The organism is Acidipropionibacterium jensenii DSM 20535, from assembly GCF_000425285.1.
Taxonomy (GTDB): domain Bacteria; phylum Actinomycetota; class Actinomycetes; order Propionibacteriales; family Propionibacteriaceae; genus Acidipropionibacterium; species Acidipropionibacterium jensenii.
Map to the genome: position 1 here is coordinate 57,453 of NZ_AUDD01000005.1, position 57,671 is coordinate 115,123.

Sequence of the window (57,671 nt, forward strand, 5' to 3'; positions counted from 1 at the left end):
CAGAACCGCCACCCCGTTGTCCCGGTCCAGGCATCGGATGGCCGCTCGCACGGCGACCAGCGGATCGTCGATCGCCCGTATCGGTGCCGGTCTGCGCCCCGGCGAGCACTCCTGGACACGCTTTGAACCGGTCGTGCCCCGGCTCGCCCTCACATGCAGCGCGGTGTCGCCGAACGGCCGGAACACTCCGAATCTGGCCAGGGCAGAGACACAGGTCATCACACCGCCGGCGCGCACCGCGGCGACCACCTCCGGGTCGGCATCGCGCAGGCTCCACCACCCGGGCCTCAGGTTCTCGACCAGATCGCCGGAGAGGTGCAGCTTGCTGATGTCGGGATAGGAGTAGCCCGCACTCCGCAGGACTCTGGTGGAGACCACACCGCCGGGGCGCAGCTGGGGTGGGATGTCGTAGTGCTTCATGCCTCCACTTATCGGGGCCGCAACCCCGATCTGCCGCCCGTGCGCCAATCTGGGGACAACTTCTGTCACCCATGGAGCGGGCTGTGGATGGGCAGTCGCCGGCCCCGGGATGACAGAACTCACTGGAACCGCACCCCGGACTCACCGGAACCCCACCCTGGACAGAAACGAGATCTGCCACTGAGAAGGCACCCGCCTGGACTATCCAGTCGCCAGCCCACAGATGGCAGAACTCACCGGAGACCCCCCGAGCACAAAACGAGATCTGCCACCAAGACCGCACCCACCTGGACTATCCAGCCGCCGGCCCACAGATGGCAGAACTCACGGGAGACTCCCCGAGCACAAAAACGAGATCTGCCACCAAGACCGCACCCACGTGGACTATCCAGGTGTGTGCCTTCTCAGTGGCAGATCTCATGGCTACCGGCGCGGCCGGCCCCTCTCAGTCCAGTGGACCGAAGGCCACCCCTCGCGCCGTCAGCTCGGCCTCGCCGCCATCGGGCTCGGTGAGCACCCACAGCCCGTTCCGCGTGACGGCCACCGTGTTCTCCCAGTGGCTCGACCACGAACCGTCGAGGCTGCGCACCGTCCAGTCGTCATCCAGGGTGACATTCTCCTCATCGCCGAGGGTGGCCATCGGCTCCACGCACAGGCACATCCCCTCGGTGATTCTCGGCCCCCGGTGGGCCCGGCCCCAGTTCGGCACATCGGGATCCATGTGCATCTCAGTGCCGATGCCGTGACCGGTGTAGTCGCGGATGATCCCGTAGTCGTGCTCGTGGGACTCCAGGGACACCTGGACCGCCGACGAGACATCACCGATCCGTGCTCCCGGAGCGATCTGGGCGATCCCGTCCCACATCGACTTGCGGGTCGCCTCCGACAGCTCCCTCACCTCATCGGAGACCTCGCCGACCAGGGCGGTGCGGGCCGCATCGCCGTGCCAGCCGTCCACGATGGCGCCGTAGTCGATCGAGACGATGTCCCCGTCGTGCAGCTCCCGCTCGTCGGGGATCCCGTGCACGATGACCTCGTTGACGCTGATGCAGGCCACTCCGGGGTAGGGCTGGATCCCCCACTCGGCGCCGTACCCCAGGAAGTTCGAGGTCGCGCCGTGACGGGCGATCACCTCCCTGCCGATGCGGTCGAGGTCCGCGGTGGTCGCACCGGGGACCGCGGCGGCCACCATCTCGGCCAGCCCCTCGGCGACCACCAACCCGGCGCGACGCATCACGCGGATCTGGTCATCGTCCTTGATCTGGATCCTGTGGCGTCCGAGCATCAGGCGCGGGCGTCCAGGGCGGAGAAGATCCGGTCGCGGACATCGGAGATCTCGCCGACCCCGTCGACCGGCACCAGCAGACCCGCCTGGCGGTAGTGGTCGATGAGGGGAGCGGTCTGGGAGGTGTAGACGTCCATCCGGTTGCGGATGGTCTCCTCGTTGTCGTCGGCCCGTCCCTCGATCTGGGCGCGCTTGAGCAGCCGGGCGGTGAGCAGCTCCGGGTCGACCTCCAGGCTCACCACCGCGTCCAGAGCCAGACCGTTGGCACTCAGGTAGCCGTCGAGGGCCTCGACCTGGTGGAGATTGCGCGGGTAGCCGTCGAGCAGGAACCCCTCGGCCGCGTCGGACTGGCCGAGCCGGTCGACGACGATCTCGTCGGTCACCACGTCGGGGACCAGGTCTCCGGCGTCCATGATCGCCTTGACTTTCTTGCCGAGTTCGGTGCCGCCCTTGATGTTCGCCCGGAAGGTGTCGCCGGTCGAGATCGCGGGGATCCCGTAGTGCTCGGCGATCGAGCTGGCCTGGGTGCCTTTGCCGGCGCCGGGGGCGCCAATGATGAGAAGCCTCATGATGTCAGGAATCCTTCGTAACTTCGTTGCTGGAGCTTGCTCTCAACCTGTTTGACGGTGTCGAGACCGACACCCACGACAATGAGGATGCTGGTGCCGCCGAACGGGAAGTTCTGATTGGCGTTGAGGAAGACGAACGCCAGGGTCGGTATCAAGGAGATCAGTCCGAGGTACAGGGAGCCGGGAGCCGTCAGTCGCGACAGCACGAAGGCCAGGTAGTCCTCGGTGGGCTTGCCGGCCCGGATCCCCGGGATGAATCCGCCGTACTTCTTCATGTTGTCGCTCATCTCGACGGGGTCGAAGGTGATCGCCACGTAGAAGTAGCAGAAGAAGATGATGAGCAGGAAGTAGATGAGGTTGTACAGCGGATGGTCACCGCGGGTGAAGTTCTGACCGATCCACTGCGCGGCTCTGCCCTCCGGCCGGAAGGTCGCGTACAGCACCGGCAGGTACATGATCGAGGAGGCGAAGATCACCGGGATGACGCCGGACTGGTTCACCTTCAGCGGGATGTAGGTGCTGGTGCCACCGAACATCCGCCGGCCCACCATCCGCTTGGCGTACTGGACCGGGATGCGCCGCTGCCCCTGCTCCATGAACACCACGCCGGCCATCACGATGAGCCCGATCGCGATGACGGTGAAGAAGATGAACCAGGCGTGCGCCTCGCCCTGGCTGTTGCGGGTGACCTTGATCTGCCACAGGGAGTCGGGGAAGCGGGCCGCGATCTGGGTGAAGATCATGATCGACATGCCGTTGCCGATGCCGCGGTCGGTGATGAGCTCGCCCATCCACATCACGATCGTGGTGCCGGCGGTCATGGTCAGCACCATCACGATGACCGGGAAGACCGAGGTGTCGTGGACCACGATCGGGTCGGAGCAGGAGCTGAACAGCCGCCCCGAGGTGGCCAGGGTGGTGAAGGCGGTGGCCTGCAGGACGCCGAGCACCAAGGTGAGGTACCGGGTGTACTGGGTGATCTTGTTCTGCCCGGAGGCGCCCTCCTTCTTGAGGGCCTCGAGCTTGGGGATGACGACCGTCAGCAGCTGCAGAATGATCGACGAGGTGATGTAGGGCATGATGCCCAGGGCGAAGATCGCCAGCTGCAGCAGCGCACCGCCGGAGAACAGGTTGATCATCGAGTACAGCCCGGCGGCGTCGCTGGACTGGGACTGGGTGACGCAGGCGTTGATCTTGGCGACGTCGACGTTGGGCACCGGGATGGTGGAGCCGACCCTGAAGATCGCGAGGATGAACAGCGTGAAGAAGATCTTCTTGCGCAGATCCGGCGTCTTGAAGGCACTGGCGAAGGCGGAAAGCATTCGGGCTCTCTAGGGTTTGACGACACGCCCTGCGGGCGGCTCGGTGGATCGGCCTGGCGGTCGGTCGCCGAACGGGCAAGGACAACAGCGCAGGTAGCCTATCAACTTGTCGCCATCACGTGACATCCCGACGAAGGAGCCCCATGCGTCCGCCAGTGGTCATCACATCGCGTTCGGGTCGGATCGGGACCGCCGCACTGGCGGTGGCGGCGCTGGCCCTGCTGGTGTGGGACGCCACCCGGGCCGGACTCCTCCAGGCCCTCGTCAACGCCCCCTTCGTGGCTCTGTTCGTGTGGTGCGCCTGGATCTTCTGGGGGCTGGCCTCGATCCGGATCGACAACGACGGGGTGCACGTCATCAACCAGCTGCGGATCTGGGATGTGCCGTGGGCGCAACTGAAGACAGTCACCGGTCGCTGGGGAGTGACCCTCACCACCCTCCCGCAGGACTCCTCACGAGCTCCCGAGAACTCAGAGACGACCGGGACATCCGAGTCGACCGGGGCGGGCGGCACGCCCGGGACGGGCGAAACCCGGCCCGCCAGGGGCCACAGCATCCGCGCCTGGGCGGCCCCGGCGAAGGGCACCGCCGGGAAGATCATCGGGACCGACCGGGAGTTGCCGATCATCCCGGACCAGGGTCACGAGCCGATCCGGATCAGCCTCGACGCCTTCGCGGCGGCCCGACTCATCGAGATCGAGCAGATTCAGCGCAGAGCAGGTGCAACATCCTCGGACGCCGCGCCGGTGCGGGTTCGGGTCAACTGGCCGACCGTCATCATCTCCGGCGTCCTGGTGATCCTGGCCGTGCTGGCCTGAGCGGGAACACCGCCCAGGGTCTGGCTCCTGCCAGCATCGGGTGCCGCCCACGATCAGGGCCTTGGCAGAGGCAGGTGCCGCCCAGGAGCAGGGCCTCCACCGGAACCGAGTCCGCTCGGCACCCTGAACCTCAGTGACGCCTCGCACCTCAGAGACGCCTCGCAGCGCGACAGGGGGCGGCCCGCAGATGCGGGCCGCCCCCTGTCGAGACTCCGGTGACCCCTTCAGGACGCCGGATCTGGGCTTCTCAGATCACTTGGTGAAGCCGATGTCCTCACTGCGGTAGCTCTGGAAGGTCGAGGCACCGAAGTTCGCCAGGTTCTTCGGAACGGCGGAGAACTGCACGCGGCGGTACAGCGGCAGGGTCATCACGTTGTCCCAGATGATCTTGTCGACCTGGTTGGTGAGGTCCTGACGCTTGGTGACGTTCTCCTCGGTGTCGATCTGCGGGATGAGCTTCTCGATCTGCGGATCGACGAGCTGCGAGAAGTTCGACTGGCTGGCCTCCTTGGAACCCTCGGACGCAGCGCCGTAGATCTGACGGACGTTGTTCATCGGGTAGGGGGTGGACTGCCAGGTGAAAGCGATGATCCCGAAGGAGTGGCTCGACAGCACCTGGTTCATCGAGTCGGACGGGGTGTTGACCAGGTTCACGGTGACGCCGATCGCCGCCATGTTCTGCTTGAGCAGTGCGCCCTCGTTCTCGGAGGTCGGCACGCCGGTCAGCATCGCGTAGTCGATGGTGAGCTTCTTGCCGTCCTTCTCGCGGACGTTGCCGTTCAGCTTCCAGCCGGCGGCGTCCAGTTCCTTCTTGGCCTGCTCCGGGTCGTAGTTGTAGTCGGTCGAGTTGTCCTTGTAGCCGGCCTGGCCGGGCATGAAGAAGTGGTTGCCGAGCATCACGGCGTTGCCGTCGACCGGCAGCCCCGCGAGGTCGGACTTGGCGATCGCCTGGCGGTTGATGCCCTTGACGATGGCCTGACGGACCGCCTTGTCGGTGAGCCCGTTGGACCTGGTGTTGAAGGTGAAGTGACGCCACTGCGGGGAGCCGGCCTCGCGCAGCTCGCCGTCGGTGCGCTTCTTGGCGGTGTCGTAGCCATCCTTGGTGATGATGGTGCTGACGACGTCGATCTCCTTGTTGGCGAAGGCCTTGGTCGTCGTGGCGTCGTCCAGCTCCTTGAAGGAGACGGAGTCGAGCTTGGCCTTGTCGCCCCACCACTTGTCGTTGCGCTTGACGGTGAGGGTCTTCTGAGCCTGGTCGACCTTGTCGAGGGTGAACGGACCGGTGAACCAGTTCGGGTTGAAGGTCTTCCAGCCGGAGTTGAAGACGGCCGGGGAGGAGGCGCCCTCCTTCGGCAGGACGGTGCTCCAGGTGGCGGTCCAGTCCGGGTAGGAGGTCTTGAAGGTCATGACGACGTCGGTCGGCTTGTCACCCTTGGTGATCGAGGTGATCTGGTTGAAGCCGTCGGTGGTGGCCGGCTTGAAGGCCGGGTTCGACCCGTTGTTGGCCTTCCAGGTGGCGACGTAGTCGGTGTAGTCGATCGTCCGGCCCGAGTTCCACTTGGCGTTCGGGTTCAGGTGCAGCGTGACCTGCTGGTGTCCTCCGTTGTCGGAGGCCTTCTTGACGTCGTAGGACTGCAGGAAGTTCTTGTTCGGGGTGGCCGCGGCATCCTTGCCGATGTCGAAGTTCGTCGCGCCGACGAAGTTCCAGATGGTGGAGTTCAGGTCGACGTTGTTGTTGTCGACCTCGAATCCGTTCCATGCGGTCGGGAGCTGGCTGATCGCGAACCGCAGCGTGCCGCCGTCCTTGACCTGGTCCCGCTGGGCCGGGTTCATCTGGGCCAGCGGGAGCGCCTTGGGCGCCGAGCTCGCACTGCTCGAGCTGCTGCTCTGATTCTTCTGACCGCAACCGGTCAGGGCAAGAGACCCCACCGCCAGGAAGGCGATGGCAGTCATGACGGGCTTACGCACGGTAAAACCTCCAGATTTGATTGCGGGCAGGTACTGCTCGCACTTCTTTACAGTCCTGAGCCTGTCACTGCCGCTCGCCGATCCCTCACTTCTGGACGGCCCTGCGCGGCAATCGTTATCGGAACGTGACGACACCCCCGTCACACGGAACACCCGATCACACGGGGCACCCGATCGCACGGGACGGCCGAGGCCGGCGCATCCGTGATGCGCCGGCCTCGTGGAGCCACCACCGGTCCGGACTCAGAAGACCTCCACGACCTCCGGGAAGTGGCAGGCCACCGCCCGGTCCTCGCGGCCGTCGGCGCTGGCCAGCAGCGGCGTCTCGCCCGTGCACCGCGCCTGGTCGGCCTCGTCGAGGGTCTTGAACTTCGGGCAGCGGGTGTGGAAAGGGCATCCCGAGGGCGGGTTGGCCGGAGAGGGCAGGTCCCCCTCGAGCAGGATCCGGGAGCGCTTGCGCTCCTTGACCGGATCGGGGATCGGGATCGCCGACAGCAGGGACTGGGAGTAGGGGTGCTCCGGATGGTCGAAGACCTCCCCCACCGGACCGAGCTCCACGATCCGCCCCAGGTACATCACCGCGACCCGGTGGGCGATGTGACGCACCACCGACAGGTCGTGGGCGACGAACAGGTAGGACAGCCCCATGTCGACCCGCAGCCGTTCCAGCAGGTTGAGCACGCCGGCCTGGATCGACACATCCAGGGCCGAGACCGGCTCGTCGAGGACCAGCAGCTTGGGCTCCAGAGCGAGCGCCCGGGCGATCCCGACGCGCTGCTTCTGACCTCCGGAGAAGTTGCGCGGGTAGCGGTTGGCGTGGGCCGGCTCCAGACCCACCAGGGCCATCAGCTCCTCCACCCTGGCGGCGATCCTCGCCCGCGGGTAGCCGTTGTACTTCAGCGGCTCGGCGATGATGTCGAAGATCGGCAGCCGGGGGTCCAGCGAGGCCATCGGGTCCTGGAAGACCACCTGCAGGTCCTGGCGGACCTTCTTGCGCTCGGAGGCCGACAGCTCGGCGGTGTCGTGGCCGAGCACCACCACCTTGCCCTCCTCGGGCCTGGCGAGCTCCAGGATCGACATGATGGTGGTGGTCTTGCCGCAGCCGGACTCCCCCACCAGGCCGAGGGTCTCCCCGGCGCGGATGTCGAAGGAGATGTGGTCGACGGCGTGCACGGTGCCGACCCGGCGCTTGAACACCGCCCCCTTCATCAGCGGGTAGGTCTTGACCAGACCGTCGACGTGAAGGATCACATCGGCATCTGCTCGGTCGACCTTCGCACCGAAGGAGGGGATCTCCTCGCGCGGATAGATCTCGTCGTACCTCTTGCCGGCCATCTCGTCGAACTTGATGCACGCCGAGGTGTGCCCGGCCAGGTCGGTGTCCACCAGGTCTGGTTCGGCGGCCAGGCACTCGGCCGAGGCCATCGGGCAGCGGGGGGCGAAGGGGCAGCCCGGCGGCAGCGCCAGCAGGGAGGGCGGATTGCCCTCCACCGGGGTGAGGGGCTCGTCCTTGTCGAGGTCGGGACGGGGCAGGGAGCCCAGCAGTCCGACCGTGTAGGGGTGGCGGGAGTGGTAGAAGACGTCGTTGACGTCGGCCCGCTCCACGATCCGTCCGGCGTACATCACGGCGACCCGGTCGGCCAGGCCGGCGACCACACCCAGGTCGTGGGTGATCATCACCACACCGGCATGGGTCTCGCGCTGGGCGACCCTCAGCAGGTCCAGGATCTGGGCCTGGATCGTGACGTCCAGGGCGGTGGTCGGCTCGTCGGCGATGATCAGGTCGGGGTCGTTGGCGATCGCCATCGCGATGATGACGCGCTGGCGCATGCCCCCGGAGAACTCGTGGGGGAAGCTCTTGGCCCGCACCTCGGGGTTGGGGATGCCGACCATCCCGAGCAGTTCCAGGGCCCGGTCCCAGGCCTGCCGGTCCGAGTAGTGGCCGTGCACCTGGAGGGCCTCGACGATCTGGTCGCCGACGGTGTAGACGGGGGTGAGGGCGCTCAGCGGGTCCTGGAAGACCATCGCGACCTTCTTGCCGCGCACCTCGCTCATCCAGTTGTCGTCGCGTCCCAGCAGCTCGGTGCCGTGAAGCTTGATGGATCCCTCGACGGCGGCGTTCTCGTCGAGCAGTCCCATCACCGACATCGAGGTGACCGACTTGCCGGATCCGGACTCGCCGACCAGGCCGACGACCTCCCCGGCGTTGACCGTCAGGTCGACCCCGCGCACGGCGTGCACGACGCCGTCCTCGGAGGGGAACCGGACGTGCAGGCCCTTGATCTGGAGCACCGGGACGCCGGGAGTGCGCTCCGGTAGCGCCTCGGACTCGAAGACGGGCTTGTTCTTCTTGCTCATGCTGCACCGCCAGACTTGGAGGAGGGGTCGATGGCGTCTCGCAGGGCGTCACCCATGAAGTTCACGCACAGCAGCAGGACCACCAGGATCCCGGCCGGGAAGAGGAAGATCCACGGTGAGGTGGTGGCCGATGCCATTCCGTCTCCCAGCAGGGTGCCCAGCGAGGTCTCCGGCTTCTGGACGCCGAATCCGAAGAAGGACAGCGTCGTCTCGCTGAAGACCGCGCTCACCACGCCGAGGGTGAAGTCGATGATGAGGTAGGAGGCGACATTCGGGATGACGTGCTTGACGATCACCACGAAGGAGGGCACCGACATGAACTTGGCCGCGGTGACGTAGTCCAGATTCACCAGGGACAGGGTCATCGCTCGCACCACTCGCGCCGAGATCATCCAGGAGAAGGCCGACAGCAGCACGATGAGCAGCCAGGTGGAGTTCTTCGAGCCGGCGGTGTGCTGGGAGATGATCGCGATGATGAGGAAGGACGGGATCACCAGCAGCAGGTCGGTGATCCACTGCAGGATCGCCCCCACCCGCTTGCCGAAGTAGGCCGCCGAGGCGCCGATCATGGCCGCCAGGATCTCGACGATCGCGGCCACCGCGAATCCGATGATGAGGGACTTGCGCAGCCCCTCGATGGTCATCGCGAAGATGTCGAAGCCGCCCTGGTTCGTGCCGAACCAGTGGCTGGCCGAGGGTGCGCTGAGGAAGGCGTCGTAGTCGACCACCCAGTAGTCCCAGCGCTCGAAGAAGGTCCCGAAGAGGGCCAGGGCGAGGACGAGGGAGAGGCCGATGAGGCCGATCTTGCCGCCCGGGGCCCGCCAGAATCTGCGCCAGATGAGTCGGCCGCGGGACAGGTGCTTGGCACCCTTGCGGCCCTGCGGCTCCTGACCGGGGTCCAGGACCGGTTCGGTCAGCGGAGCGGAGTCGACGGCCCCCTCGGGGCGATCGGCGGCGCGGCCGGAGGAGAAGTTCGGTTCAACCATGGCTCTCTCCTCAGCGGGCGCGGACGCGCGGGTCGACGACGGCTATCAGAAGGTCACTCAGCAGGGCACCGGCCAGTACGCAGACGCCGGAGAAGGCGACCACCGCGACGGTCCCGTTGATGTCCTGGTTCTGGATCGAGGTGACCGAGTACAGGCCCATCCCGTTCCAGCCGTAGACCTGTTCGGTGATCGTGGCGCCCACGAAGACCTGGGCGACCCCGAAGGCGAAGTAGGTGGCCATCGGGATGATGGCGTTGCGCAGCGCGTGGTGCCGGATCGCCTTGGACTTGCGCAGCCCCTTGGCCCGGGCGGTCCGCACGTAGTCGGCCCCCAGGGTGTCGAGCATCAGGTTGCGCTGGTACCGCGAGTAGGTGGCCAGGCTCAGCGCCGCCAGCGAGACGGTCGGTAACAGCAGGTGCTGGAGTCGACTGATGAACTCCGCACCGAAGTAGCTGCCGTGCTGGCCGGTCTCTCCGATGAACTGGAAGAACTGGGTGCCGGTCATCTGGTTGAACTTGGTGGCCCCCAGCTGCATCACCACCGCGAGCACCATGGTCGGGGTGGAGATCAGCAGCATGCAGATCAGCGAGACGATCCGGTCGCTCCAGTGGTACTGCCGCACGGCCGACCAGGCGCCGACGGCCACGCCGCCGACCAGGGAGATGATCGTGCCGATCGTCACCAGTCTCACCGAGACCCCGATGCGGGTGGCGATGAGGGCGTTGATGGCGTCGCCCCGAGGGGTCCAGCCCCAGTTCCAGTGCAGGAAGACCATCTCGAGCCAACGTCCGTAACGGACCCAGATACTGGTGTCCGGATTGATGTTGTACTCATTGAGGGAGGCGTTGACCGCCGCCCAGTTCAGATTCGGATTCTGCCTGTCGAAAGCATTCCTCGGATCCAGCGCGGACGAGGCCACCAGATAGGCCAGAGACACCGCAATGAACAACAGAACCGCGTAGTTGACGATGCGGCGCACCAGATATCTGAGCACGAACATCCTTTCCTGGAAGGGCGGGCCGGAGCCAGACCCCGGTGGCGGCACAACCGCGCATCCAGGAATCGACCGTGGGTGTCGCTGCGGATCTCACGGATCCGTCGACGGCGCCCGATGGGCCCGTGGGGTGTCGCACGGACGTGTCGGCAGCCCCCTCGGCTGAAGCGATGGTACACGTGCGGGTAGGAGAATCCCCAGTTCGATACCATCTTGCAACATTTGCCCGGGACGCCGGATTCCCCGTCGGAAAATGACCGTGGCGGGAAGATCCCATGAGGGATCTTCCCGCCACGAATGAATTGCCCTGCCCCTGCGGAATGGCCGTCAGGGGCAGTCCGATTCGGCGGTGCCGAGTCGGGTCCGGGTGGCTCAGCGAGCCGACACGGAACCGCCGGCCTTCTCCACCTTGTCCTTGGCCGAGGCCGACCAGGCATCGACGTGCAGATCGACCTTGACGGCGATCTCACCGGTGCCGAGCAGCTTGACCAGCTCGTTGTCGCGAACCGCGCCCTTGGCGACCAGGTCCTCGACGCCGACCGTCCCGCCCTCGGGGAACAACGCCGCCACCTTGTCCAGGTTGACCACCTGGTACTCGGTGCGGAACGGGTTCTTGAACCCGCGCAGCTTCGGCAGCTGCATGTGCAGCGGCATCGAGCCACCCTCGAAGTTCTCCGGAACGTTCTTGCGAGCGCCGGTTCCCTTGGTACCGCGGCCGGCGGTCTTGCCCTTGGAGGCCTCGCCACGACCCACACGGGTCTTGGCGGTCTTGGCTCCGGGGGCAGGCCTCAGGTCATGAAGCTTGATTGCCATCTCAGTCCACCTCTTCAACAGTCACGAGGTGACGCACGGCCTGGACCATGCCCCGGAAGTCCGGGCGGTCCTCCTTCACCACAACGTCACCGATTCGCCGCAGGCCCAGGCTTCGCAGGGTCTCGCGGTGCTTGGGCTTGGCGCCTGCCCCAGACTTCACCTGGGTCACCTTGAGGTTGCTCATGCCTTCGCTCCCGCCTTCTCGGCCTTGGCCTGTGCGGCCGCCTCCTCGGCGTCCTTGCGGGCCTGCAGCAGGGCCCTGGGGGCGACCTCCTCGACGGACTTGCCGCGACGACGGGCCACCTCCTCGGGCTCCTCGAGCTGCTGGAGGGCCTCGACGGTCGCGTGCACGACGTTGATCGCGTTGGACGATCCGAGGGACTTCGCCAGGACGTCCTGGACGCCCGCGCACTCCAGCACGGCGCGAGCCGAGCCGCCGGCGATGACGCCGGTACCGGGGGAGGCCGGACGCAGCAGGACGACGCCGGCTGCCTTCTCGCCCTTCACCGGATGGGTGATGGTCCGTCCGATCAGCGGCACCTTGAAGAAGTGCTTGCGGGCCTCCTCGACGCCCTTGGCGATCGCCGCGGGCACCTCCTTGGCCTTGCCGTATCCGACGCCCACCATGCCCTCGCCGTCGCCCACCACGACCAGCGCGGTGAAGCTGAAGCGGCGGCCACCCTGGACCACCTTGGCGACGCGGTTGATCGCAACCACGCGCTCCAAGTACTCGTTCTTGTTGTCACGGTCGTTCCGGCCACGACGGTCGTCGCGGCCGCGACGCTCGCCACCTGCACCGCCACCGCGGCGCTGGGTTCCACTCATCGCTACTCACTTACCTTTCGTGGTCAGAAGTCGAGACCGGCCTCGCGGGCCGCATCGGCCAGCGCAGCGATCCTGCCGTGGTACTGATTGCCGGCCTTGTCGAAGACGACCTTGTCGATCCCGGCCTCCTTGGCCCGCTCACCGATGAGGGTGCCGACCTTGGTGGCCCTGGCGGTCTTGTCACCGTCGAGAGCGCGCACATCGGCCTCCATCGAGGACGCGGAGGCCAGAGTGTGGCCCGCGACGTCGTCGATCACCTGGACGAAGACGTGCTTGGAGGAACGGGTGACGACCATCCGGGGACGCTCGACACTGCCGTAGATCTTCTTGCGGCCACGGATCTGGCGGCGCGCACGAGAAGCGGCCCGCTTGGTCAGGTTCTTCCCAGACTTCAGGGAGACAGCCATCACTTACCTGCCTTTCCGACCTTGCGGCGGACGTTCTCGTCGGCGTAGCGCACGCCCTTGCCCTTGTAGGGCTCGGGCTTGCGGATCTTGCGGATGTTGGCCGCAACCTCTCCGACGGTCTGCTTGTCGATGCCCTGCACCGAGAACTTCGTGGGATTCTCCACGGTGAAGCTGATGCCCTCGGGGGCGTCGACGATCACCGGGTGGGAGAAGCCGAGGTTGAACTCGAGCTGCTTGGGGCCCTTGGAGATGACTCGGTAGCCGACACCCTGGATCTCGAGCTTCTTCTCGTATCCCTGGGTGACGCCGATCACCATGTTGTTGATGAGAGTGCGGCTCAGCCCGTGCAGCGAGCGGTTCTCACGCTCGTCGTTCGGACGGGCGACCACGATCTGGCCCTCATCGTTCTTACTCACCGAGATGGGCTCGGCGACGCTGAAGTTGAGGGTCCCCTTGGGTCCCTTCACCTCGACGTCCTGCCCATCGAGCTTGACCTCAACACCGGACGGGACGGTGATGGGGAGCCTGCCAATACGTGACATTACTTAACTCCTTACTACTGTCTCGGACCGGTCACCAGACGTAGGCGAGGACTTCCCCGCCCACCGACTTCGTGTGTGCCTGTCGGTCTGTGAGGAGGCCCTGGGAGGTCGAGATGATGGCGATTCCCAGGCCGCCGAGAACCTTCGGCAGTGCGGTGGACTTCGCGTAGACGCGAAGTCCGGGCTTGCTGATGCGGCGAATGCCAGCGATCGAACGCTTGCGGTCCTCGCCGTACTTGAGCTCGAGGGTCAGGGTCTTGCCGACCTGTCCCTCGGCGGGTTCGTTGACCTCGTACCCGGCGATGTACCCCTCGGACTTCAGGATGTCGGCGATTCCCGCCTTGATCTTGGAGTGGGGCATCGTCGTCGAGTCGTGGAACGCCTGATTGGCGTTACGCAGACGGGTCAGCATGTCTGCGATCGGATCAGTCATGGTCATGGCTGGTTGGCCTCTTTCTCACAGCGGTTTCCCGTCCTGCCGGATCCTCGTGGACCTGGCGCGGTCGGGACCTGCTGCGTCGTTCAGATGTGTGGGTGGCGGTTCTGCCCGCCGAGGGCCGCGAGGCCCTTCGCCCGGTGGACACCGACATGCCGACGGTGTCCTCGGAGCTGGTCGGATCAGATCCGCTCGCTCACCAGGAGGACTTGGTGATGCCGGGGAGCTCGCCCGCGTGAGCCATCTCGCGAAGGCAGATGCGGCACAGCTTGAACTTGCGGTAGACCGAGTGCGGTCGGCCGCAGCGCTGGCAGCGGGTGTACGCCCGAACTGCGAACTTCGGCTGACGAGACGCCTTGACCTTCAGTGCTGTCTTGGCCATGGGAACTCCTGCCTCACTTCTTCTTCTTGGCGTAGTAGGCCGGGCCGCGCTTGACCCTGGTCTTCGGATCATCCTGGGCCTTGAAGGGGAAGCCGAGGTGCTTGAGAAGGGCCTTTCCCTCCTCATTGGTCTTCGCGGTCGTGACGAAGGTGATGTCCATGCCACGGGTCCGGTCGATGCTGTCCTGATCGATCTCCAGGAACATCACCTGCTCGGACAGTCCGAAGGTGTAGTTGCCCTGGCCGTCGAACTGGTTGCCGTTGAGTCCGCGGAAGTCGCGGATCCGGGGCAGGGCCAGGGTGAGCAGCCGGTCGGCGAACTCCCACATCCGGTCGCCGCGCATGGTGACGTGGCAGCCGATCGGCTGTCCCTCGCGCAGCTTGAACTGGGCGATCGACTTGCGGGCCTTGGTGACCTGCGGCTTCTGGCCGGTGATCGCGGTGATGTCGCGGATCGCACCATCCATCACCTTGGAGTCGTGGGCGGCGTCGCCGACACCCATGTTCACGACGACCTTGACCAGGCCGGGAACGAGCATCGGGTTGGCGTAGTGGAACTCGTCCTGCAGGGCGGCGACGATCTCCTCGCGGTAACGCTTCTTGAGCCGCGGACCCTGGTAGCTGGCTTTCTCGGGTGCTTCGGCGCTCACTTGGCCTCCTCCTTCTTGAGGTAGCGGACGCTGCGCTTGGCGGCGTACTCGGAACCGTCGGAGCGGCGCTTGGTGACGTCCTCGCGACGGTGGCCGACGCGGGTCACGACGTCCTCGCCGTCGACCTTGGTGACAAGCTGGACGTTCGACACGTGGACCGGGGCCTCGGAGCTGACGATGCCGCCCTTCTGGGCGGTGCCGTCGGCGTTCGGGGTGTCACGACGATGGTGCTTGCGGATGTTGACGCCCTGGACGACCACGCGCTCGCGCTGGGGGTCGACCGACAGCACCTCACCGATGGTGCCCTTGTCGTTTCCGGCGATGACCTTGACGCGGTCACCCTTCTTGATGTTGAGGGACTTCACTCAGATCACCTCCGGTGCGAGTGAGATGATGCGCATGAACTTCTTGTCTCGCAGCTCACGGGCGATCGGCCCGAAGATGCGGGTCCCGCGGGGCTGCCCGTCGGTTCCGATGAGCACCGCGGCGTTCTCATCGAACTTGATGTACGAGCCGTCGGGACGACGGTGCGACTTGACGGTGCGGACGACGACCGCCTTGACGACCTCGCCCTTCTTGACGTTGCCGCCGGGGATGGCGTCCTTGACGGTGCACACGATGGTGTCACCGAGCCCGGCGTAGCGACGCTTGGATCCACCGAGTACACGGATGGTGAGCAGCTCTTTCGCCCCCGTGTTGTCGGCGACCTTGAGTCGCGTCTCCTGCTGGATCATGTCTTCTCCTCTGTCCCACCGGTTCCCCCGTGGAGGCCTTGCGGAACTGTTGAGCACGAACCCCCTGGATTGTGCCAGGAGGCGACCCGTACCATCGGTTGAACCGTGGGCACGCGGTCATCGCCCGTGAGAGGTCCCCACCGTTCGGTGGATGGAGCACCCGACCCCGGCGGATCGCCGCAGGGCGGTCCAGCCATGGCCTGCCGAACAAGGGCACGGTCACAAGGCAACTTGGGCAGCATACCCCACCGGCCGGGGCGCGGGGAAATCCGGGGCCGGTGTCAACCCCGGGTCGTCGGCGCTCAGGGGTGCAGATAGCGACCGGTCACCGAGTTCGGGTCGGCGGCGATCTCGGCGACGGTGCCCCGGGCGACGATCCGGCCGCCGGCGCTGCCCCCGCCCGGCCCCATGTCGATGATCTGGTCGGCGTGACAGATGACGTCCAGGTCGTGCTCGATGACCACCACGGTGGCGCCGTGGGCCAGCAGTCGGCCCAGCACTCCGAGCAGGGTTGCAACATCCAGCGGGTGCAGTCCGACGGTCGGCTCGTCGAAGACGAAGACCGTCCGGTGCTGGTCCCGCGACATCTCCGAGGCCAGTTTCAGCCGCTGGGCCTCCCCTCCCGACAGGGCCGGGGTGGACTCCCCCAGGGTGAGGTACCCCAGCCCGAGGTCGACCAGGGTCGCCAGCCGGTGGTGCACCGCCGTGATGTCGCCGACCGCTCTCAGGGCTGTGGCGACCGTCATGCCGAGCACCTCGGGCAGGGTGATGGGGGATCCATCCGGGGCGCTGCGGTGGATCTGTCCGGCCTCGGGGCGGAACCGGGAGCCGTTGCAGTCGGTGCACACGATGTCGACGTCGGGCAGGAACTGCACGTCCAGGGAGATCTCGCCGGTGCCGTTGCAGGTCGGGCAGCGCAGGGACCCGGTGTTGTAGGAGAAGTCCCCGGCCCGGTGCCCGCCCTGCCGGGCCTCGGGGGTCTGCGCCCAGGCCTTGCGCAGGTCGTCCATCACCCCGGAGTAGGTCGCCACGGTGGAGCGCACATTGACCCCGATCGGGGTGGAGTCGATGAGGTTCACCCGTCGGATCCCGGGTGCCTGGATCCGGCGCACCGGGGAGGGCGGGGTGCGTCCCTCGACCAGGGCGGTCAGGCCGGGCACCAGACTCTCCAGGACCATCGTGGTCTTGCCCGAACCGGAGACGCCGGTGACCACGGTGAGTCGTCCCTGGGGGATCTCCACGTCCAGCGGGCCGACGGTGTGCAGCGGCCCGGTCCGCATCCGGATCCGCCCGCTGCGCCCAGGCTCTGCCGGCCGGTCCATCTGGACCCGGGCCGCCCCGCTGAGGAAGGGCCCGATCCGCGAGGCCGGGTCGGCGGCGACCTCCTCGACGCTGCCCTGGGCCACCAGGGTGCCGCCGTCGGCCCCCGATCCGGGGCCGATCTCGACGATGTGGTCGGCCCGGCGCAGCACCTGGACGTCGTGGTCGACCATCACCACCGAGTTGCCGTCGGCGAGCAGATCGTCGATGACGCCGAGCAGTCCGTCAATGTTGGAGGGGTGCAGTCCGATGGAGGGTTCGTCGAGGACGTAGAGGACGCCGGTGGTGCGGTTGCGCACCGCCCGGGCCAGCTGGACCCGCTGCCTCTCACCGGTCGACAGAGTGGCCGAGGCCCGGTCCAGACCGAGGTAGCCCAGGCCGAGCTGGAGCAGCCGCTGGGCGGTCTCGACCATCTGGGAGATGATCTCGGTGGCCATCGCGGTCATCTCTGCGGGCATCGTCTCCACCAGCCCGGGCAGCCAGTCGACGATCTCGGCCAGGGTCATGGCGGTGGCCTGCGCCAGATTGCGGCCGTCGACCAGCGGCGCCCGGGCCGCCTCGCTGAGCCGCGTCCCCTCGCAGTCGGGGCACGTCTGGACCGACAGGAACTTGTTGATCCGCTGCAGCCCCTTCTCCGACTTCGCCCCGGCCAGTGCCTCCTGGACGGCCACCCGGGCGTTGCGGTAGGTCCAGTTCAGGTCGAAGACCCGGCCGTTCTTCGAGGGCAGCATGATGTGGCGCTTGACCCGCGGACCGGCCATCACGATCTGGCGCTCCTCGGCGGTGAGGTCGGCGAAGGGCACGTCGGTGCGTACCCCCATCTCGGCGACCACCCGGGGATTGGGGGTGGACCCCATGATCTTCCAGGACTCGACGGCTCCCTGCTCGATGGTCAGCGACTCGTCGGGGACCAGGGTGGCGTCGTCGACGTCGCGGACCACCCCGGTGCCCGAGCACCGCGGGCAGGCGCCGGCCGAGTTGAAGGCCAGCGACTCGGCTCCCGGGGCCCGGAAAGTGGCCCCACACCGGGGGCAGGTCAGCGGCCGGTCCAGGGCCACCTCGGTGGTGGGCGCCAGATAGTGGCCGTTGGGGCAGCGGTGCCGGCCGAGGCGCGAGTAGAGCAGCCGCAGGCTGTTGAGCAGCTCGGTGGAGGTCCCGAAGGTGCTGCGCACCCCGGGGACCCCGGGACGCTGACGAAGGGCCAGGGCGGCGGGGACGTACTGCACCTGGTCGACGGCGGCCCGGGCCGCCTGGGGCAGTCGGCGTCGGGTGTAGGTGGACAGCGCCTCCAGATAGCGCCTCGACCCCTCGGCGTAGAGCACTCCGAGCGCCAGCGAGGACTTCCCCGACCCCGACACCCCGGCGATTCCCACCAGTTCGCCCAGCGGGATGTCGACGTCGATGCCCCGCAGATTGTGCACGCGGGCTCCGCGGATCTGGATCGCAGTGGGTTTGTCCATGGCTCCATCCTGCCCCGCCTCCATCCTGCCCACCCTCGATCCTGCCCCGCCTCCATCCTGCCCTCCGGGGGTGGCGGGGCGACCTCGCTCACTGCCGGCGAGCCGATCCTGGCCAGATGCCGCGCCGACGCGAAGGATGGGGCCATGACGAGCAATGAGCCCACCTCGCACCGCTGCGAGGATCTGCACCCCGAGGATCCCGGCCCCGGTGCAGGCCCGGTCCCCCGCCCGGAGTACCCGCGCCCCAGCATGGTGCGCGACCGCTGGATGACTCTCAACGGGAGCTGGCAGTTCGAGATCGACCGGTCTGACTCCGGCCGGGAGCGCGGAATGGTCGACCGGGAGCTCTCCGGTCGGATCACGGTGCCCTTCGCCCCGGAGTCCGAACTCTCCGGGGTCGCCGACACCGATTTCATGGCGGCGGTCTGGTACCGGCGTCGGATCATCCTTCCCGAGTCCTGGCGACAGGTGGCCGACGACGTCCACGTGCTGGTGCACTTCGGGGCGGTCGACCAGGACGCCACCGTGTGGGCCGCCGGGATCGAGGTGGCCCGCCACCGCGGCGGCTTCACGCCATTCACCGCCGACCTGCACGGGATCGCCGGTCCCGGGGATGAGGTGACCCTGGTGGTGCGGGCCCGCGATCCCCGCAGCGGCGCCCAGGCCAGGGGTAAGCAGTCCACCGAGTACGGCAATGACGGCTGCTACTACACCCGGACCACCGGGATCTGGCAGAGCGTGTGGGCCGAACCGGTGCCGGCCACCCGGATGGGCCGGCCGATCGTGATCCCCGACGTCGCCGCCGGCGGATTCCGGGTGCGGGTTCCGGTCACCGCCAACCGGCCCGGATGGTCGGTCCGGGCGACCCTGAGTGATCCCGACGGCAGACCCGCCGGCGAGGCCGGGGTGCGCGCCGACCTGGACCGGGAGCCCGCCCTGTGGCTGCCGATCCCTGCCGGCCAGGTGCGGCTCTGGGGCCCGGGGCACCCCGATCTCTACGACCTCGACCTGAGGCTGTTCGACGAGCACGGCGCCCCGGTCGACCGGGTCGCCAGCTACGCGGGGCTGCGCTCGGTGACCCTGCGCGACCGGTCGGTGCTGATCAACGGCGAACCGGTCTTCCAGCGTCTGGTGCTGGACCAGGGCTACTGGCCGCAGTCGCTGATGACCGCCCCGACCGACGAGGATCTGCGCGGCGACATCGAGCTGTCGATGGCCGCCGGGTTCAACGGCGCCCGGCTGCACCAGAAGGTCTTCGAGGAGCGCTTCCTCTTCCACGCCGACCGGCTCGGGTATCTGGTCTGGGCGGAGTTTCCCGACTGGGGGGCCCACACCGCAGGCCGAGCGGGCGACCACCAGCACCCGACGCCGTCCTTCATCACCCAGTGGGCCGAGGAGCTGGAGCGGGACCGCTCGCACCCCTCGATCGTCGGCTGGTGCCCCCTCAACGAGACCTTCCAGGACCTCACCGACCACCTCACCGTGCTGGACGACGTCACCCGTGCGATGGTCAGCACCGCCCGGCTGGCCGACGGCACCCGCCCGGTGCTCGACGCCAGCGGCTACTCCCACCGTGACCCCGGAACCGACATCTGGGACGCCCACAACTACGAACAGGACCCTGCCAGGTTCGCCGAACAGGTCGGCGGGCTGGCCGAGGGGCGTCCCTTCGCCAACCGCGGTCCCGAGGGCTCGCAGTGGTCTGCGGGCTATGCCGGCCAGCCCTACTTCATCAGCGAGTTCGGCGGGATCTGGTGGGATCCCCAGGCGGCCGGACAGGTCGGCGGCGACGACCTCCGACAGTCCTGGGGGTACGGCGACCGGGTGGCCTCCGAGGAGGAGTTCCAGGACCGGTTCGCCGGCCTCACCGGCGTCCTGAGGTCGGATCCGCAGATGTTCGGCTACTGCTACACCCAGTTGACCGACGTCTTCCAGGAGAGGAACGGGATCTACCGGTTCGACCGCTCCGCCAAGCTGGACGTCGACCGGGTACGGGCCGCCCAGCAGCGCCCGGCCGCCTATGAGGCCCACGGAGCAGACGGGGCAGCCGAGGACGACTGACCCGGTATCCCCATCCCTCCTTGTCAGCGTGGTGACAGTGGCCGTAAGCGGTCTGAAAGTCGCCCGCGCCAGGCTTCCCGGGTCGAGTTTCACGACAGGGAGGAACACCATGAGCGCATCGGGTCACGATGCCCGCGCGGGCCGGGAGTGGGCCGTTGAGGCCAACGGACTGGTCAAGACATTCGGCGCCAACCGGGCGGTCGACGGGGTCGATCTGAGGGTCGGCACCGGCACCGTCTACGGCGTGCTGGGCCCCAACGGCGCCGGCAAGACCACCACGATCAACATGCTCGCCACCCTCATGAGGCCAGATGCCGGCACCGCCCGGATCTTCGGCCACGATGTGGTGCGCGAGCCGCAGATCGTGCGCCAGCTGATCGGGGTGACCGGCCAGTTCGCATCGGTTGACGAGACCCTCTCGGCCACCGAGAACCTGGTCGTCTTCGCCCGGCTGCTCGGCCTGCGCCGGGCCGAGGCGAGAGCCAAGGCCGCCGACCTGCTGGAGCGCTTCGGGCTGACCGAGGCCGCCCGTCGTCCCCTCAAGAAGTTCTCCGGCGGCATGCGCAGGCGCCTGGACCTGGCAGCCTCCCTCATCTCTCAACCGCCGCTGATCTTCCTGGACGAGCCGACCACCGGCCTGGACCCGCGCACCCGCGGCCAGATGTGGGACACCATTCGCGCACTGGTGGCCAGCGGCTCCACCGTGCTGCTCACCACCCAGTATCTCGACGAGGCTGACCAGCTGGCTGACCGGATCGCCGTCATCGACTCCGGCAGAGTCGTCGCCGAGGGCACCTCCGACGAGCTCAAGACCTCCGTCGGCACCTCCTCCCTCCAGTTGCGGATGGAGAACCTGGCCGACACCGCGGTGGCGGTGCGCGAGGTGGAGCGGGTGCTCGGGGTGCGCGCCGCCCTCTCCCCCGAGGCCTCCCGGATCACCGCTCCGATGGCGGACGCCGAGAGAGTGACGGACCTGCTCATCGCGCTGCGGCAGGCGGGCGTGCGGCTGGCGGAGATGAGCGTCCAGAAGCCGACCCTCGACGAGGTCTTCCTCACTCTCACCGGTCACGCCGCCGAACAGGACACGAACACCGGGGACACTGCTCCCCTCGACAAGGATGAGGTGCTGTCATGACCACGATGGCGGGAGAGGTGATGCCGATCGTCCCGGCCCGGGAGCGCGAGCTGCGCAATCGGACGAGTCCCTCGCAGAACATCAGCAACACCCTGACGATGGCCTACCGCGGCTTGATCAAGATCCGGCGGACACCCGAGCAACTTGTCGACGTGACCGTCCAGCCGATCCTGTTCACCCTGATGTTCGCCTACCTGTTCGGCGGAGCGATCGCCGGCAACGTCAAGAGCTATCTGCCGACCCTGATCCCGGGAATCCTGGTCCAGACTGTCATCACCACCTCGGTGGTCACCGGGACCCAGCTGCGCGAGGACATGGACAAGGGGGTCTTCGACAGGTTCCGCTCACTGCCGATCGCGCGGATCGCACCGCTGTCCGGTGCCCTGCTCGCCGACACCGTGCGATACACCATCGCGACCACCCTCACCTTCGTGATGGGCTACCTGATGGGCTACCACCCCGCGGGCGGCATCGGTTTCGTGGTGCTGGCCGGTCTGCTGGTGATCGGCTGCTCCTGGGCGATCAGCTGGATCTTCGCCTTCTTCGGCGTCATCGCCCGGACCGCCTCCAGCGTCCAGGGGATCTCCCTGCTGGTGCTCTTCCCGCTGACATTCCTGTCCAACGCCTACGTTCCGGTGGAGACTCTGCCGAGCTGGCTGAGGTGGTTCGCCAAGGCCAACCCGATCTCCCATCTCATCACCGCGGTGAGGGATCTCACCAACAACGGGTCGGTCGGCAGTGATGTCTGGATCACCCTGATGGGCGCCGTCATCATCGTCGCGGTGTTCGCCCCTCTGACCGTGCGCTCCTACATGCGCAAGTCGTGAGCGAACCGATCAGAGCTCGGAGGAGCGAGGCCGGTCCAGGTCGATCCGCACCGACCTGACCAGCTCGACCAGCCGCTCCCCCCCGTTCGACCATCGTGAGTCGGCCGGCCCGCCGGCACGCCCCGGTCAGGTCGAGATCGGGGTGCCATCCCAGTACCAGGGCGGTGACGGTTCCCCAGCTCAGCGAGGGGAAGTTCTGGCGGGCTCCGACGGCGTGCGCCAGGGCCAGGATCTCCTGCGCGACGGCACGCAGCGCGGCGTCGGGGCGACGCTCGGGTGCCAGCAGCCAGACGGCCAGGCCGAGGGCCGCCAGCCCGATCATCGGCCGGTCGACCGTCACGGCGGGCCGCACCCGGTCGGCCAGCACGAGTCGGCGACGAACCCGGCGCGCAATCCGTGCGGCATCGGGGTCCGGGGCGGTACCGTTGCGGGCCGCTGCCACCAGGGCGCCGCTCGCCGCCCCGGAGTACCACCAGGATCCGGGACCGGGAGATCCTGCTCCCCACACCTGTTCGGCCTGCGAGTAGTACCGCTGCCAACCGGCCAGATCGCCGTCGGCGACGGCGACCTCGGCGAGGCTGATGAACCCGAGCGCCCGGAAGTTCACCGCGTCGTGGTCCTGATCGGCCGGCTCGTCGACGACAAGCCTGTTGAAGACCTCCTCGGCCCCCCGCCGGCGGCCGAGGGCCACATCGCTCATCGCCTCGGTCCAGTCGACCTGGAGAAGGTCCTCCGTCGCATTCAGTCTCTCGAGGTGGGGACGACACCGGTCCACCCACTCCTGAACCCGCTCCGGGCGGCCCATCTCGCCGTACAGCTGAGCCACCCCCTGGGCGGCGGTACCGGTGGCCCAGCCGTCCTCGGCGATCCTGGCCTTCTGATAGGCGGCCAGTCCCTCGGCCAGGGCTGCCTCCACCTCTCCGCTGTTCTCGTAGACCTGACAGACCAGCAGGTGGGCGACCGCGGAGACCACTGGAATGGCGCTGCTGCGCTGCCGCTCGGCGACCGCGACCACCCGTTCCAGGCGAGGGAGCCCTCCCATCAGTTCCACGAGAGCCGCCAGCTGCGGGTCCCTGGGCGGGTGCTGTGCCGCCAGCGCGCGCATCCGGGCGAGCGCGCGCATGCCTGGTCTCACCCCACTCATCAGGGACGTTCCGCCGATCAGCCCCAGAGCCAGCACCGTCTGATCGCGGTGCTCCCGGTCCGGGCGGTAGTTGCGCAGCAGCTCCAGGACATCGGCACTCAGCGAGGTCACCTCCGAGTGCGCACCGCGGACCATCCAGTGCAGGGACAGGGCGGAGAAGATCGAGGCGACGACGGCGGCGTCATGGACCGAGACGGCATGGTGCAGCACCGCGACGAGGTTGTCCTGCTCCTCCTCGACTGCACGGAAGGTGGCCAGCTGACCGGGCCCGTAGGTGGTCGGCAGGGCCCGCCGGGAGAAGCTGTCGGCCCAGTCCCGGACCCGGACCTCAACTTCTGCCGACTCCCCCGACAGCTCCAGACGATGTCCGGCGAACTCACGCACCGTCTCCAGCATCCGGTAGCGCACATGCCCGGTCCGGGGCACGTCGGAGGCGGTGAGCAGGGACTGGTTGACCAACCCCTCCAGGTCGGCGTCGATGTCATGGGATCCCGCCACTGCCCGGGCGGCCCCGGCCCCGAAACCGTCGGCGAAGGCCGACAGCCGCCTGAGAGAGCGCTGTTCGGAGGGGCTCAGCAGGTTCCAGCTCCAGTCGATGACGGCCAGCAGCGTGCGGTGTCTCTCGGGCGCCGTGCGGTCCCCGCCGCGCAGCAGCGAGAACCGGTCGCCGATCCGCCGCTCGATCTCCTCGACCGACATCGCCCGGACCCGTGCGGCGGCCAGCTCGATCGCCAGTGGAAGCCCGTCCAGCCGGTCGCAGAGCCGACTGAGGGTCGGCGCCGGCAGAGCCACCGAGGGTCTGGCCGCCCTCGCCCTGTCGATGAACAGTCTCACCGCTGGGCCCTGATCGCCCCGGCCCCCACACGAGGCCAGTGGTTGGAGCTGATAGACCTGCTCTGCCGCGATCATCAGCGGGGCCCTACTGGTGGCCAGCACCCTGACCGTGCGGGTCGTCGACAGGATGTCGTCGACCCATCGGGCGACATCGTCGATGATGTGCTCGCAGTTGTCGATCACCAGCAGGGTAGGACGCTCGTCGAGGGCTCGCAGGATGCGCGCCCGCACGTCTCCCTGGACGGCTGGGTCACTGAGGCCCGACCGTTTGCCGGAGTACTCCCGGATCCCCAACGTGCTGGCCAGCGCGAGCGGCACGTCCCAGCCGGTCCGCACCCCGGCCAGCTCGACCACCACGACGCCGGGGGTGTGCTCGGTGGCGCGTGCCGCCAGCTCCTGGGCGAGCCGGGTCTTGCCCAACCCCCCGATCCCGAGGATGGTCGTCAACCGACAGCCGGCCATCAGCTCCTCCAGGGCCGCGATGTCATCGGATCGGCCCAGCAGCACATTGGGGGTGGACCGGATTCCCACCCTGAGGGTTCTCCTGGTCTCGTTGCCGCAGGACTCCAGCAGCTCGGTCTGCAGGTCCAGCAGGCGGCTCGAGGGGTCGGCTCCGAGTTCCTCGCGCAGCGCTCTTCGGAATCTCTCGAACTCGCGCAGCGCGTCGGTGCTCGCCCCGGAGTCCATGATGGCCCGCAACCTCAGGATCTCGATCTCCTCGCTGAGGGGATCGGCCTGGGCGAGCGGTTCCAGCTCGGCGAGTGCTCCTGCCCCGTCACCACTGCCCAGCAGTCCGCGGGCATGCAGCACGGTGAGGCTTCGGAACAGTTCCCCCGACAGGTCGGCCAGCCGGTCGGCCAGTTCGGTGTCGCCGAGATCGGCCCCGGGCTGCCCGCGCCACAGCGCCAGGGCGTCAGCCGTCCGGGACACCACGGCAGGCCAGCCGGCCCGCTCCGCATCGGCTCGCCCGGCGTCTCGCGCCTGTTGGGCCGCTGTGAGATCGCACTCCTCAGGGGCCGCTGCCAGCAGGTAACCGCCAGGAGTGGAGACGATCAGCCCGGCAGATGCGGTGGCACGCACCCGGGAGACCAGGGTCTGCAGGGCGGCCTTCTCGTTGCGCGGCGGTGCGTCCTGCCAGATCTCGTCGACGATTCCCCGCAAGGACCTGGGGCCGTGGGACAGCACCAGGCAGACCAGCAGTGCCCTCGAGGTCGCCCCGCCGAGCTCGACGAGGTCGCCGGCGGCCGATTCCACGACCACCGGGCCGAGAACGCCTGCCCGGCAGCGGGGTGTGCTGGCCTCATTCACGGGCCGAGTGTACTTGTCGGCGCTCCGCGTCCGGACGCGATGAAGGGCCCGCTCCCTGGGGAACGGGCCCTTCACAGGCTCGATCGGTCACCGACCGGCGTCGGCCGGTCGGCTCAGATCACTTGGCCTTCTCGACGACCTCGAGTAGGCGCCAGCGCTTGGTGGCCGACAGCGGGCGGGTCTCCATGATCCGCACGCGGTCGCCCTCGCCGGCCTCATTGGACTCGTCATGCGCCTTGAGACGGACGGTCTTGGTCATCACCTTGCCGTAGAGGGGGTGCTTGACCCGGTCCTCGACGGCCACGATGATCGTCTTGTCCATCTTGTCGGAGACGACCAGGCCCTCGCGCACCTTGCGCCGGGTGGTCCGCTCCTCAGCGGTCTTCTCGCTCATTCAGCGGCCTCCTTCGGGGCATCGGGATCGTCAACAATATGGAGGCTGCGCTCCTGGAGCACGGTGTAGATCCGGGCGATGTCCTTGCGGACCTCGCGCAGTCTGGCACTGTTCTCCAGCTGTCCGGTGGCGGACTGGAAGCGGAGCCCGAACAGCTCCTCCTTCAGCTCGCTCACCTTGGCCCGGAGATCGTCTCCGGACAGGGCGCGCAGATCTGCTGCAGTGGTCTTCTTCGCCATCAGTTCTCACCGCCTTCACGAGAGATGAAACGGGCCTTCATCGGGAGCTTGTGGATCGCCAGGCGCATGGCCTCGCGGGCAATCTCCTCCGGGACACCGGCGAGCTCGAAGAGCACGCGGCCCGGCTTGACGTTGGCGATCCACCACTCCGGGGTGCCCTTGCCGGAACCCATCCGGGACTCGGCGGGGTGCTTGGTCATCGGGCGGTCGGGGTAGACGTTGATCCACACCTTGCCGCCACGCTTGATGTAGCGGGTCATGGCGATACGAGCGGCCTCGATCTGACGGTTGGTCAGGTAGGCGGGCTCGAGGGCCTGGATCCCGAAGTCACCGAAAGCCAGCTCATTGCCGCCCTTGGACAGGCCGCGACGGCCCGGGTGGTGCTGCTTGCGGTACTTCACTCGACGAGGAATCAACATGTCAGGCTCCTGCGTTCTCAGACTCGGGCGCCTTGGCGCCGGCCTCTGCGGGCTGCTTGGCGGCCTCGGCGCGACGACGACCTCCGCGATCGGGACGGTCACCACGGTCGCCACGGCCGCGACGGCCACGGTTTCCGCCGCGTCCAGCGCCCTGCTGGGCGTTGCGAGCGGCCTTCTGGGCTGCGCGCTCGGCACGGGTGCCGGTCACATCGCCCTTGTAGATCCAGACCTTGACGCCGATCCGCCCGAAGGTGGTGCGGGCCTCGAAGAAGCCGTAGTCGATGTCGGCGCGCAGCGTGTGCAGCGGGACACGACCCTCGCGGTAACCCTCGGAGCGGCTCATCTCGGCTCCGCCCAGACGGCCGGAGCACTTGATGCGGATGCCCTTGGCGCCCGAACGCATGGCCGACTGCTGGGCCTTGCGCATGGCGCGACGGAAGGCGACGCGGGCAGCGAGCTGCTCGGCGATGCCCTGGGCGACCAGCTGCGCGTCGGTCTCGGGGTTCTTGACCTCGAGGATGTTCAGCTGGATCTGCTTGCCGGTGAGCTTCTCGAGCTCGCCGCGCACGCGCTCCGCCTCGGCGCCGTTACGGCCGATGACGATGCCCGGACGGGCGGCGTAGAGGTAAATGGTCACTCGCTCGGAGCGACGCTCGATCTCGATGGACGAGATCCCGGCACGCTCAAGATTCTTCTTGAGCCAGTCACGGATCTTGACATCCTCACCCACGAGCTCTGCGTACTGCTTCTCGGCGTACCAGCGGGTTGTGTGATCGGTCGTCACACCAAGACGGAAACCATGGGGATTGATCTTCTGGCCCATGTGTCAGGCTCCCTTCTCGGTCTTGGTCTTGACGGTGGTTGCAGGACGGCCCTTCTTGGCCTTCTTGTGCTCAGGACGGGCGTCCTTGGGCTCGACCACCACGGTGATGTGGGCGGCGCGCTTGAGGATCCGGCTCGCCGAACCCTTGGCCCTCGGGCGAATCCGGCGCATGGTGACGCCCTCATCGACGAAAGCCTGCGAGATGTACAGGTCGTTGGCCCGCAGGCCCTCGGTCTGCTCGGCATTGGCGATCGCCGAGGCGACCACCTTGCCCACCGGCTCAGCGGCTGCCTGCGGCTGGAACTTCAACATCGTCACCGCGTCGGTGGCGTCCATCCCGCGCACCAGGTCGACGACCCGGCGGCACTTCGTGGCGCTCATCCGGACGTGCCGGGCGATCGCGAAGGATCCCGGGCGGTCGCCGAGCAGCGCGGTGCGGCGACGGCTGGGCTCATTCTCTGTGTTGCTCATGAATCAGCTTCCCTCTCGTCAGCGCCTGCGCGCCTTCTTGTCGTCCTTCACGTGACCCCGGAAGGTCCTCGTCGGGGCGAACTCTCCGAGCTTGTGCCCGACCATCGCCTCGGTGACGAAGACCGGCACATGCTTGCGGCCGTCGTGCACGCCAATGGTGTGCCCGATCATGTCGGGGGTCACCATGGAACGGCGCGACCATGTCTTGATGACGTTGTGCGTACCCGCCTCGTTCTGAGCATCGACCTTCTTGGCCAGGTGCTCATCGACGAAGGGGCCCTTCTTAAGACTGCGTGGCATACCTCAGACTCCCAATCAGCGCTTCTTGCCGGACTTGCGGCGACGCACGATCAGACGGCTGCTCGCCTTTTTCTTGTTGCGGGTGCGGCCCTCGGGCTTGCCCCAGGGGCTCACCGGGTGACGGCCACCGGAGGTGCGGCCCTCGCCACCACCGTGGGGGTGGTCGACGGGGTTCATCACGACACCGCGGACGGTCGGGCGGACGCCCTTCCACCGGGTGCGGCCGGCCTTGCCCCAGTTGATGTTGGACTGCTCGGCATTGCCGACCTCGCCGATCGTGGCGCGGCAGCGGATGTCGACCATCCGCATCTCACCCGAGGGCAGACGCAGAGTGGCGTACTTGCCCTCGCGGGCTACCAGCTGGACGGCGGCACCGGCCGCGCGACCCATCTTGGCGCCACCACCGGGGCGCAGCTCCACGGCGTGCACCGTGGTGCCGACCGGGATGTTGCGCAGCGGCAGGTTGTTGCCGGGCTTGATGTCGGCCTCGACGCCGGACTCGATCTTCGCACCCTGGGCGACGCCCAGCGGAGCGATGATGTAGCGCTTGGCGCCATCGGCGAAGTGCAGCAGGGCGATGCGGGCGTTGCGGTTCGGGTCGTACTCGATGTGAGCGACCTTGGCCGGCACGCCGTCCTTGTCGTACCGCTTGAAATCGATGATGCGGTAGGCCTGCTTGTGGCCACCACCGATGTGACGGGTGGTGATCCGCCCGGAGTTGTTGCGACCACCGGTCTTCGACTTGGAGACCAGCAGCGACTTCTCGGGGGTGGAGCGAGTCAGTTCAACGAAGTCCGACACGCTCGAGCCACGACGGCCCGGGGTTGTCGGCTTGTGCTTTCGGATACCCATGGATCTTCGTTCCTTGTCTTTCGCTGCTCGGGCTCACTCGCCCTGGCCGGCGAAGATGTCGATGCGATCTCCCTCGGCCACCGTCACGATCGCGCGCTTGGTGTCCTTGCGACGGCCAAGACCGTCGCGGGTGCGACGCGCCTTGCCCTTGCGGTTCATCGTGTTGACCCCGACGACCTTGACGCCGAAGATCTGCTCGATGGCGATCTTGATCTCGGTCTTGTTGGCCGTCGGCCGCACCAGGAAGGTGTAGGCGTTCTGGTCGAGCAGGCCGTAGCTCTTCTCGGAGACGACCGGCGCGAGGATGATGTCCCGCGGGTCGCGAATCTTCAGATCGCTCACTTGGCGTCCTCCTCATCGGAGCCCGCCTTGGCGGACTTGACGGCGTTGACGAAACCAGCGGCCTCAGCGGCCTCGGTGGTGGCGAACCAGACCTCGGCGATGGTGCGCCCGTACCAGGGCGACTCCGGGGTGTGGAACTTCATGGAGCTCTCATTGCCCTTGATGTCGAATCCCTCGGGCGGGTTGTCCCCGCGGAAGGAGTCCGAACCGAAGGGGTGCAGGTCTGCGGTGTCGGTCTCGGGGACCTCGACCTCGGCGGCATCCGTGCCGGCGCCGACGAAGGCGTCGAAGGCGGCCCGGGTGAAGACCACCTGGTCGGACTTGACGACGTCGTAGGCGTTGAGCTGGTCAGCGGCCAGCACGTGCACCTCGGCGAGGTTGCGCACCGACAGCCAGGAGTTCTCCTCCTGGCGTCCCAGCACGACCAGGACCTTGTTGAGCTCGCCGATCGAGGCGAGCACGGCCTTGGCGGCCTTGGTGGAGGGCTTGTCGCCCTCGACCAGGGAGGTCAGCACGAACAGCTGCCCGTCGCGAGCCCGGTCCGACAGCGCCCCGCGCAGGGCGGCGGCGACCATCTTCTTGGGGGTGCGCTGGGCGTAGGAGCGGGGCTGCGGACCGTGCACGACTCCACCACCGACCCACTGGGGGGCGCGGGTGGAACCCTGACGGGCGCGGCCGGTGCCCTTCTGGCGCCACGGCTTCTTGCCACCGCCGGACACCATGGCCCGGGTCTTGGTGGCGTGGGTGCCCTGGCGAGCGGCGGCCTGCTGGGCCACCACGACCTGGTGGATCAGCGGAATGTTGGTGGCGACGTCGAAGACGTGGGCCGGAAGCTCGACGGAGCCGGACTTCTTGCCCTTCGCGTTCAGGACGTCGACGGTCTTGTTCTCACTCATGCGGCATCCCCATTCTTGGCAGCCTGCTTGGCGGCGCTGCGGACGACCACGAGGGAGCCCTTGGCACCGGGAACGGCGCCCCGGACCAGGATGATCCCGCGCTCGGAATCGACCGAGTGCACCGGAAGGTTCTGGACGGTGATCCGGTCATTGCCCATCCGGCCGGCCATCCGCATGCCCTTGAGCACCTTGCCAGGGGTGGAGCAGCCACCGATGGAACCGGGTGAGCGGTGCTTGCGGTGGACGCCGTGGCTGGCGCGCAGGCCCTTGAACCCGTGGCGCTTCATGACGCCGGCGGTGCCGTGGCCCTTGCTGGTGCCAGTGACATCGACGATCTCGGCGGCCTCGAAGACGTCGGCGGTGATCTCCTGTCCGAGGGTGTACTCGGAGGCGTCGGAGGTCCGCAGCTCGACGAGGTGCTTGCGGGGGGTGACCCCGGCACGCTCGAAGTGGCCGGACTCCGGCTTGGTGACCTTCTTGGCCTTGACGGCGCCGAAGCCGAGCTGGACGGCGGAGTAGCCGTCGGTCTCGGGGGTGCGCACCTGGGTGACCACACAGGGCCCGGCCTGGATCACGGTGACGGGAACGACCTTGTTGTTCTCGTCCCACAGCTGGGTCATGCCGAGCTTGGTGCCCAGCACGCCCTTCACTTTGCGTTCATTGCTCATGGTGCTCAACCTCACGGAAGCTTGATCTCGATGTCGACGCCGGCCGGCAGGTCGAGACGCATCAGCGAGTCAACCGTCTTGGGGGTCGGGTCGAGAATGTCGATGAGCCGCTTGTGGGTGCGCATCTCGAAGTGCTCGCGGCTGTCCTTGTACTTGTGGGGCGAACGGATTACACAGAACACGTTCTTCTCAGTAGGAAGCGGCACCGGGCCTGCGACCTTGGCCCCCGTACGGGTCACCGTGTCGACGATCTTGCGCGCCGACGAGTCGATGACCTCGTGGTCGTAGGCCCGCAGCCTGATGCGGATCTTTTGTCCCGCCACAGTTGTTCCTTCTACTCGTCCCTGCCCCGCCCGGATTACTCCGGTGCGTTCAGAGGGTTCCGGCATGGGACCCGGCTGAGGCCGCGTCCCGCATTGTCAGATCCAGGTGAATGGTTCCGACGACCGTCCAGGTCATCGGAAGATCCACGAGGCTCCTTCCAGCTCCTCCACCGGCCCCCGAGGTCGGGTGTGTCGCGCACCTGAGGGACGCACTGCACCTGAGCTCTCCTGGCCATGTACCGGGGAACGGACATCACTACCGGGGAACACTGTGCATTTGTGCATCCTCCGAGGCGCCACACCCGCTGTGGGGCGGACATCGCATCGGACCGTCCTGGGACGACCGCCACGATGAGTGGTGTGGGCTCCGATGCCTTCCCGGGATTCCACGAATCACTGGACAGCGCACCGAGGCCCGCTTCGGAGCAACCCGGACAGTCTCTCACGCATCCCGCCCGAGGCCAAATCGAGAGGGATCCGTGTTCGGTCCCCACCCCCGGACGGGACGCGGCCCGCTCAGCGCGCGGCGATGACCTCGGCGAACCGGCGGAGCCTGGCCAGGCAGGACTGGCGACCCAGGATCTCCATCGACTCGAAGAGCGGCGGGGAGACCCGGTTGCCCGTGACGCCGACCCGGATCGGGGCGAACCCGACCCGCGGCTTGATCCCCAGCTCCTCGCACACCCCGGTGCGCAGCGCCTGCTGGATCGGCTCGGCGGTGAACTGCTCATCGGTGAGCTGCTCCAGGGCGGCGATCCCGGCCGCCAGGATGGCCGCCGGGTCTCCCTTCAGCTTGGCGGTGGAGTCCTGGTCGAAGGTCAGCTCGTCATCGGCGACCAGCAGGAAGGACAGCTTCGGCACCGCCTCCGACAGCAGGGTGAGCCGCTCCTGGATGAGCGGCACGCCGGCCCGGATGAGGTCGGTGGTGCGCTGCGAGGGGTCGACCAGCTGCCCGGCGGAGGTGGCGTGGGCGAGCACCCGGTCGGCCAGCTCCCCGGTCTCCAGGCTGCGGATGTACTGGCCGTTGAGCCAGTCCAGCTTGGTGACGTCGAAGACCGGTCCGCCGGTGGAGATGTCCTGCCAGCGGAACCGGTGGGTGAAGGACTGGAAGCTCTCCACCTCCTGACCCTCGGCGATCGTCGGGTAGGCGAGCAGCTGGAGGAAGTTGCGCAGCGCCTCGGGAAGATACCCCTGCTCGCGGAACCACATCAGCCGGGCGGCCGGATTCTTGCGCTTGGAGATCTTCGACTTGTCGGTGTTGCGCAGCAGCGGCATGTGGGCGAACTGCGGCGCCTGCCAGCCGAGCCAGCGGTAGAGCAGCAGGTGCTTGGGGGTCGAGGAGATCCACTCCTCGCCGCGGACCACCGTGTTGATGCCCATCAGGTGGTCGTCGACGACGACGGCCAGGTGATAGGTCGGGAAGCCGTCGGCCTTGAGGATGACCTGGTCGTCGGGGTGGGGTGCCCGCACCTCGCCGCGGATGAGGTCGTGGAAGCCGAGCTCGACGTCGTCGGGGATCAGCATCCGGACCACCGGGGTCTCGGTGAATCCAGGCAGCTTCGAGCGCTCCTCCTTGGTCATCCCCAGGCACATCCGGTCGTATCCGGTGTCGGGGGACTTCGCGGCGGCCCGCTCGGCCCTCAGCTGGGCCAGCCTCTCGGGGGAGCACCAGCAGTGGTAGGCGTGGCCCTCGGCGAGCAGCCGCTCGACATAGGGCCGGTAGGTGTCCAGCCGCTCGGACTGCTTGTACGGGGCGTAGGGGCCGCCCAGCAGGGGGCTCTCGTCGGGGCCCAGCCCCAGCCAGTCGAGGGTCTGGTAGATCTGCTCCTCGGATCCCTGGACCAGTCGGTTGCGGTCGGTGTCCTCGATCCGCAGCACAAACTGCCCGCCGGTCTGACGGGCCCATGCCTTGTCGAACAGGGCCATGTAGGCCGTTCCGACATGGGGATCGCCGGTCGGGGAGGGGGCGACGCGGGTGCGCGCGGGAGTCTGCGGGGAATCAGTCATGATGAGGACACTGTACTTTCCGGCCGGCCCCTGGGGCCCGCCGTCTCCCCGGGACCCGGGTGCCGCGTTGCCCGGGGTCCGGCCGAGTACTGGTAATTTTCGGGTCATGGCAGAACCCACCCCCTCACCCGTCAGCGCCCCCTCCCACCGGAGACCGGCCGAGCAGCCCGCACCCGCCCCGGCCGCTCCCTCGGACTTCATCCGCGAGGTGATCCGCGAGGACAATGAGCAGGGCACCTACGACGGCCGGGTCCAGACCCGCTTCCCCCCGGAGCCGAACGGCTACCTCCACATCGGCCACGCCAAGGCCATCGTCACCGACTTCGGCATCGCCGCCGACTTCGACGGGGTGTGCAATCTGCGTCTCGACGACACCAACCCCGGCACCGAGGAGACCGAGTACGTCCAGGCGATCGTCGACGACATCGCCTGGCTGGGATACGTCCCCGGCAGGGTGGTGCACGCCTCCGACTACTTCGAGCAGCTCTACCGGTGGGCGCAGTACCTCATCGAGCAGGGCCTGGCCTATGTCGACGACCAGGACCCCGAGACGATCTCGGCCCAGCGCGGCGGCTACGGCCGTCCCGGCGTCGAGAGCCCCTACCGGGACCGACCGGCCGCCGAGAGCCTGGACCTGCTGGAGAGGATGCGCGCCGGGGAGTTCCCGGACGGTTCCCGCTGCCTGCGAGCCAGGATCGACATGCAGGACGAGAACATGTGGCTGCGCGACCCGGTGATGTACCGGATCCGTCACCTGAGCCACCACAGCACCGGCGAGAAGTGGAAGATCTACCCCACCTACGACTGGGCGCACGGCCAGTCCGACGCCATCGAGGGGGTCACCCACTCGCTGTGCTCCCTGGAGTTCAACAGTCACCGTCCGCTCTACGAGTGGTTCCTGGCGCACCTGCCGCTGGATCGTCCGGCTCCCAAGCAGCGCGAGTTCGCCCGCCTGGAGCTGACCCACACCATCACCTCCAAGCGCCGCCTCAAGAAACTGGTCGACGACCGGCTGGTCGACGGCTGGGATGATCCGCGGATGCCCACCCTGCGGGGAATGCGCCGACGCGGCTACCCGGCCGCCGCGATCCGCGACTTCTGCACCGCGATCGGCACCACCCGCAACAACTCGGTGCGTGCCATCGAGGAGTTCGAGTCCTTCGTGCGCAAAGAGCTCAACCGCACGGCGCTGCGTCGGATGGCGGTGCTCCGGCCCCTGGCGCTGATCCTGGACGGCTGGCCCACCGATGCCGAGGGCAACCCGGTCGTCGAGTACTTCGAGATCGTCAACAACCCGGAGAACCCCGACGACGGGGTCCGCAAGGTCCCCTTCACCGGAACCCTGTGGATCGAGCAGGACGACTTCCGGGAGAATCCACCGCGCAAGTACTTCCGGCTCTCGCCGGGACGCGAGGTGAGGCTGCGCGGGGCCTACCTGGTGACCGCCACCGACGTCGTCAAGGACGAGGCGGGCGATGTCGTGGCGGTGCACGCCAGCTACGACCCGCAGTCGCGCGGGGGCAACGCCCCCGACGGCCGGAAGGTGAAGTCCACCATGCACTGGGTCTCGGCGGCCCATGCCGTGGAGGCCGAGGTGCGGCTCTACGACCGGCTGTTCACCGCCGAGGTGCCCGGCGAGGCGACCGGAGAGGCCCTCGACGACCTCAACCCGGCCTCCCGGGAGACGCTGACCGGCTGCAAGCTGGAGCCCGCCGCGGCCCAGACCGACCCTGGAGAGATGATCCAGTTCGAGCGGCTCGGCTACTTCGCCGCCGACACCGAGCAGCCGATGCTCTTCCACCGGACGGTGGGGCTCCGCGACGAGTGGGCCCACATCCAGAAGCAGCAGGCCAAGTGAGGATGGTCCGATGACCGCCACCGGCGGTGTCTCGTCCGCAGTGCTGACCATCCTGGCCAGCACCGATGTGCACGGGCACCTGTACAACTGGGACTACTTCAGCGACGCCCCCTTCCCCGCCGACCCCCGGTCGACCGGGGGGCAGGCCCAGCCGCCGCTGGGGCTGGCCCGGATGTCGACCATCGTGGCCCGGGTCCGAGCCGAACGGGCTCCCGGGGCGGTCGCCCTGCTGGACAACGGCGACACCATCCAGGGCACGCCGCTGACCTATCTGTGGGCCCATCCCGAGCGGGCGGGCAAGGACCAGCAGCTGGACTGCGACCCGATGGCGCGGGCGATGGACCTGATGGGCTACGACGCCGCGGTGATCGGCAACCACGAGTTCAACGCCGGTCTCGAGGTGCTCGCGGCCCATACCCGCAGCCTCACCGCACCGCTGCTGGGAGCCAATGTCATCGACCGGTCCACCGGTAAGCCGCTCACCCGCGCCACCGCCATGGTGGAGAAGGCGGTGGCCGGCCACCGGGTGCTGCTCGGGGTGATCGGGGTCACGACGCCGGGTTCGGCGGTCTGGGACCGCAGCCACCTGGACGGTCGGGTGGCACTGACCGATCCCATCGAGGCGGCCGCCCGGCAGGCCGGTCGGTTGCGCCGGGCCGGCGCCGATGTCGTCGTGGTGCTCGCCCACAGCGGGCTGGACGAGGCCGACCGCCCGCCGATCTACCGCCAGATGGCGGAGAACTGCGCCACCTCGCTGGCCGGCACCGTTCCCGAGATCGATCTGGTGATCGCCGGCCACACCCACGCCGCCCCGCTGTCGAGGGTCGTCGAGGGAGCCTCCGGACACCGGGTGCTCATCGCCCAGCCGGGGGCATGGGCCAGCGCCATCGCCCGCGTCGACATCCCGCTGCTCCTCGGCGACCCGGCGCAGCCGGACCGGGGCCCGGTCGTCCGGGTCGACCACTCGGCCGTACCGGACTGGATCACCATCTGTCCCACCGCCGGGCAGGACGACGACCCCAGCCTGGTCGCCAACCCGCAGCTGGCAGCCGCCCACCGCCGGACGGTGGCCTATGTCAACACCCCGGTCGCCCGGTGCACCACCACCCTGAGCGCCCGGTCGGCGACCGTCCGCGACACCCCGATCCTCGACCTGGTGGCCCAGACCCAGGTCGACGCCGTGGCCCGGGCGCTGGCCGATCTCGGCGGCGAGGACGCCGATCTGCCGGTGATCGCCCAGGTCTCCCCCTTCTCCCGGACCGCCGAACTACCCGCCGGCCAGGTGAGACTGCGCGACATCGCCGGGATGTACCCCTTCGAGAACACCCTGGCCGCGATCCGGCTCACCGGCGGCCAGCTGCGCGACTACCTGGAGCACTCGGCGTCCTACTTCGGGCAGGTGGCCCCCGGCACACCGATCGATCCGAGACCGGTCACCGAGGGAGGCATCACCCGGGCCAGCCGCCAGGGCCGCACGGTCTGGGACTACAACTTCGACGCCCTCACCGGGGTGACCTACCGGATCGACATCACCCGACCGGTCGGGTCCAGGATCTGCGACCTGGCCTGGCAGGGCACGGAACTGGCCACCGACCAGCCCTTCGCGCTGGCCGTCAACAACTACCGGCTCAACGGCGGCGGCGGATTCCCGCACGTGCGTCAGGCCCCGGTGCTGTGGGACGGCCAGCTGGAGATCCGCCAGCTGCTCATCGAGACCGTGACCGAACGCGGGGTCATCGACCCGGCCGACTTCTTCACCAGGAACTGGGAGGTCGTCGCCGGCCGCTGAGTCCCCGCCCGGACAACTAGTGTTGGCCCCATGACTGACTCGATCGCTGTACTGACGGACTTCATCGGTCGCATCCGCGACGAGGGGGGCCGGGTCTGCGACGGACTGGACGACGAGCTGGCCCGCTACCAGGCGGCTCCCGCCACCAACACCATCTGCTGGCTGCTGTGGCACACCGCCCGCGGACTCGACGCCCAGCTCCACGACGTGCTCGGCGGCGACCAGTTGTGGGCCGACGAGTGGGCCGAGAGACTCGGGCTGCCGCTTCCGGACAGTCGGTTGGGGGCCGGCGCCACCGGCTACGGTCAACGACCCGAGGATGTCATCCACGTGGTCGCCCCGGTGCAGGATCTGCGGGCCTACCTCGAGGCCGCCTGCGAGGATGCCGCAGCACTGGTCGGGGCCCTCGACCAGGCCGATCTGGACCGGGTCGTCGACGACAGCTACACCCCGCCGGTCACCCTGTCGGTGCGCATCGTCTCGATCATCACCGACTGCCTCCAGCATCTGGGCCAAGCGGGATTCCTGCGCGGCATCGCGGAACGGGCAGCCGCTGAGTGAGCCTCCCCTCCTCCCCGGGGTCGCCGGAGGACACCACTCAGGACCTCGCCCACCAGCCGCCGGCCCCCGCCCAGCGTCTTGAGGAGGGCCGCATCGCGCTGCTCGTCGAGAGATGGAACAGCACCCAGCGCACCCTGGCCCGTCGAGTGTTCAGCGACGCCTCGGTGGTCGGGGTGGTGCTCGGGCTGTTCGGCTTCTGGACCGCACTGACCCCCAGCCTCATCTCCCGGACCTGGTGGATGACCGCCGCCAGCGTCTTCCTGTCCACCCTGTTCGCCTACGGGGTCGGAGTGCTGGTGGGGGCCTGCGCACGAGGATTCGCCCGGCTCATCGGGCTGCGGGTCACCGCCTCCTCGCGAGCGGTGGCCGTGCTGCGCCGGATCGGCTACGGGGTACTGGTCGCCACCACGGTCGTGGTGTGGTTCTGGAGCATCCAGCAGCAGCGCGACATCTCCCGGACGGTCCACCTGCCGGGCCGGGTCTGGTGGAGCCAGACGGTCGGGGCGGTAGTGGGTCTGGCGGCCGTTGTCGCCTCGATCGGGCTGGTGCGGGCCCTCAGGCACGGCGTGGCACTGCTCTACGCCGGTGTCCGCCGGTTCATCACCCAGCCGGTGGCCGCCGGCGGTGTGCTCATCCTCGGACTGGTGGTGCTGCTCATCGCCACCAACAATGTCATCGTCACGACGGCTGCGAATGCCGTCGCCCATCAGATGAGCGTCATCAATGACCGGACCACTCCCGGGGTCCGACGACCCGACTCGACGCTGAGATCGGGAGGCCCGGGATCGGTGGAGAGCTGGTCGAACCTGGGCCGCAAGGGCCAGAACTACATCAGCGACGGACCCTCGGCCGCCGACATCGCCGAGCTGACCGGTCACCCGGCGAAGGAACCCATCCGGGTCTATGCGGGGCTGCCGGCCGACCACGACCTGGCCGCCGGGGCGCGGACCGTCCTCGCCGAGCTCATCCGGACCCGCGCCTTCGACCGCAAGGTGCTGGTTCTGCACACCACCACCGGCGCCGGCTGGGTGGAGGAGTGGTCGGTGGCATCGGTGGAGTACCTCACCGGCGGCGACTGCGCCACCGCCACGATGCAGTACAGCTTTCTCGGCAGTCCGGCGGCCTTCCTGCTGGACCGCAGTTCCGCCCAGCGAGCCGGGACGGTGCTCCTCGACACCGTGCACGCCTACTGGAGTCGGCTGGATCCGGTCCATCGTCCCCGGCTCTACGCCGCTGGGGTCTCGCTGGGTTCCTACGGCGGTCAGGCGGCCTTCAGCTCCGCCGGCGAGATGATGTCGAGGGTCGACGGGGCGGTGTGGGTGGGCACCCCGGGATTCACCCCGATCTGGAGAGATCTCAACGCCTCACGGCAGCAGGGCTCCCCCGAGGTCGCACCGGTGATCGACAACGGCCGTCACATCCGCTTCGCCCCCACCCCGCGGTATCTGGACCGCAACCGCTGGGGATCCCCCTACGGCAGCTGGCAGACGCCGCGGGTGGTCTACCTGCAGCACACCTCCGACCCGGTGGTGTGGTGGTCCCCCTCGCTCATCTGGCGCGAACCCGACTGGATCCGGGAGAGGGCCGGCATCGACGTCAACCCGAGGATCTCCTGGACTCCCTGGTCCACCTTCTGGCAGGTCACCGCCGACATGGCCATCTCGGTGGCCACCCCCGGCGGCCACGGCCACAGCTACCACGAGGAACTGGTCGACGCCTGGGCCCAGGTGCTGGGCACTCGCTCCTCGCAGGCCCAGCTGCAGCGGATCAAGGAGCAGGCTCCCAGGACCATCCGCGCCGGGGACTGAACTCCTCCCACGTGCCGCACACGCACCGCTGTTGACACGGCAGCACCCCGGAACGCACAGTCCCCGAAACGCACAGTGGCCCGTCCCCCTCGGGGGACGGGCCACGGCCCTGCGAACAGGAATCAGATCACTTGAGGATCTTGGTCACACGACCGGCGCCGACGGTGCGGCCGCCCTCGCGGATAGCGAACTTCAGCTGCTCCTCCATGGCGATGGGGTGGATCAGGTGAACGGTCATCTCGGTGTTGTCACCGGGCATCACCATCTCGGTGCCCTCGGGCAGCTCGACGGTTCCGGTGATGTCGGTGGTCCGGAAGTAGAACTGCGGGCTGTAGTGGGAGAAGAACGGCTTGTGACGGCCACCCTCCTCCTTCTTCAGCACGTAGACCTGACCCTCGAAGTCGGTGTGCGGAGTGGTGGTACCCGGCTTGCACAGCACCATTCCACGCTGTACCTCCTCCTTCTTGGTGCCACGGAGCAGGACGCCGATGTTGTCGCCGGCCTCGCCCTCGTCGAGGATCTTACGGAACATCTCGACACCGGTGACGGTGGTCTTGGTGGTCGTGTCGTGGACGCCCACGATCTCGATCTCCTCGCCCGTCTTGACGATGCCGCGCTCGACACGGCCGGTCACCACGGTGCCACGACCGGTGATGGTGAAGACATCCTCGATCGGCATCAGGAAGGGCTTGTCCAGCTCACGCTTCGGGGTCGGGATGTACTCGTCGACCGCGTCCATCAGATCGAGGATGGACTGGGTCCACTTCGGGTCACCCTGCAGAGCCTGGAAGGCGGACACCCGGACGACCGGGCAGTTGTCGCCGTCGAACTCCTGAGAGGTCAGCAGCTCGCGGACCTCCATCTCGACGAGCTCGATGAGCTCCTCGTCATCGACCATGTCGCACTTGTTGAGGGCGACGACGATGGCGGGGACGCCGACCTGGCGGGCGAGCAGGACGTGCTCGCGGGTCTGGGGCATCGGGCCGTCGGTGGCGGCCACCACGAGGATCGCACCGTCCATCTGGGCGGCACCGGTGATCATGTTCTTGACGTAGTCGGCGTGCCCGGGGCAGTCGACGTGCGCGTAGTGACGCTTCTCGGTCTGGTACTCGATGTGAGCGATCGAGATGGTGATGCCGCGCTGGCGCTCTTCAGGGGCCTTGTCGATCTGATCGAACGCCGACTCCTCGTTGAGTTCCGGGTACTTGTCGTGCAGCACCTTGGAGATCGCCGCGGTGAGCGTCGTCTTGCCGTGGTCGATGTGTCCGATGGTGCCGATGTTGACGTGCGGCTTGGTCCGCTCGAACTTGGCCTTTGCCACTGGGGCTCCTTCTGAAAATGTCGCCCGCTCTTGCGCGGTGCGCGTCGTGTGGTTGCCCGTAGGCGGATCCCACGGACATCTTCTGGACGGCCCCGACCCGAGGTCAGGGAACTCGTCCTAGTCTGCTGCATGGGCTGCCCTCAGTCAAACTGACGGACCCATGAGAATACGCCGACAGAACAGGCCCGGTCCCCCGGGTCCATTCGGCGGTCATGACGCCGGGCGGGGAAGGTTGCTCCCCCGCCCGACACCGTGGACAGTACCCCCGTCGGGAGGTACTGCCAGCGGTCACTTGGTGCCGTTGGCCTTCGCGATGATCTCCTCGGCCACGGAGGTCGGGGTCTCACCGTAGGAGTCGAACTCCATCGAGTAGGAGGCCTGGCCGGAGGTCTTGGACCGCAGGTCGCCGACATATCCGAACATCTCGGACAGCGGGACCAGCGCCCGGACCACCTTGTTCCCGTGCTCCTCCACCATCTCCTGGATCTGGCCGCGGCGGGCGTTGAGGTCGCCGATCACGGTGCCCAGGTAGTCCTCGGGAGTGGTCACCTCCACCGCCATCAGCGGCTCGAGGATTCCGGGCTGAGCCTTGCGGGCAGCCTCCTTGAAGGCCATCGATCCGGCGATCTTGAAGGCCATCTCGGAGGAGTCGACCTCATGGTAGGCGCCGTCGAGGAGGGTGCACTTGAGATCCTCCATCGGGTAGCCGGCCAGCACACCGAACTGCATGGCGTCACGGACACCGGCGTCCACCGAGGGGATGTACTCCTTGGGGATGCGGCCGCCGGTGACGGCGTTGACGAACTCGTAGCCGGAGCCGGGCTCGGTCGGCTCGATGGAGATGACCACCCGCGCGAACTGGCCGGAACCACCGGTCTGCTTCTTGTGGGTGTACTCGTACTTGTCGACCTTCTTGTGAATGGTCTCGCGGTAGGCCACCTGCGGCTTGCCGATGTTGGCCTCCACGTGGAACTCGCGCTTCATCCGGTCGATGAAGACGTCCAGGTGCAGCTCGCCCATGCCGGCGATGATGGTCTGGCCGGTCTCCTCGTCGGTGTGCACCCGGAAGGTCGGGTCCTCCTCGACGAGGTGCTGAATCGCGGCGGCCAGCTTCTCCTGGTCGGCCTTCGACTTCGGCTCGATGGCCTGCTCGATGACCGGGTTCGGGAAGACCATCGACTCCAGCACGATCGGGTGTGCCGGGTCGCACAGGGTCTCGCCGGTGGTGGTGTCCTTCAGACCCATCACCGCGCCGATCATGCCGGCGCCCAGCTCGGCGACCTCCTGACGCTTGTTGGCGTGCATCAGGTAGATCTTGCCGATCCGCTCCTTCTTGTCCTTGGTGGCGTTGAGCACCTGCTCGCCGGCCTTGAGGACTCCGGAGTAGATCCGCACATAGGTCAGCTTGCCCAGGTGCGGGTCGGTGGCGATCTTGAAGGCCAGCACCGACAGCGGGTCGTCATCGGTGGGCTTGCGGTCGATCTCGACCGACTCGTCGCCGGGCTTGAAGCCCTTGATCGCCGGGACGTCCTCGGGGGAGGGCAGGTAGTCGACGATGGCGTCGAGCAGGGGCTGGACGCCCTTGTTCTTGAAGGAGGTGCCGCAGGTGACGGCGGTGAACACGTTGGCGATGACGCCGCGGCGGATCGCCGCCTTGATCTGCTCCTTGGTCACCGAGTCGGGGTCATCGAGGTAGACCTCCATGAACTCCTCGTCGTTCTCGGCGACGGTCTCCAGCATCTCGGCGCGGGCGGCCTCGGCGGCCTCCTTGAGATCGGCGGGGATCTCCTCGGTCTCGAAGTGGGCGCCGAGCTCGGTCTCGCCGCGCCAGGTCTTGGCGTCCATGTCGATGAGGTCGATGATGCCGATGAAGTTCTCCTCGGCGCCGATCGGCAGCTGGAGGAGCACCGGAATGGCGTGCAGACGCTCCTTGATGGTCGTCACGCAGTGCTCGAAGGAGGCGCCGGTGCGGTCCATCTTGTTGATGTAACAGATGCGCGGAACACCGTAGTGAGCAGCCTGGCGCCAGACGGTCATCGACTGCGGCTCGACACCGGCGACGCCGTCGAAGACAGCGACAGCGCCGTCGAGAACGCGCAGCGCACGCTCCACCTCGACGGTGAAGTCGACGTGTCCGGGGGTGTCGATGATGTTGATCTGGATGTCATGCCAGAAGGTGGTGGTGGCGGCCGAGGTGATGGTGATCCCTCGCTCCTGCTCCTGCTCCATCCAGTCCATGGTGGCGGCGCCGTCGTGGACCTCGCCGATCTTGTAGGACTTTCCGGTGTAGTAGAGGATGCGCTCGGTCGTCGTGGTCTTACCGGCGTCGATGTGGGCCATGATGCCGATATTGCGAACCTTGGTCAGGTCTGTGGTGGCCACAGTGTTCAAACCTCAAATCTCTGAATGAGTCGTCTGGGCGGGTTGATTCCTGGCACGGATGAGCCGGAGGCGGAACTGCGACCGGGGAACCCGCGAGATGTGTGATGAGCAGGCAGGCGCCGATGAGCCCGGGGCATCGCCCGGCAGGCCCATCGGCGCACATTCTGCTGCTGACTGCATGGTGGTGCCCCCTCGTCCATCGACGAGGGGGCGGAGAATCACCAGCGGTAGTGCGCGAAGGCGCGGTTGGCCTCGGCCATCTTGTGGGTGTCCTCGCGACGCTTCACCGAAGCGCCGAGGCCGTTGGAGGCATCGAGGATCTCATTCATGAGCCGCTCGGCCATGGTCTTCTCCCGACGCTCGCGGGAGAACCCGACCAGCCAGCGCATCGACAGGGTGGTGGCGCGGGCGGGCTTGACCTCGACGGGCACCTGGTAGGTGGCGCCGCCGACTCGCCGGGACTTGACCTCCAGGGAGGGCTTGATGTTGTCGAGAGCGCGCTTGAGAGTCTGCACCGGATCGGTGTTGGTCTTGGTGCGGCAGCCCTCGAGGGCGGTGTAGACGATGTCCTGGGCGACGGTCTTCTTGCCGTCCTTGAGGATCTTGCTCACCAGCTGGGAGACGATCGGAGACCCGTACACCGGGTCGACCATCACGGGGCGCTTGGGCGCCGGTCCCTTACGAGGCATGGCTCACTTCTCCTTTTTGGCGCCGTAGTGGCTACGGGCCTGCTTGCGGCCCTTGACACCCTGGGTGTCGAGGGAGCCGCGGACGATCTTGTACCGGACGCCGGGGAGGTCCTTGACACGGCCGCCGCGCACGAGCACCATCGAGTGCTCCTGCAGGTTGTGACCGATCCCGGGGATGTAGGCCGTGACCTCGATACCCGAGGACAGGCGCACACGCGCAACCTTGCGAAGGGCCGAGTTCGGCTTCTTCGGGGTGGTGGTGTAGACGCGGGTGCACACGCCACGGCGCTGCGGGGAGCCCTTGAGGGCAGGCGTCTTGTTCTTGCTGATCTTGTCAGTGCGGCCCTTTCGGACCAACTGCTGGATTGTAGGCACCGGCTGGTATCTCTTTCCGTTGGGTTCTTGTTCCCTGGCTGCGCACCTGGTGCACCGGCGTCGGGATCACCGCTGTCCCTCGCTCTGGCGTCTCAGATACTGTACGAACTCCGCACCGGCGGACCGTCTCGCAGCAACTCGAGAGGTCGTGTCGCCGTGCCAGGGCACGCACACAGTGTCCGGGCACACCGGACACGGTAGTGAAGAATATCTCTGCGCGGCCCGATTGGCAAAGACGGTCGGTCGTAGGCTCTCGGTCATGATCTCGCTCGCCACCATCGGGACCAGCGCCATCACCGAGCATCTGCTCGACGCCGTCGCCGACAGTTCCCGGATCCGCCACACCGTCGTCCACTCCCGCAGCGCCGCCCGCGGCCGGGCCTTCGCCGACCAGGTCGGCGTCGACCGGGTGGTGACCACCCTCGAGGAGCTCGCCGGGTCCGGGATCGACGCGGTCTACATCGCCAGCCCCAATGCCCTGCACCACGACCAGGCCCGGGCCATGCTGCGGGCCGGCAAGCACGTCCTGGTCGAGAAGTCGGCCTGCGTCACCCCCGCCGGCTGGCAGGATCTGGTCGACCTCGCCCGGGCCAGGGGGCTGGCCCTGCTGGAGGCCAACCGCAACTCGGTGTGGCACCCGGGCACCGCGGCCCTGCGCGAGGCACTCCCCCGGCTCGGCAGGATCCGGCTGTCCCAGCTGGGCTACTGCCAGCGGTCCAGCCGGTACGACCGGTTCCTGGCCGGCCAGACCCCGGGGATCTTCGACCCGGCGATGGGGGCCGGTGCCCTGATGGACATCGGCACCTACGCCCTGGAGGCGATGATCGAGCTCTTCGGCCAGCCCCCGACCTTCAGCACCGAGGCCGTTCTCATCGGGCACCAGCAGCCCGGGACCGCCGACCGGCAGGATCGACCGCTCGATCCGTCGATCGACGGGGCTGGCGTCCTGACCGCCCGGTACCCCGGCCATCTGTGCACGGTGACCTGGTCGAAGATCAGCGACTCCAGTGCCCCGAGCGTGATTCAGGGGGAGGACGCCACCCTCACCGCCGACTCCATCGAGGACCCCTCGCAGCTCACCCTCACCGCCAGGGGGTCGCGCCAGGTGATCGAGATCCCGCGCCGCCGGATCCGCGACATGGGTCACGAGTTGGAGGCCTTCGCCGACGCCGTGGAGGATCCCTCCCGCTGCTCACTCCCCCAGCGCTGGACGGCCCAGCGGCTCGACCTGATGGCCGAGATCCGTCGCCGCACGGGTGTCCGGCTGGCGGGCAGCTGAGCTTCGGGTCGGATCAGGCGCCGGTGCTGGGCAGACCGGGCCGCCCGCCGGTCCCGGAACTCTGCGGGGTCGACGTCGTCACCGTGGAGATCGGTGCGACCGGTCGGGTCGGGGCGCTGGCCCCACCGGGTCCGGCGCTGTCGGACTCGGCCCAGGAGAACCCGGCCGTCCTGGTGTAGGTCGATCCCTTGATGGTGATCGTGTACGACCCGCCGCCCAGGTAGGGCAGGGTCACATCGGGGAAGACATTGCGGCGCGCGTCGCCGGTCGCGGTGGCCGTCGTCGTCCAGCTCCTCGATCCGCCGCCGGCCCGGGAGACCGTGAAGGTCACCCGCTCGCCGTCGGTGAACCCGTAGCTGGTGAGGGTGATCCTGTCATTGCGGTGCCAGCTGCTCCTGGAGAAGCCGATGCCGGTCGGGAAGGCCAGCACGTCGGCCTGTTCCGACTCGTCGCCGTGGTACTCGTCGCCGATCACGCACACCGCGACCGCCGAGTACCACCCCGGGGTCCTGGCCGTCACCGTCGTGGTGGCGCTGGCGGTGGTGAAGTCGGTGACGTCGGCGTCGTCCCAGTCGTCCGCCTCGGGACCCAGGACCGCCAGCTCGATGCCAGTCGCCGGCGTCTGGCAGCCGGTCACCGTGAAGGTGATCGTCATCGGGGCGTCTCCCTCGGCGGGGCTGGCCACCACCGTCGGGGTCGGCAGGTCCAGGCCCTCGTCGGAGGGGTCGTCCGTGGGGTCGTCGGAGTCGGCGGGGATCGAGGCCGAGCCGGAGGGGTCCGTCGCCCCGGAGGGGGAACCCGTGGGGGTCGGGTCCGCGGAACCGGCCGAGTCGGTGGGGCTGGCAGGGTCTGCGGGACTGGCAGGGGCCGAGGTGGTACCGGCGGACTGCCCGGCCCCGGCCGAGGGGGCCGATCCCGAACCGTCCCCGCCGGCCGAGGGGGTGGCGGAGGTCTGGGAGGAGGTGGCGCCGGCCGCCGGGTCGTCGGCCATCGCCAGGGAGGCGCCGAGGGGGCCTGTCAGCATCGCCAGGCACAGAGATCCGGACACGAGATACCTGCTGCGGGACATGGGTCGGCCTCTCTCGACGACTGCTGAACCCGGTTCACGGGCGGTCGCTGCGAACGCTATCGCATCGCCGAGCCAGATCGCATCCATCGGCGACATGTCGGGCCGAGCGGGAGACATGACAGGGGCCGCGGGCCACCTCCCTGAGGAGGATGCCCGCGGCCCCTGACCGAACCTGTCGGTGTCAGTCCATGTCGCCGAAATCGAGATCATCCAGCGGTACCGCCGATGAGCTGGACCCGAAGTCGTAGTCGAACGGGTCGTAGTTCATCGTGAAGGCGGCTGCCTTGGCCTCGGCGGTGGGCTCCACGCGCAGGTTGCGGTAGCGCTCCAGACCGGTGCCGGCGGGGATCAGCTTGCCGAGGATGACGTTCTCCTTGAGACCGACCAGGGTGTCGGTCTTGCCGTTGATCGCCGCATCGGTGAGGACCTTGGTGGTCTCCTGGAAGGAGGCCGCCGACAGCCACGAGTCGGTGGCCAGGGAGGCCTTCGTGATGCCCATCAGGACCGGACGGCCCTCGGCGGGACGACCGCCCTCCGAGACCGCCTTGCGGTTGGCCGCCTCGTAGTGCGGACGGTCCACCAGCTCGCCGGGCATCATCGGGGTGTCGCCGGACTCGATGACCGTGACCCTGCGCAGCATCTGCCGGATGACGATCTCGATGTGCTTCTCGTGGATACCGGCGCCCTGGGTGTTGTACACCTTCTGGACCTCGGAGACGAGATGCTCCTCCACCTTGCGCACGCCGAGGACGCGAAGCACGTCCTGCGGGTCGAGGGTGCCGCCCATCAACTGCTGGCCGGCCTCCACCTGCGTGCCGTCGCGCATCACGAAGTGCTTGCCGTCGGCGTCGAACTCCAGACGGGCCCGCCTGGGCAGCGGGTACTCGACATCCTCCTCGCCGTCGTCACGGACCAGGATCAGCTTGCGCCGCGACTCGGAGTCGTCGAGCCTGATGACACCGGCCGCCTCGGCGATCGCGGACTTGCCCTTCGGGGTACGGGCCTCGAAGAGCTCGACCACGCGGGGAAGTCCCTGGGTGATGTCGTCGCCGGCCACACCACCGGTGTGGAAGGTACGCATCGTCAGCTGGGTGCCGGGCTCGCCGATCGACTGGGCGGCGATGATACCGACCGCCTCGCCGACGTCGACCAGATTTCCGGTCGACAGGGATCGTCCGTAGCACCGGGCGCAGCACCCCTGGGGAGCCGCGCAGGTGAGCACCGAGCGCACCTTGATCTGGCTGATCCCGTGCTTGATGAGCTCGGTGATCTCGGCGTCGCCGAGGTCGGAGTTCGCCGCGACCACGACCGTGCCGTCGGCGTCCACCGCATCGGCGGCCAGGCACCTCGAGTAGACCGAGGTCTCCAGATCGCCGACCGGGACCAGCGTGCCCTTGCCATCGTCGACCGCGATGGTCTTCGGCATCCCGCGGGTGGTCCCGCAGTCCTCCTCGCGGACGATGACGTCCTGGGAGACGTCGACCAGACGACGGGTGAGGTAGCCGGAGTCGGCGGTACGCAGAGCGGTGTCGGCCTGACCCTTTCGACCGCCGTGGGTGGAGATGAAGTACTCCAGGACCGTCAGGCCCTCACGGAAGTTTGACTTGATGGGTCGGGCGATGATCTCGCCCTTCGGGTCGGCCACCAGACCTCGCATGGCGGCGATCTGACGCATCTGGGTCATATTCCCTCGTGCGCCCGAGTGCACCATCATGTAGATCGGGTTGGTCTGGGTGAAGTTCGCCTCCATCGCCTTGGTGAGCTCGGCGGTGGCCTCGGTCCAGATCTGGATGAGGTCCTGACGACGCTCGTCCTCGGTGACCGCACCGCGCTCGTACTCGCGGTCGACCTTGTCGGCGCGGGACTCGTAGCCGGCCAGGATCTGCGGCTTGGTGGGCGGGGTCTGCACATCGCCGATGGACACCGTGACGCCCGACAGCGAACCCCAGCGGAAGCCGACGTCCTTGAGCCGGTCGAGGATCACCGCGACATCCAGCTGCGAGCGGTCCTCGGCCAGGTCGTTGACGATCTTGCCGATCTGCTTCTTGCCGACCAGGTAGTCCACGTAGGGGTAGTCCTTCGGCAGCGCCTCGTTGAACAGAGCCTGTCCCAGCGTGGTGTTGAGAATGACCGACCCGTCGGCGCGCACCGCCTCGCCGTGCGGCGCGGTGATGTCGTGCAGACGCAGCTTGATCTTGGCGCCGATCTCCAGCTCGCCCAGGTCGTGGGCCATGATCGCCTCGGCGACCGAGGAGAAGGCCTTCCCCTCACCCTTGAGCCCGTCCAGGGCCATCGTGAGGTAGTAGGCGCCGATGATCATCTCGTGGCTGGGCAGGGCGACCGGACGGCCGTCAGCCGGCTTGAGGATGTTGTTGGTCGACAGCATCAGGATCCGGGCCTCGGCCTGGGCCTCGGCGCTCAGCGGCAGGTGGACTGCCATCTGGTCGCCGTCGAAGTCGGCGTTGAAGGCCGAGCAGACCAGCGGGTGGAGCTGGATGGCCTTGCCCTCGATGAGCTGAGGCTCGAAGGCCTGGATGCCCAGTCGGTGCAGGGTGGGTGCGCGGTTCAGCAGCACCGGGTGCTCCTTGATGACCTCCTCGAGGACATCCCAGACCACCGGACGCTGACGTTCCACCATCCGCTTGGCGGACTTGACGTTCTGGGCGTGCTCCAGATCGGCCAGCCGCTTCATCACGAAGGGCTTGAACAGCTCCAGGGCCATCGCCTTGGGCAGACCGCACTGGTGCATCTTGAGCTGCGGGCCGACCACGATGACCGAACGGCCGGAGTAGTCGACGCGCTTGCCGAGCAGGTTCTGGCGGAACCGGCCCTGCTTGCCCTTGAGCATGTCGGACAGCGACTTCAGCGGGCGGTTGCCCGGTCCAGAGACCGGACGGCCACGGCGACCGTTGTCGAACAGCGAGTCGACGGCCTCCTGGAGCATCCGCTTCTCGTTGTTGACGATGATCTCCGGGGCGCCCAGGTCCAGCAGCCTCTTCAACCGGTTGTTGCGGTTGATGACGCGGCGGTACAGGTCGTTGAGGTCGGAGGTGGCGAACCGTCCGCCGTCCAGCTGCACCATCGGGCGCAGGTCCGGAGGGATGACCGGGACGGCGTCCAGCACCATGCCGACCGGCGAGTTGCCCGACTCCAGGAAGGCCTGGACGACCTTGAGGCGCTTGAGGGCGCGGGTCTTCTTCTGACCCTTGCCGTTCTTGATGATGTCGCGCAGGGTCTCGGACTCGGCGGCCAGGTCGAAGTCCTGGAGGCGGCGCTTGACGGCCTCGGCCCCCATGAACCCCTCGAAGTACTTGCTGAACCGGTTCTTCATCTCCCGGTAGAGCACCTCGTCGCCCTCGAGGTCCTGAACCTTGAGGCTCTTGAACCGGTCCCAGACCGCATCCAGGCGGTCCAGCTGACGCTGGGCGCGGTGGTCGATCTGGCGGATCTCCTTCTCCCCGCCGTCCTTGACCTTGCGGCGGGTGTCGGCCTTGGCGCCCTCGGCCTCCAGCTGGGCGAGGTCCTCCTCGAGCTTGGTCCGTCGGGCCTCCAGCTCGTTGTCCCGGCGCCGGGTGAGGTGATCGCGCTCGGCCTGGATCTTGGCCTCCAGGGAGGGCAGATCGCGGTGGCGCGTCTCGTCGTCGACCGAGGTGATCATGTAGGCCGCGAAGTAGATGACCTTCTCGAGGTCCTTCGGGGCGATGTCCAGCAGGTAGCCCAGACGCGAGGGGACACCCTTGAAGTACCAGATGTGGGTGACCGGGGCGGCCAGCTCGATGTGGCCCATCCGCTCGCGGCGGACGTTGGACCGGGTGACCTCGACGCCGCAGCGCTCGCAGATGATGCCCTTGAAGCGCACCCGCTTGTACTTGCCGCAGTAGCACTCCCAGTCGCGGGTCGGTCCGAAGATCTTCTCGCAGAACAGCCCGTCGCGCTCCGGCTTCAGGGTGCGGTAGTTGATCGTCTCAGGCTTCTTGACCTCGCCGTGGCTCCACTCACGGATCTGATCTGCGGTGGCCAGGCCGATCTGCAGTCTGTCGTAGTAGTTGGTGTCCAGCACAGTGCTTCTCTTTCCCCCACCCGTGGGTGGGCGGTAGCCCCTCCTCGCCAGGAGAGGTCCCTGTCGGGGCGTCTGCGGCGGCGGGTTGTCCAGGCCCTCCGTCACCCCGTGTGAAAGTTGTTGAGGGTGAAGTGATTCAGGATGAAGTGGCTGCGGGGAGGACCTCCCGGTCCCGCCCCGCGGTCACCCCCTGCCGACCCCCTCGGATCGGCAGGGGGTCGCGGTCAGTCCGCCATCGCGTTGTCGGCGCCGGGACGGCGCGACAGGTCGATGCCCAAACCGGAGGGCCTCAGGTCCTCATCGGACTCGCGCAGGTCGATCTCCATGCCCTCGGAGTTCAACACCTCCACGTTCAGGCACAGCGACTTCATCTCCTTGACGAGCACCTTGAAGGACTCCGGGATACCGGGCTCCGAGATGTTCTCGCCCTTGACGATCGCCTCGTAGACCTTGACGCGGCCGGGCACGTCGTCGGACTTGATGGTCAGCAGCTCCTGCAGGGCCCAGGCGGCCCCGTAGGCCTCCATCGCCCAGACCTCCATCTCGCCGAACCGCTGTCCGCCGAACTGGGCCTTACCGCCCAGCGGCTGCTGGGTGATCATCGAGTAGGGGCCGGTGGAACGGGCGTGGATCTTGTCGTCGACCAGGTGGTGCAGCTTCAGCTCGTACATGTAGCCGACGCCGACCTTTTTGGGGAAGGGCTCCCCGGTGCGGCCGTCGTACATGACAGCCTTGCCGTCCGGGTCGACCAGCCGGTTGCCGTCGCGGTCCGGGATGCCGTTGGTGAGCAGCCCGGTGATCTCGTACTCCTTGGCACCGTCGAAGACCGGGGTGGCCAGACGGGAGTCCGGACCGACCTGGGCCAGTCCGACATCGCGCAGCCGCTCGGCCCAGTCGCCCTCGGCCTGGGTGATGTCCCAGCCGGAGTGGGCGATCCAACCCAGGTGCATCTCGAGCACCTGGCCGACGTTCATCCGGGAGGGCACGCCCAGCGGGTTGAGGACCATGTCGACCGGGGTGCCGTCCTCCATGAAGGGCATGTCCTCGATCGGCAGGATCTTCGAGATGACGCCCTTGTTGCCGTGCCGGCCGGAGAGCTTGTCACCCACCTGGATCTTGCGCTTCTGGGCCACGTAGACGCGGACCATCTGGTTGACCCCGGGGGCCAGCTCGTCGCCCTCGTCGGCGTCGAAGATGCGCACGCCGATGACGGTGCCCTCCTCGCCGTGCGGCACCTTGAGGGAGGTGTCGCGGACCTCGCGGGCCTTCTCGCCGAAGATGGCGCGCAGCAGGCGCTCCTCGGGGGTGAGCTCGGTCTCCCCCTTCGGGGTGACCTTGCCGACCAGGATGTCACCGGTGCCGACCTCGGCGCCGATCCGGACGATGCCGTTCTCGTCGAGGTTGGCCAGCATGTCGTCGGAGACGTTCGGAATGTCCCGGGTGATCTCCTCGGCGCCCAGCTTGGTGTCGCGGGCGTCGACCTCGTGCTCCTCGATGTGGATCGAGGTGAGGACGTCGTCCTGAACGATCCGCTGGGACAGCACGATGGCGTCCTCGTAGTTCAGACCCTGCCAGGGCATGAAGGCGGTGAGCACGTTGCGGCCCAGGGCCAGCTCGCCACGATCGGTCGACGGGCCGTCGGCCAGCGGGGTGCCGACCTCGACGCGCTGACCGGCCTCCACGACCGGACGCTGGTTGATGCAGGTGCCGGCGTTGGAACGGCGGAACTTCTCCAGCTTGTAGGTCTGGTAGGTGCCGTCGTCGCAGGCGATGTCGACCAGGTCGGCCGAGACCGACAGCACGCTGCCGGCCTTCTCGGCCAGGGTGACCTCGCCGACGTCGGTCGCGCAGCGGTACTCCATGCCGGTACCGACCAGGGGGGCCTCGGTCTTGATGAGCGGGACCGCCTGGCGCTGCATGTTGGCGCCCATCAGGGCTCGCGATGCGTCGTCGTGCTCCAGGAACGGGATCAGCGCCGAACCCACCGACACCATCTGGCGCGGGGAGACGTCCATGTAGTTGACGTCGGAGGGCGGAACCTCGTCGGGGTCGCCGTGGCGCTTGCGCACCAGGACGCGGTCGTCGGCGAAGGTGCCGTCGTCGTTCAGCGGGTCATTGGCCTGGGCGATGAGGAAGTGCTCCTCCTCGTCGGCGGTGAGGTAGTCGACGTCGTCGGTCACGACACCGTCGATCACCTTGCGGTAGGGGGTCTCGATGAACCCGAAGGCGTTGACCCGGGCGAAGGAGGCCAGCGAACCGATCAGTCCGATGTTGGGGCCCTCAGGGGTCTCGATCGGGCACATCCGGCCGTAGTGCGACGGGTGGACGTCGCGGACCTCCATCTGGGCGCGGTCACGGGAGATACCGCCGGGGCCCAGGGCCGACAGGCGGCGCTTGTGGGTCATCTCAGCCAGCGGGTTGTTCTGGTCCATGAACTGCGACAGCTGGGAGGTTCCGAAGAACTCCTTGATCGCGGCGGTCACCGGGCGGATGTTGATCAGGGTCTGCGGGGTGATCGCCTCGATGTCCTGAGTGGTCATCCGGTCGCGGACCACGCGCTCCATCCGGCCCATGCCGGTGCGCAGCTGGTTCTGGATCAGCTCACCGACCGTGCGCAGTCGACGATTGCCGAAGTGGTCGATGTCGTCGGGCTCCACGATGAGGTTCGGGCGGCCCTCGCGCGGGATCTCGTCGGTCCCCTCGTGCAGCTCGCAGATGTAGTGGATGGCCGCGACGATGTCGTCGATGGTCAGCACCTGGGTGTCGAAGGGCAGGTCGAGACCGAGCTTCTTGTTGATCTTGTACCGGCCGACCTTGGCCAGGTCGTAGCGCTTGGAGTTGAAGTAGTAGTTCTCCAGCAGCTGCTGGGCGGCATCGCGGGCCGGCGGCTCACCGGGACGCAGCTTCTTGTAGATGTCGAGAAGAGCCTGGTCCTGGGTCTCGATCCCGTGATCCTTATCCAGGGTCTGACGGATCGCCTCGTACTGGCCGAACTCCTCGAGGATCCGCTCGGGGGTCCACCCGAGAGCCTTGAGGAAGACGGTGATGTTCTGCTTGCGCTTGCGGTCGAGTCGCACGCCGACGGTGTCGCGCTTGTCGATCTCGAACTCCAGCCAGGCGCCCCTGCTGGGGATCACCTTGCAGGTGTAGATATCCTTGTCGGAGGTCTTGTCGGGGGTGCGCTCGAAGTACACGCCCGGGGACCGGACCAGCTGGGAGACGACCACCCGCTCGGTGCCGTTGACGATGAAGGTGCCCTTGGCGGTCATCAGCGGGAAGTCGCCGATGAACACGGTCTGGGACTTGATCTCACCGGTCTCGTTGTTGGTGAACTCCGCGGTCACGAAGAGCGGCGCCGCATAGGTGGCGTCGCGGTCCTTGCACTCGTCGACGGTGTGCTTGGGATCCTCGAACCGGTGATCGCGGAAGGACAGCGACATCGTCTCGCCGTAGTCCTCGATCGGGGAGATCTCCTCAAAGACCTCCTCCAGTCCCGACTTGGTGTTGACGTCGGTGCGACCCTGGGCCAGCGCCTCCTCGACATGGGACTGCCAGATATCGTTTCCCACGAGCCAGTTGAACGACTCGACCTGCAGGTCAAGCAGGTTGGGCAGTTCGAGTGGTTCGCGAATCTTGGCGAATGAGATTCTCCCGCTCTGAGGGGAGATGACGTTGGTGTTCTTCGACGCGGTGCGCGTGGCGGCCAAGGTGCGGTCCTTCCGAGAACTCCTGAGTGGTGGGTGACACCAGTCTGGCGGCATGCAGAAAGGCCCATGTCAAGCACGGGCTTTCGTTGTCATTTGGGGCAAGAAGACAGGATAGACCGTACTGTACCACAGCACAAGTCGGGACCACCACACCGTGGCCCTGCGGGTTCTCCTGCACTGTGCCGTACCGAGCGGGTCCCGCGCAACCCGGCCGGCGCCCGCGCCCACAGACGCGAGGAGCCCACCCGGAATCCCGGGCGGGCTCAACGATCAGACGGTCCTCACGGCGGAGGACCGCCCGACCATCACATCTCGGTGACCTGGGTCACTTGAGGGTGACGGTGGCGCCGGCGGCCTCGAGGGCCTCCTTGGCCTTGTTCGCGTCGTCCTTCTTGGCCTTCTCGAGAACCGGCTTCGGGGCGGCCTCGACGAGGTCCTTGGCGTCCTTCAGACCAAGGCTGGTGAGGGCGCGAACCTCCTTGATGACCTGGATCTTCTTGTCGCCGACGGACTCGAGGATGACGTCGAACTCATCCTTCTCCTCCTCGCCGGCGCCGGCGTCGCCGCCAGCGGCCGGGGCGGCAGCGGCAACCGCAACCGGGGCGGCTGCGGAGACGTCGAAGGTCTCCTCGAACTGCTTCACGAACTCGGAGAGCTCGATCAGGGTCATCTCCTTGAAAGCATCAAGGAGCTCGTCGTTGCTGAGCTTCGCCATAATTGGGCGTCCTTTCGATGGTTGTGAGGGCTCTGAGCCGCTCACGGTGTTTCTCCTGGGCGATGGACGCCTCAGGCGGGTGTGTTCTCCGGCTCCTGGTCGGAAGCCTCTCCTGCTCCACCGATCACAGAGGGATCGGCAGCAGCCTTCTCCTGCAGGGCGCCGAGGCCGCGAGCGGCCTTGGCGGGCAGGGCGCTGAAGACCTGGGCGGCCTTCGTGAGGTTGGCCTTGAGGCCACCGGCGAGCTTGGCGAGGAGGACCTCGCGGGACTCGAGATCGGCGAGCTTCTTGACCTCGTCGGCATTCAGGACGCGACCGTCCATGTAGCCGCCCTTGACGACCAGCAGCGGGTTGTCCTTGGCGAAGTCCCTCAGACCCTTGGCCGCAGTGGCCACGTCACCCTTGATGAAGGTCAGGGCCGTGGGGCCGACGAGCTTGTCGTCGAGTCCCTCGATCCCGGCCTGCTGGGCGGCGATACGGGTGAGGGTGTTCTTCGCAACGGCGTAGGTGGTGTCCGCCCCGAGGGAGCGACGCAGAGTCTGCAGCGCTGACACGGAGAGACCGCGGTACTCGGTCAGCACGGTCGCGTCGGACTCGGAGAACTTCTCCTTGAGCGATGCGATGGCGGCTGACTTGTCGGTCTTCGCCATTGGGTCTCCTTCCCACTTCTTGTACTGCGCACCGCAAGACGCGCTCGCGGTGCCGTCGCCGCAGACTGCCGACCGGAACGGGTCTCGATCAGGAGGATGTGGGCATGAAAATAGCCCCGACGCACAGGCGCGGGGCACATCGCGACGAATCGCGACGACACTCTGACAACCTGCGCGGGCCATCCTGAGGATGCTTGACGGGCGAACCCGACCAGCGGTCAACGGCGGTGCCGATTATAGGCAGGCCACATTCCCCCGTGCAAACCGGAGCCGGTTGCCTCCGTGCCCAGGTGGAGGCCCTGGCAGTGCCGACCAGCAGGCTGGCTCCTCGCCGCGGACCGACACCCGGACTGTCGAGGGCCAGGACGTGAGAATCCCGGCAGCCGGTGTCGGGGCTGGCGCCCCACACACCCGCTGCCGGGATTCCTCGTGGATCGGGATCAGATCACTCGGCAACCTCTGCCGCGGCGCCGGGATCCAGCTGGACGCCGGGACCCATCGTCGAGGACACGGTGATCTTCTTCAGGTAGCGGCCCTTGGAGACCGACGGCTTGAGCCGCAGCACCTCGCCCATCGCCGCGTAGTAGTTCTCCGTCAGCTTCTCGGCGCCGAAGGACACCTTGCCGATGAGGAAGTGCAGGTTGGCGTAACGGTCGGTGCGGAACTCGATCTTGCCGCCCTTGATGTCGGAGACGGCCTTGGCCACGTCCATCGTCACGGTGCCGGTCTTCGGGTTCGGCATCAGGCCACGGGGCCCGAGCACCCGGCCCAGTCGACCGACCTTGCCCATCATGTCCGGGGTGGCGACCACCGAGTCGAAGTCCAGGTATCCGCCCTGGACCTTGGCGATCAGGTCGTCGTCGCCGACCTCGTCGGCACCCGCCTGAATGGCCGCCTCGGCCCGCTGGCCGGTGGCGAAGACGAGGACCCTTGCCGTCTTGCCGGTGCCATGGGGGAGGTTGACGGTGCCGCGCACCATCTGGTCGGCCTTCTTCGGGTCGACCCCGAGGCGGATGACGACGTCAACCGTCTCGTCGAACTTCGCCGAGGCGGCCGCCTCGACGAGCGCCAGCCCGGCCGGCGGGGCGTAGAGCTGATCCTCGTCCACCTTCGCCGCTGCTGCGCGGTATGACTTGCTGCGCTTCATGTCTGGTTCCTTTCACCAGGTGTGGTCGGGGCTGCGCACGCCCTCCCACGAGATGTGTCTGTGTGTCGATCCTCGGATCGGCGGTGATCTCGCCGGTTCCCCTCCAGGAGGAGTCCGGCCGACCGGTCAGGCCTGAACGGTCACGCCCATCGAGCGGGCGGTGCCCTCGACGATCTTCATGGCGGCCTCGACGTCATTGGCGTTGAGGTCGGGGAGCTTGGTCTGGGCGATCTCGCGGACCTGGTCCTTGGAGATCGAGCCGACGATGTGGGTCAGCGGGTTCTCGGTGCCCTTGCTGATGCCAGCGGCCTTCTTGATGAGCTCCGCGGCCGGCGGGGTCTTCAGGATGAAGGTGAACGAGCGGTCCTCGAAGATGGTGATCTCGACGGGGACGACGTTGCCGCGCTGGTGCTCGGTCTGGGCGTTGTAGGCCTTGCAGAACTCCATGATGTTGACACCATGGGGGCCCAGGGCGGTGCCGACGGGGGGCGCCGGGGTGGCCTGGCCGGCCTGCAGAGCGATCTTGACGAGCGCCGCTACTTTCTTCTTGGGAGGCATATGAGTTGGGTCCTTCGGTTGAGCTGCGGCCCGGTCGGGTCGACCGGGCACCTGGTGCACCGGCGGGCCGTGCCGAACGGCCCGGGCACACGCAACGGAAAACTATACATGAGCCGGCGGGATTCCTCTCCCCGGCTCGCTGAGCAGGTCAGATCTTCTCGATCTGGTTGAACTCCAGGTCGACCGGGGTGGACCGGCCGAGGATCTCCACCGAGGCCTTGACGCGCTGGCTGTTGGTGTTGATCTCGGTGATGATCGCCGGAACCCCGGCGAACGGGCCGTCGGTGATCTGGACCGACTCCCCCACCTCGTAGTCGGCCACCTCGACCTTGCGCCGCGCCTTCGGGGAGGGCGCCTGACCGGCCATCTCGT

53 protein-coding genes (2 of these 53 cut by a window edge) are annotated in these 57,671 nt (G+C 67.7%); 9 read left to right on the plus strand and 44 right to left on the minus strand.

The annotated features are described in order from the left end of the window. From H590_RS0104275 to secY, 4 genes are all read right to left on the minus strand, one after another. Positions 1–420, minus strand: partial view of an endonuclease domain-containing protein gene (locus tag H590_RS0104275; RefSeq protein ID WP_051238170.1) — the 5' end (the start) only. The gene continues 438 nt to the left of window position 1, outside the view; only the first 420 of its 858 coding nucleotides appear in the window; the start codon lies at positions 418–420; the stop codon falls past the left edge of the window. A 445-nt stretch (positions 421–865) separates the two neighbouring features. Beyond that, complete coding sequence (map, locus tag H590_RS0104280) at positions 866–1,705, minus strand: type I methionyl aminopeptidase (protein ID WP_028702591.1); 840 nt, start codon at positions 1,703–1,705, stop codon at positions 866–868. Continuing rightward, the gene (locus H590_RS0104285) at positions 1,705–2,274 is read right to left on the minus strand and encodes an adenylate kinase (protein ID WP_028702592.1); all 570 of its coding nucleotides are present in this window, start codon (positions 2,272–2,274) and stop codon (positions 1,705–1,707) included. Before H590_RS0104285 ends, map begins: the two co-directional genes overlap by 1 nt. Further along, entirely contained in the window at positions 2,271–3,596 is a 1,326-nt protein-coding gene (secY, locus tag H590_RS0104290) for a preprotein translocase subunit SecY (RefSeq protein WP_028702593.1), read from the minus strand. Before secY ends, H590_RS0104285 begins: the two co-directional genes overlap by 4 nt. Before the next feature lie 143 nt (positions 3,597–3,739). Here secY and H590_RS0104295 point away from each other — a divergent pair, with 143 nt between their 5' ends. Continuing rightward, positions 3,740–4,414, plus strand: a complete 675-nt coding sequence (locus H590_RS0104295) for a hypothetical protein (protein ID WP_036981048.1) — start codon at positions 3,740–3,742, stop codon at positions 4,412–4,414. 252 nt (positions 4,415–4,666) lie between these two features. Here the strand turns inward: H590_RS0104295 and H590_RS0104300 are convergent, their stop codons facing one another. From H590_RS0104300 to H590_RS0104370, 15 genes are all read right to left on the minus strand, one after another. Then, positions 4,667–6,382, minus strand: coding sequence for an ABC transporter family substrate-binding protein (locus H590_RS0104300; protein ID WP_028702595.1), 1,716 nt, complete (start codon positions 6,380–6,382; stop codon positions 4,667–4,669). 243 nt (positions 6,383–6,625) lie between these two features. Then, on the minus strand, positions 6,626–8,740 hold the full coding sequence (locus H590_RS0104305; RefSeq protein ID WP_028702596.1) for an ABC transporter ATP-binding protein: 2,115 nt from the start codon (positions 8,738–8,740) through the stop codon (positions 6,626–6,628). Further along, positions 8,737–9,726: an ABC transporter permease gene (locus H590_RS0104310; RefSeq protein ID WP_028702597.1), complete on the minus strand. Its 990-nt coding sequence runs from the start codon at positions 9,724–9,726 to the stop codon at positions 8,737–8,739. The genes H590_RS0104305 and H590_RS0104310 overlap by 4 nt, the downstream gene beginning before the upstream one ends. A gap of 10 nt (positions 9,727–9,736) precedes the next feature. After that, on the minus strand, positions 9,737–10,720 hold the full coding sequence (locus tag H590_RS0104315; RefSeq protein ID WP_028702598.1) for an ABC transporter permease: 984 nt from the start codon (positions 10,718–10,720) through the stop codon (positions 9,737–9,739). 372 nt (positions 10,721–11,092) lie between these two features. Continuing rightward, positions 11,093–11,533, minus strand: coding sequence for a 50S ribosomal protein L15 (gene rplO / locus H590_RS0104320; RefSeq protein ID WP_028702599.1), 441 nt, complete (start codon positions 11,531–11,533; stop codon positions 11,093–11,095). A 1-nt stretch (position 11,534) separates the two neighbouring features. Then, complete coding sequence (gene rpmD / locus H590_RS0104325) at positions 11,535–11,717, minus strand: 50S ribosomal protein L30 (protein ID WP_028702600.1); 183 nt, start codon at positions 11,715–11,717, stop codon at positions 11,535–11,537. Next, on the minus strand, positions 11,714–12,358 hold the full coding sequence (rpsE, locus tag H590_RS0104330; RefSeq protein ID WP_028702601.1) for a 30S ribosomal protein S5: 645 nt from the start codon (positions 12,356–12,358) through the stop codon (positions 11,714–11,716). Before rpsE ends, rpmD begins: the two co-directional genes overlap by 4 nt. 23 nt (positions 12,359–12,381) lie before the next feature. Continuing rightward, on the minus strand, positions 12,382–12,765 hold the full coding sequence (gene rplR, locus H590_RS0104335; protein WP_028702602.1) for a 50S ribosomal protein L18: 384 nt from the start codon (positions 12,763–12,765) through the stop codon (positions 12,382–12,384). Continuing rightward, positions 12,765–13,307, minus strand: coding sequence for a 50S ribosomal protein L6 (rplF, locus tag H590_RS0104340; protein WP_028702603.1), 543 nt, complete (start codon positions 13,305–13,307; stop codon positions 12,765–12,767). Before rplF ends, rplR begins: the two co-directional genes overlap by 1 nt. 31 nt (positions 13,308–13,338) lie before the next feature. After that, positions 13,339–13,746 (minus strand): 30S ribosomal protein S8, encoded by a 408-nt coding sequence (rpsH, locus tag H590_RS0104345; RefSeq protein ID WP_028702604.1) that lies wholly within the window; start codon positions 13,744–13,746, stop codon positions 13,339–13,341. A 193-nt stretch (positions 13,747–13,939) separates the two neighbouring features. Continuing rightward, positions 13,940–14,125 carry a type Z 30S ribosomal protein S14 gene (locus H590_RS0104350; protein WP_028702605.1) on the minus strand — a complete coding sequence of 62 codons (186 nt, stop codon included), beginning with the start codon at positions 14,123–14,125 and terminating at the stop codon, positions 13,940–13,942. A gap of 13 nt (positions 14,126–14,138) precedes the next feature. Continuing rightward, positions 14,139–14,774, minus strand: coding sequence for a 50S ribosomal protein L5 (gene rplE / locus H590_RS0104355; RefSeq protein ID WP_028702606.1), 636 nt, complete (start codon positions 14,772–14,774; stop codon positions 14,139–14,141). Then, positions 14,771–15,139 carry a 50S ribosomal protein L24 gene (gene rplX, locus H590_RS0104360; RefSeq protein WP_028702607.1) on the minus strand — a complete coding sequence of 123 codons (369 nt, stop codon included), beginning with the start codon at positions 15,137–15,139 and terminating at the stop codon, positions 14,771–14,773. The genes rplE and rplX overlap by 4 nt, the downstream gene beginning before the upstream one ends. Continuing rightward, positions 15,140–15,508: a 50S ribosomal protein L14 gene (rplN, locus tag H590_RS0104365; protein ID WP_028702608.1), complete on the minus strand. Its 369-nt coding sequence runs from the start codon at positions 15,506–15,508 to the stop codon at positions 15,140–15,142. It abuts the gene before it with no gap. 302 nt (positions 15,509–15,810) lie between these two features. Beyond that, positions 15,811–18,288, minus strand: coding sequence for an excinuclease ABC subunit UvrA (locus tag H590_RS0104370; RefSeq protein WP_232020921.1), 2,478 nt, complete (start codon positions 18,286–18,288; stop codon positions 15,811–15,813). Between the two features lie 144 nt (positions 18,289–18,432). On the opposite strand from H590_RS0104370, the gene H590_RS14865 reads away from it, so the two are divergent. From H590_RS14865 to H590_RS0104385, 3 genes are all read left to right on the plus strand, one after another. Then, positions 18,433–20,349, plus strand: a complete 1,917-nt coding sequence (locus H590_RS14865) for a glycoside hydrolase family 2 protein (RefSeq protein ID WP_084149268.1) — start codon at positions 18,433–18,435, stop codon at positions 20,347–20,349. A 109-nt stretch (positions 20,350–20,458) separates the two neighbouring features. Then, on the plus strand, positions 20,459–21,484 hold the full coding sequence (locus H590_RS0104380) for a daunorubicin resistance protein DrrA family ABC transporter ATP-binding protein (protein ID WP_028702610.1): 1,026 nt from the start codon (positions 20,459–20,461) through the stop codon (positions 21,482–21,484). Further along, positions 21,481–22,311, plus strand: a complete 831-nt coding sequence (locus H590_RS0104385; RefSeq protein ID WP_172599484.1) for an ABC transporter permease — start codon at positions 21,481–21,483, stop codon at positions 22,309–22,311. Before H590_RS0104380 ends, H590_RS0104385 begins: the two co-directional genes overlap by 4 nt. Here the strand turns inward: H590_RS0104385 and H590_RS14870 are convergent. The 13 genes from H590_RS14870 to gltX form a co-directional block, all read right to left on the minus strand. Beyond that, on the minus strand, positions 22,256–25,597 hold the full coding sequence (locus H590_RS14870) for an ATP-binding protein (protein WP_051238171.1): 3,342 nt from the start codon (positions 25,595–25,597) through the stop codon (positions 22,256–22,258). The genes H590_RS0104385 and H590_RS14870 overlap by 56 nt on opposite strands. Before the next feature lie 118 nt (positions 25,598–25,715). Continuing rightward, positions 25,716–25,991 (minus strand): 30S ribosomal protein S17, encoded by a 276-nt coding sequence (rpsQ, locus tag H590_RS0104395; protein ID WP_028702612.1) that lies wholly within the window; start codon positions 25,989–25,991, stop codon positions 25,716–25,718. Beyond that, positions 25,988–26,230: a 50S ribosomal protein L29 gene (rpmC, locus tag H590_RS0104400; RefSeq protein WP_028702613.1), complete on the minus strand. Its 243-nt coding sequence runs from the start codon at positions 26,228–26,230 to the stop codon at positions 25,988–25,990. The genes rpsQ and rpmC overlap by 4 nt, the downstream gene beginning before the upstream one ends. Next, positions 26,230–26,649, minus strand: coding sequence for a 50S ribosomal protein L16 (gene rplP, locus H590_RS0104405; protein ID WP_028702614.1), 420 nt, complete (start codon positions 26,647–26,649; stop codon positions 26,230–26,232). The genes rpmC and rplP overlap by 1 nt, the downstream gene beginning before the upstream one ends. A 1-nt stretch (position 26,650) precedes the next feature. Further along, positions 26,651–27,472, minus strand: a complete 822-nt coding sequence (rpsC, locus tag H590_RS0104410; RefSeq protein ID WP_028702615.1) for a 30S ribosomal protein S3 — start codon at positions 27,470–27,472, stop codon at positions 26,651–26,653. 3 nt (positions 27,473–27,475) lie between these two features. Next, positions 27,476–27,943, minus strand: a complete 468-nt coding sequence (rplV, locus tag H590_RS0104415) for a 50S ribosomal protein L22 (protein WP_071161697.1) — start codon at positions 27,941–27,943, stop codon at positions 27,476–27,478. Positions 27,944–27,961: 18 nt separating this feature from the next. Beyond that, entirely contained in the window at positions 27,962–28,243 is a 282-nt protein-coding gene (gene rpsS / locus H590_RS0104420) for a 30S ribosomal protein S19 (protein WP_015071245.1), read from the minus strand. Between the two features lie 15 nt (positions 28,244–28,258). Further along, positions 28,259–29,095 carry a 50S ribosomal protein L2 gene (gene rplB / locus H590_RS0104425; RefSeq protein WP_028702617.1) on the minus strand — a complete coding sequence of 279 codons (837 nt, stop codon included), beginning with the start codon at positions 29,093–29,095 and terminating at the stop codon, positions 28,259–28,261. A gap of 33 nt (positions 29,096–29,128) precedes the next feature. Continuing rightward, positions 29,129–29,437, minus strand: a complete 309-nt coding sequence (gene rplW, locus H590_RS0104430) for a 50S ribosomal protein L23 (protein WP_028702618.1) — start codon at positions 29,435–29,437, stop codon at positions 29,129–29,131. Next, a complete protein-coding gene (gene rplD / locus H590_RS0104435; RefSeq protein ID WP_028702619.1) occupies positions 29,434–30,333 on the minus strand; it encodes a 50S ribosomal protein L4, sunset domain variant in 900 nt (299 codons plus the stop codon). Before rplD ends, rplW begins: the two co-directional genes overlap by 4 nt. Beyond that, on the minus strand, positions 30,330–31,001 hold the full coding sequence (gene rplC, locus H590_RS0104440) for a 50S ribosomal protein L3 (RefSeq protein WP_028702620.1): 672 nt from the start codon (positions 30,999–31,001) through the stop codon (positions 30,330–30,332). Before rplC ends, rplD begins: the two co-directional genes overlap by 4 nt. 11 nt (positions 31,002–31,012) lie before the next feature. Further along, positions 31,013–31,324: a 30S ribosomal protein S10 gene (rpsJ, locus tag H590_RS0104445; RefSeq protein ID WP_015071250.1), complete on the minus strand. Its 312-nt coding sequence runs from the start codon at positions 31,322–31,324 to the stop codon at positions 31,013–31,015. Between the two features lie 516 nt (positions 31,325–31,840). Continuing rightward, positions 31,841–33,250: a glutamate--tRNA ligase gene (gltX, locus tag H590_RS0104455; RefSeq protein ID WP_028702621.1), complete on the minus strand. Its 1,410-nt coding sequence runs from the start codon at positions 33,248–33,250 to the stop codon at positions 31,841–31,843. 187 nt (positions 33,251–33,437) lie between these two features. Here gltX and H590_RS0104460 point away from each other — a divergent pair, with 187 nt between their 5' ends. Genes H590_RS0104460 through H590_RS14880 form a run of 4 tightly spaced genes read left to right on the plus strand, consistent with a single transcriptional unit; the run spans position 33,438 to position 39,347 of the window. After that, entirely contained in the window at positions 33,438–35,189 is a 1,752-nt protein-coding gene (locus H590_RS0104460; protein ID WP_028702622.1) for a glutamine--tRNA ligase/YqeY domain fusion protein, read from the plus strand. Positions 35,190–35,199: 10 nt separating this feature from the next. Further along, positions 35,200–36,978: a bifunctional metallophosphatase/5'-nucleotidase gene (locus H590_RS14875; protein WP_051238172.1), complete on the plus strand. Its 1,779-nt coding sequence runs from the start codon at positions 35,200–35,202 to the stop codon at positions 36,976–36,978. Between the two features lie 30 nt (positions 36,979–37,008). Beyond that, positions 37,009–37,539 (plus strand): mycothiol transferase, encoded by a 531-nt coding sequence (locus H590_RS0104470; RefSeq protein WP_028702623.1) that lies wholly within the window; start codon positions 37,009–37,011, stop codon positions 37,537–37,539. Continuing rightward, the gene (locus H590_RS14880; protein WP_071161698.1) at positions 37,536–39,347 is read left to right on the plus strand and encodes an alpha/beta hydrolase; all 1,812 of its coding nucleotides are present in this window, start codon (positions 37,536–37,538) and stop codon (positions 39,345–39,347) included. Before H590_RS0104470 ends, H590_RS14880 begins: the two co-directional genes overlap by 4 nt. A 127-nt stretch (positions 39,348–39,474) precedes the next feature. On the opposite strand, the gene tuf is transcribed toward H590_RS14880, so the two are convergent. The 4 genes from tuf to rpsL form a co-directional block, all read right to left on the minus strand. Further along, positions 39,475–40,668 (minus strand): elongation factor Tu, encoded by a 1,194-nt coding sequence (tuf, locus tag H590_RS0104480; protein ID WP_028702624.1) that lies wholly within the window; start codon positions 40,666–40,668, stop codon positions 39,475–39,477. 288 nt (positions 40,669–40,956) lie between these two features. Then, complete coding sequence (fusA, locus tag H590_RS0104485; protein ID WP_028702625.1) at positions 40,957–43,050, minus strand: elongation factor G; 2,094 nt, start codon at positions 43,048–43,050, stop codon at positions 40,957–40,959. Positions 43,051–43,268: 218 nt separating this feature from the next. Then, a complete protein-coding gene (gene rpsG, locus H590_RS0104490) occupies positions 43,269–43,739 on the minus strand; it encodes a 30S ribosomal protein S7 (protein WP_028702626.1) in 471 nt (156 codons plus the stop codon). 3 nt (positions 43,740–43,742) lie between these two features. After that, positions 43,743–44,114 carry a 30S ribosomal protein S12 gene (gene rpsL / locus H590_RS0104495; RefSeq protein ID WP_027587840.1) on the minus strand — a complete coding sequence of 124 codons (372 nt, stop codon included), beginning with the start codon at positions 44,112–44,114 and terminating at the stop codon, positions 43,743–43,745. A gap of 259 nt (positions 44,115–44,373) precedes the next feature. Between rpsL and H590_RS14885 the strand changes: the two genes are divergently transcribed. Then, positions 44,374–45,393, plus strand: a complete 1,020-nt coding sequence (locus H590_RS14885; RefSeq protein WP_051238173.1) for a Gfo/Idh/MocA family protein — start codon at positions 44,374–44,376, stop codon at positions 45,391–45,393. 13 nt (positions 45,394–45,406) lie between these two features. On the opposite strand, the gene H590_RS18625 is transcribed toward H590_RS14885, so the two are convergent. From H590_RS18625 to nusG, 8 genes are all read right to left on the minus strand, one after another. Then, complete coding sequence (locus tag H590_RS18625; protein WP_161626000.1) at positions 45,407–46,441, minus strand: hypothetical protein; 1,035 nt, start codon at positions 46,439–46,441, stop codon at positions 45,407–45,409. 202 nt (positions 46,442–46,643) lie between these two features. Continuing rightward, complete coding sequence (locus H590_RS0104510; RefSeq protein ID WP_028702628.1) at positions 46,644–50,522, minus strand: DNA-directed RNA polymerase subunit beta'; 3,879 nt, start codon at positions 50,520–50,522, stop codon at positions 46,644–46,646. 224 nt (positions 50,523–50,746) lie between these two features. Then, complete coding sequence (gene rpoB, locus H590_RS0104515) at positions 50,747–54,229, minus strand: DNA-directed RNA polymerase subunit beta (protein ID WP_028702629.1); 3,483 nt, start codon at positions 54,227–54,229, stop codon at positions 50,747–50,749. A gap of 325 nt (positions 54,230–54,554) precedes the next feature. Beyond that, the gene (gene rplL, locus H590_RS0104520) at positions 54,555–54,944 is read right to left on the minus strand and encodes a 50S ribosomal protein L7/L12 (protein ID WP_028702630.1); all 390 of its coding nucleotides are present in this window, start codon (positions 54,942–54,944) and stop codon (positions 54,555–54,557) included. Positions 54,945–55,015: 71 nt separating this feature from the next. Continuing rightward, positions 55,016–55,594 (minus strand): 50S ribosomal protein L10, encoded by a 579-nt coding sequence (rplJ, locus tag H590_RS14890; protein ID WP_051238175.1) that lies wholly within the window; start codon positions 55,592–55,594, stop codon positions 55,016–55,018. Between the two features lie 445 nt (positions 55,595–56,039). Continuing rightward, complete coding sequence (rplA, locus tag H590_RS0104530) at positions 56,040–56,741, minus strand: 50S ribosomal protein L1 (RefSeq protein WP_028702631.1); 702 nt, start codon at positions 56,739–56,741, stop codon at positions 56,040–56,042. Between the two features lie 126 nt (positions 56,742–56,867). Further along, on the minus strand, positions 56,868–57,299 hold the full coding sequence (rplK, locus tag H590_RS0104535) for a 50S ribosomal protein L11 (protein ID WP_028702632.1): 432 nt from the start codon (positions 57,297–57,299) through the stop codon (positions 56,868–56,870). Between the two features lie 148 nt (positions 57,300–57,447). Then, on the minus strand, positions 57,448–57,671 hold the end of the coding sequence (gene nusG / locus H590_RS0104540; RefSeq protein WP_028702633.1) for a transcription termination/antitermination protein NusG. It continues 712 nt past the right edge of the window; the window shows 224 of its 936 coding nt (coding positions 713–936); the start codon falls outside the window, past its right edge; its stop codon occupies positions 57,448–57,450.

Coding starts and splice junctions, on each gene's coding strand:
- map (WP_028702591.1), bottom strand. CDS start 1,705: ATGCTCGGACGCCACAGGATCCAGATCAAGGACGATGACCAGATCCGC.
- H590_RS0104285 (WP_028702592.1), bottom strand. CDS start 2,274: ATGAGGCTTCTCATCATTGGCGCCCCCGGCGCCGGCAAAGGCACCCAG.
- secY (WP_028702593.1), bottom strand. CDS start 3,596: ATGCTTTCCGCCTTCGCCAGTGCCTTCAAGACGCCGGATCTGCGCAAG.
- H590_RS0104295 (WP_036981048.1), top strand. CDS start 3,740: ATGCGTCCGCCAGTGGTCATCACATCGCGTTCGGGTCGGATCGGGACC.
- H590_RS0104305 (WP_028702596.1), bottom strand. CDS start 8,740: ATGAGCAAGAAGAACAAGCCCGTCTTCGAGTCCGAGGCGCTACCGGAG.
- H590_RS0104310 (WP_028702597.1), bottom strand. CDS start 9,726: ATGGTTGAACCGAACTTCTCCTCCGGCCGCGCCGCCGATCGCCCCGAG.
- rplO (WP_028702599.1), bottom strand. CDS start 11,533: ATGGCAATCAAGCTTCATGACCTGAGGCCTGCCCCCGGAGCCAAGACC.
- rpmD (WP_028702600.1), bottom strand. CDS start 11,717: ATGAGCAACCTCAAGGTGACCCAGGTGAAGTCTGGGGCAGGCGCCAAG.
- rpsE (WP_028702601.1), bottom strand. CDS start 12,358: ATGAGTGGAACCCAGCGCCGCGGTGGCGGTGCAGGTGGCGAGCGTCGC.
- rplR (WP_028702602.1), bottom strand. CDS start 12,765: ATGGCTGTCTCCCTGAAGTCTGGGAAGAACCTGACCAAGCGGGCCGCT.
- rplF (WP_028702603.1), bottom strand. CDS start 13,307: ATGTCACGTATTGGCAGGCTCCCCATCACCGTCCCGTCCGGTGTTGAG.
- rpsH (WP_028702604.1), bottom strand. CDS start 13,746: ATGACCATGACTGATCCGATCGCAGACATGCTGACCCGTCTGCGTAAC.
- H590_RS0104350 (WP_028702605.1), bottom strand. CDS start 14,125: ATGGCCAAGACAGCACTGAAGGTCAAGGCGTCTCGTCAGCCGAAGTTC.
- rplN (WP_028702608.1), bottom strand. CDS start 15,508: ATGATCCAGCAGGAGACGCGACTCAAGGTCGCCGACAACACGGGGGCG.
- H590_RS0104370 (WP_232020921.1), bottom strand. CDS start 18,288: ATGGACAAACCCACTGCGATCCAGATCCGCGGAGCCCGCGTGCACAAT.
- H590_RS14865 (WP_084149268.1), top strand. CDS start 18,433: ATGACGAGCAATGAGCCCACCTCGCACCGCTGCGAGGATCTGCACCCC.
- H590_RS0104380 (WP_028702610.1), top strand. CDS start 20,459: ATGAGCGCATCGGGTCACGATGCCCGCGCGGGCCGGGAGTGGGCCGTT.
- H590_RS0104385 (WP_172599484.1), top strand. CDS start 21,481: ATGACCACGATGGCGGGAGAGGTGATGCCGATCGTCCCGGCCCGGGAG.
- rpsQ (WP_028702612.1), bottom strand. CDS start 25,991: ATGAGCGAGAAGACCGCTGAGGAGCGGACCACCCGGCGCAAGGTGCGC.
- rpmC (WP_028702613.1), bottom strand. CDS start 26,230: ATGGCGAAGAAGACCACTGCAGCAGATCTGCGCGCCCTGTCCGGAGAC.
- rplP (WP_028702614.1), bottom strand. CDS start 26,649: ATGTTGATTCCTCGTCGAGTGAAGTACCGCAAGCAGCACCACCCGGGC.
- rpsC (WP_028702615.1), bottom strand. CDS start 27,472: ATGGGCCAGAAGATCAATCCCCATGGTTTCCGTCTTGGTGTGACGACC.
- rplV (WP_071161697.1), bottom strand. CDS start 27,943: ATGAGCAACACAGAGAATGAGCCCAGCCGTCGCCGCACCGCGCTGCTC.
- rpsS (WP_015071245.1), bottom strand. CDS start 28,243: ATGCCACGCAGTCTTAAGAAGGGCCCCTTCGTCGATGAGCACCTGGCC.
- rplB (WP_028702617.1), bottom strand. CDS start 29,095: ATGGGTATCCGAAAGCACAAGCCGACAACCCCGGGCCGTCGTGGCTCG.
- rplD (WP_028702619.1), bottom strand. CDS start 30,333: ATGAGTGAGAACAAGACCGTCGACGTCCTGAACGCGAAGGGCAAGAAG.
- rplC (WP_028702620.1), bottom strand. CDS start 31,001: ATGAGCAATGAACGCAAAGTGAAGGGCGTGCTGGGCACCAAGCTCGGC.
- gltX (WP_028702621.1), bottom strand. CDS start 33,250: ATGGCCCTGTTCGACAAGGCATGGGCCCGTCAGACCGGCGGGCAGTTT.
- H590_RS0104460 (WP_028702622.1), top strand. CDS start 33,438: ATGGCAGAACCCACCCCCTCACCCGTCAGCGCCCCCTCCCACCGGAGA.
- H590_RS14875 (WP_051238172.1), top strand. CDS start 35,200: ATGACCGCCACCGGCGGTGTCTCGTCCGCAGTGCTGACCATCCTGGCC.
- H590_RS0104470 (WP_028702623.1), top strand. CDS start 37,009: ATGACTGACTCGATCGCTGTACTGACGGACTTCATCGGTCGCATCCGC.
- rpsG (WP_028702626.1), bottom strand. CDS start 43,739: ATGCCTCGTAAGGGACCGGCGCCCAAGCGCCCCGTGATGGTCGACCCG.
- H590_RS14885 (WP_051238173.1), top strand. CDS start 44,374: ATGATCTCGCTCGCCACCATCGGGACCAGCGCCATCACCGAGCATCTG.
- rplL (WP_028702630.1), bottom strand. CDS start 54,944: ATGGCGAAGCTCAGCAACGACGAGCTCCTTGATGCTTTCAAGGAGATG.
- rplJ (WP_051238175.1), bottom strand. CDS start 55,594: ATGGCGAAGACCGACAAGTCAGCCGCCATCGCATCGCTCAAGGAGAAG.
- rplA (WP_028702631.1), bottom strand. CDS start 56,741: ATGAAGCGCAGCAAGTCATACCGCGCAGCAGCGGCGAAGGTGGACGAG.
- rplK (WP_028702632.1), bottom strand. CDS start 57,299: ATGCCTCCCAAGAAGAAAGTAGCGGCGCTCGTCAAGATCGCTCTGCAG.